The organism is Thermostichus sp. OS-CIW-30 (assembly GCF_054060215.1).
Genome location: NZ_JBSSCZ010000013.1, coordinates 1 through 57,427, shown reverse-complemented (window position 1 = coordinate 57,427; position 57,427 = coordinate 1). Strand labels below are relative to the sequence as shown.

Genomic DNA, 57,427 nt, shown 5'->3' with positions numbered 1-57,427 from the left:
GCCTTCTACGGGTGTTATCTGTTGCGGGCCTACGACATCTCCCGCTTTGATGTGGCACGGGATCCCCGTTTGATGGAGGATCTCTTCGAGCGTTTGGGGGCCACCCCCGTTTGGTATCGCGGGCGCACCCAGTGTTGCGGTTGGCCCATTTCCAGCTACGCCCCGCAGCAGTCTTTCTCGATGGCAGGCCGGCATCTCGTAGAGGCAATAGAGGCGGGAGCCGATTGTTTGGTTACCCCCTGTCCTCTATGTCACCTCAACTTGGACTCTCGGCAGCCGGAGGTGGAACAGGTGATCGGGCGCAAGCTGGGGATCCCGATCCTGCATTTGCCACAATTGGTGGGCCTGGCCCTGGGGATCCCGGCGAAAAACTTGGGACTGAACCGCCATGTAGTACAGGTGGAAAAAGCCCTGCAAAAAATAGGCCGCTAAATCCCACTTGATGGCTGGGGGATCCCTGGGCAAACATCAGGTCTGGGAAGGATGTGTTATTCTGCCCAGCAAGGTACCCGTCCTTGTTCAAAAACCGCAAAGATCCTCGTAAGCTTAGATCCACCTACTCCTGCTTGGCAGCTCCCTATGGTTGTCTCGGATCCCTTTGGCCTTGTTGTGCAAGAAGTGCAGCAGGGCGGGTACGCAGACCGAGTGAAAAAGCTGGTTTACTTTGCCTGCACCAGCACTTGGGAAAGCGATGTCAGCAAGTTGAACCAAATAGACCTGAAAGCTCTGCTGGAGCAGCTCTGCCGCCAGCACGCTACCCTTGATGCTTTGGGCCAGCGCTTTCGAGATGCCATTAGCCGCATCAACAAAAAAGCCGAGTATGCTCGCATCGCCAAGATGCTGCTAAGCAAGCTACAGCCCCTGTATCAACAGCCCCAAGCGGATCCCTCTAGCCCACTCATGCCCTCGCCCAAGGAGCCATCAGCTTGGGCCGCACCCTCGCCTATCTTGTCCTTGGAGTATGGAAGCCCACGACTGCAAAAGCAAGACTATGATCCCTTCGAGTTGCGGGCAGGGGTGATGCGGCAAACCAGTCCTTTGCGGGCCAAGCTGGTTCTGTTCACGGCTTTGTACCACAAAATAGAGCCCACCCTGCAAGGGTTGGCCGCCCTGCGACGCCACAGCCTGGACGAACTGCTCAGAGCCCTTTACGATGCCTGCCACTCCCCCCAAGAACTGGAAACCCGGCTGAAGGAGGCGGTGCAGCAGTTGCAGGAGCCGGATCAGGATGGCCAAGCCGCCAACGCCGTGCTGCAGATGCTGAAGCCTCTTTACGTTGAGGTGCCCCCGGAAACGGTCGCCGCTGGAGGGTTGGCTGCCGAGCTCCCCTCTGCCGATCTGGATTGGCTGAATACGGAAGATGCCGTTCGTGCCGGCAGGACAGAGTCCTTGTCCGGTTCCATGACTTGGATTGACGCTGGGATCCCAGAGGATGAGGAAGAGCCTGCAGAGCTTTCGGCTTTTGCGACCCCGGCAACACCATCCGCCCCCTCTTCTGACCTGCAACAGGAGCTCCCAGAGCCCTGCTGCCAACTGCTCCATCGCAGCGCCGGATCCCTGATGGTTGCCATCGAGAATACCCTAAGCGAGTTGGGCAATGCCCTGGACGAAGGGCTACAGGATGAGGATCCCGCCCAATATCTGACGCTCAAACACCAGGTGCTGCGCGGCTTCTTGAGGGATGTCGAGGGATCCGCCGCAATGTTCATGGGGATCTTGAAAAAGCTAGAACAATCGGAGTGGCGCCTGGTGCAGCCCCTGCGCGTCAGCAATGCAAAACAGGCTCTGCCGGAGGCGGTTACCGAAATGCCCGCTGAGCTGGCGGATCCCTATGCTTCCCTAAGACAGGTGTTGGCCAGCAGCGAGCTGGCCCAGCAAAAGCCGCAGTTGGAGCAGGAGGTGATGCGTTTGGTGCAGCGCAGCGTCGGCTCTGTCAAGACTGCTATCGAACAGGCCCTGAGCGAGTTGGGCAAGGCGTTGGATGAGCAGTTCCAAACCTGCACCCTAGAGGAAGCCTTGGTTCTCAAGTACCAAACACTACGCGCCTTTTTGCAGGAAGTGGGGGAGATCTCCACCAAATTTGCTGCTTTCTTGGATCGCATGGAGGAGGCAGAGCGCCGTCTGTTCGGGCTGGTTTGAAGCTCAAACCCGCTGTTTGGGGATCCCGTTCAACACTCACGATCAGCCGCGCCGAGTGTTGGGGAAACGCCTTGATTTTCTTCTAGAATGGCCGCTAGTTTGGATCCCCTCTCGCTTTTCTGAGCTCTCCCCCCTCCATCTATGGACGCCAAGGATCTGCTCCGGCTTTACCGGGCAGGACGAACCAACTTTGCGGGCGAAAACCTGGCCGCCCTTGACCTGAGCCGGGCCGATTTGATCGGGGTGGATCTCTCCCAAGCAAACCTGCACAGTGCCAATTTGATCTTCGCCTTCTTGGGGCGAGCCAAGCTGCAGAAGGCCAACCTCGTCGGGGCTAACCTTGGTGGGGCCAACCTCAGCCAGGCGGACTTGAGCGAGGCGGATCTCAGAGATGCCCAGTTGCACGGCGCCACCCTACAAGGAGCAGATTTGCATGGGGCCAACCTGACGCTGGCTCTGTTGATCGATGCCAACCTGCTGGATGCGGATTTGCGTTGGGCCAACCTCACCAGTGCCAACTTGGGGGGAGCTTGCTTGCGGGGGGCTAATCTCCGTTTCGATAGCCGCCGGGGAGCGGTATTGCGCAACGCCAATCTTAGCCGCGCTGATCTCAGCGGAGCCAACCTGTCGGGAGCGGATTTGACACGGGCCGACCTGAGCGGGGCCAACCTAAAAGAGGCCAGTTTGATCAAAGCCAACTTGCAAGGGGCCAATCTGCAGCAAGCCCGTTTGCAAGGGGCCATCCTGAGCGAGACCGACCTGAGGGGGGTTTCTTTTTTGGGGGCAGACCTGCAAGGGGCGCAGATGGCGCGGGCCAACTTGAAGGAGGCGATACTTCGCCAGGTGAATTTGACAGAGGCCAACTTAAGCGAGGCGGATCTGGCCGGGGCCGATCTTTCCGCGAGTTCTTTGTGCTCGGCCAAACTGGCGCGGACGGATCTCAGTCGGGCCAATCTGGCCGGGGCCGATTTGCGGTGTGCCAACCTGGTGGATGCCTATTTGGGCCGCACCAACCTGGAAAATGCCGATCTCGGCGAGGCAATCCTAACCCGAGCCGATCTGAGCACAGCCAACCTCAGCGGGGCCAATTTGCGCGGGGCAACTCTGCCGGATGGACGGGTAGGCTGATTGGACAGACTCGCTACCGTATGAGGACGAGGATTCTTGTCCCTGAGTGAGACGGGGATCCGCCCCGGAAAAGGTGAGGTTTTCCCCTGCCCCAGAGGGGCCACAACCGCTACCCTACAAGGGAAGGATGGGTCAAAGAGATCCGTGAACAGCCGCCGATTTCTGTCCTTGATGGAAGCTTTGTGGGCCGATCTGCCCTTGCCGGAATGGTTGCCGGGGGCAGGAGAGCGCTCCTGGCAGCAGACGGTGGCAGCCCTGCTCCAGCTATGGCAAGAAGTTGGACAGTTTGGGGTGGTGATCGGTGGGCCGGTGTCTTGGTGGCCCCCCTGGGTGGTTCGGGATCCGCTGCCTCAACTGCCGTCGCCCATTGACGCTCCAGAACCGAACCTGAAGCTGCGGGAGCTGGCCCGTGAAGATCCCTGGCTGTTTACCCCTGACTTGTCCCCTGAGTCGATTCTGACCCCTGGCCAGACGGTGATCCCTCTCCTGCCGCAGGATCCCCTGGTGGAGGAGCCTTTTTTGCTGGTGCTCACCCCTGTTTTTTCGGCGGTGGCCGCCCAAGGGCATCACCCCCACACGCGGCAGAGGGGGATGATGGTGTCTTTTGAGCCGGAAGTGGTGCATCGGGCTTGGCAGATCCTAGAGCAGCGGGTTCAACAGGGTAGGCCGGATCGCTTGCCCTTCTGGCAGGAGCTGATCAAGCACCATCCCCTCATGGAGCCTCATGTGCGGGTGCTGGCCCGCTTCAGCAGCCTTCTTCTGCTGGGAAACCTGGCCGAGTCGGGATCCCCGCCCGCTCGCTTACCCCCCGCCAGAGCCGAGAACTCCCCTGCGCCCACAACCCGGCCAGAAGATTGGCAGAAGCGGCGGTCTCCTCCTTCCCATGGCCAGCCTGCCGGTCAAGGCCAACAGAACAGCCTTTCGGAGGCAGAACTGTTGCGGGCTCTCATCCACGAGATCCAGACGCCCCTCAGCACCATCCGCACCTTGGTTAGTCTCATCCTGAAGCGGCACGATCTGCCGTCGCGGGTACGGGAATACGTGGAGAAAATTGACCGCGAATGTACCGAGCAAATCAACCGCTTCGGGCTGTTTTTCCAGGCTACAGAAACGGTGATGCCCGCTGCTACCCCACAGGAGGGGCGTCGGCTTCAGCTAGAGCCCATTGCGCTGGTGGACTTGGTGCGGCAAAACCTGCCTCGCTGGCAGGAGCAGGTGGAACGGCGGGGATCCCAACTGGAGTTGGAGATTCCCGATGAGCTGCCGGATGTGGTCAGCGATCCCAAGGCGCTGGAAGCGGTGCTGTTTGGCATGGTCGACCGCATTGCCCGCAGCACGCCGGCTGGCAGCCACATTCGCGCCCAGTTGGTCAGCGCAGGGGAGCTGGTCAAACTTCAGTTTCAGGTCAACACACCTGAGGGCAGCGACGCCACTGTTGCCTCAGAGCCCAAATCCCCTCAGGCGATTGGGCAGTTGTTGGTCGTGCAGCCGGATACCGGTGCAGTGAGCCTCAGCCTTCCCGTCACCCAAACTCTGTTCCGCGCCTTGGGGGGCTACCTCACCGTGCGCCATCGCGCCCGTCGGGGGGAAATTCTCAACATCTACCTGCCCCGCCAGCTATAAGCCACCCAGTTGGGATCCCGATAGCGTCTCAGGATTGATATGGCGGATTGCAGGGGAGGTAGGGCTAGGATCGATCTGCCAGCGCCGGGAGAGTCTAGGGATTGGATCCATGCCGAGAGCCAGAAAAGTTGCTGAACACCATCCAGAGCCTGAACCCGTCTGCGGAGCCGGAGAACCCAAGGTTAAGGGGGTCACTCTTTCTGCCCAGCAGCTTTCCACTTTGCTTCACGAAATGCGCAATCCTCTCACCGCCCTGAGCACGCTGGCCAAGTTATTGCAAAAACGCTTGCCCCCCGAGGATCGCAACCACTGGATTGGCCTGAGCATTGAACAGGAGTGCAAGCATTTGCAGGAGCTGCTCGCGGAGTTCGAGCGTTTGGACGGGATCCCGGCCCCCCTCCAGCTTCAGCCCCTCTCCTTGGCCGACCTGCTGCGGGAGTGGATCCCCATCTATCAAGCCTTGGCCGAAACCCAGGGACACCACTTTCAAGCCGTTCTGCCCCCTTCCCTACCCCCTGTACAAGCCGATCCGCGCGCCCTGCGCCAGGTGCTTGATAACCTGATCGACAACGCTTGCAAGTACACCCCGCCCCCAGGTGAGATCCGGCTGAAGGTGGAGCTGGGTGAAGATCCCTCAACTGCTTCGCAACGGGAAGTGTTCGTTGCCGTCTGCGACAACGGCCCCGGCATCCACCCTGAGAACCTGGAGCGGATCTTCGATCCCTTTTTTCGGGCAGATCTTTCTAAGCCAGGGCAGGGGCTGGGGTTGGCCATTAGCCGCGACCTGGCCACCCGGATGGGCGGAGATCTCCAGGTGGAAAGCTCCCCCCAAGGCTCCTGTTTTCGCCTGAGATTGCCCACAGGTTAGTAGGAAGATTGTAGAGATATGGGATGGCAGGTGCCGCCAAACGCTTGAACGCTACCCAGGAGCTGCAGATGGCCTCTTCTCCCCCAGCCAAACCCGAACCCCCTGCTGCCAGTCCAGCAGCCCGCATTCTGCTAGTAGATGATGAACCCGGCTTACGGGAAGCGGTGCAAGCCTACCTCGAGGACAGCGGCTTTGAGGTGATCCCGGCGGCCAACGCCCAGCAGGCTCTGCAACTGCTCAGCACGGCCCAGCCTCAGTTGATCATCTCCGACATCATGATGCCGGGCATGGATGGCTATCAATTTTTGGCCCAACTGCGAAAACTCGAGCCCTACAGCCATCTGCCGGTGGTGTTCCTCACCGCCAAGGGGATGACCGCCGACCGCATCCAGGGTTACCGGGCCGGTGTCGATGCCTATTTGCCCAAGCCCTTCGATCCGGAGGAGCTGGTGGCCATTGTCTCCAATCTCATTGAGCGATCCCGCGCTGCCAGCCCTTCGGAGGTGGTGGCCCGCGAGCTGGCCTCGATTCGCGCCCTGCTGTCGGAGCGCACCCTTGCCACAGCCACGCCTGCCCAGACCTCTGCCCCCACCCCCCTGCCCCCACCCATCAAGGTAGAGCTGACGCCGCGGGAACAACAGGTGTTGGAGAAGGTGGCAGAAGGGCTGATGAACAAGGAGATTGCCAAGCAGCTGCAAACCAGCGTGCGCAACGTGGAAAAATACGTGACCCGCCTGCTGAACAAGACGGGCACCAGCAGCCGCACCGAGCTGGTTCGCTATGCCCTTACCTATGGCCTAATTCGGCTATAGCCCTCACCCCCAACCCCTAGGAAGACTGAAGAACGTGAGACACGGTTTTATCGCTGGGGCTTTGGTGGCACAGTAACCAGCAGCTCCAACCCAAAGGCGTGATCCCCGGCAGGGTAGCTGGTAATGCCCAGCCCATCGATGCGGGTCAGCAGCTCACGGGCCTCCGGCTCCAAGCCTGCCAAACCACCCGGTAGTGTGGCCTCCAGCACTGTTCGGATCCCTTGCCAATTCAGCAAAAAGTAGCCGTAGTTGGGCTTGGGCAACTGATCGTAGAGGGTTTTCAGCGGCTCGGTTTGGGGAAGCAAATTGCCCTGGCGTTGGGCGAGGGTTTGCAGCGCCGCCGTGCTGCTAGTCACGATCAAATAGTTGCCTTCCCAGGCGCGGGTCAAAAGCGGGCGGTTAAACAAGGGATCCGCCCACGTCACCTGTCCACCCGCCTCCGTTACCCCTACTCCCGATTCTTGGGCCAGCCGATCCAACTGAGTCAGGGCCGCGTTGGCCTTGTCTTTTTGGCTGGTCTCGATCACCAAGGCTGCTCCCATGCCCTGCAACAGGGGATGGGCCTGGGCATCCGGTGCCACCAGCAGGGCCATCTCCCCATCCATCCAAGCCAGCAGATCTTTTTCCAAGTCCAGACGGGTATTGGCGCGAAACTCAGCCCGCAGCTCCTCTAACGACTCCTTGACCGGCGGATCTTTCTCCAGCTCAGGCATAACGGCTTGCCAGCGCTGGGCGATCTGTTGGGTGGTCAGCACCGCCAGGGCATTGCCGGGCAGCCGCTGAATAAGTTCGCCGCGAGCCGGTTGCCACCCCCCCTGCACCTGGGTTTTCGGATCGGTCTGGGTCAACATGCGCAGCCGTAGGCCCTGCTCCTGCCAGTGGGCAGCCATGGCCAAAGAGCGCAGGGGTTGCAGGGATCCCAGCGTCGCCGGATCCAGATCCTGCATCCAGTCTTTGAAAGATTCGGGATCCTCCTGCAAAGCCTGGAAGTTGAAGTAGGCAAAGGCCAGCGTGCCGCTCTTATACAGATCGCCAACAGCGGTGCGGAAACTTTCGGAGCGGCCAATCGGCTCTGCTTCGCCGCGATACACAGCAATCGCCTGCTGCATCACCCTTGGGTCGTTGGCCACTGCCACAAAGCGGTTGCCAAACTCAGCAGTTACCCATCGCTCGCCCGGCTCCCCGTTGGTTTGCACATAGAGGGTGACCCCCTGCTCCTGGCGCTGCTCGAAGTTGGCCCCTTCTGCTGCTGCCTGTTGCCGCACCTGGGCCAAGAATTGCCCAGACAAATCAGCGTTGCGGGTGCTGGCTCCAAACAGGATCCCAGGCACCGGCTCGGCAGCTCCGGGCACCAGATTGGGGATCACCACTGCCATCGTGAATTGCTCGCCAGCCCAAGCTTGCATCTCTTCCCGAGAGAACTCCTTGCCGGTTTCAGCCAAAGCTTCTGCCGTCCAGCTCTCCCACTGGGCCAAAAGGTCAGGGTGAGTGCGAAAAGATTCTTCCGGTTGGGTAGAAAAGGTCAGCACCAGGGGCGCCGACTGGGGAACCAGCGCGGTTTCCGGCAGAACATCGCCGGTCAACTGTACCTGTGGCCCTCTGAGTTGGCAGGATCCCAGGAGCCAAGAGCTCCCCACCGCCATCAACGTCAGAGAGAGAGGGCGCAGCCGAGAATGAAGCTGGACTTGCATGGCGGCTACCTAAGCAGCTAGTGGATATAGCCAATCGTAGCATCTAGGCATGAGCCTGCAAACCCAAATTTTCTGTAAGTGAAAAAACGGTCCACTCTAGCACAAGTCAAGATAGTCTAACAAGATAGTCTAAATTGTGAGTAAACCTACGGCCTGTTCACAGATCAAGGGATACAAAACGTCGTGTTTCTGAGGCTTGATTCCGATGAGTCCAGAACAGGCAGGCTTACAGCTGTATCCTGTAGCCTCTTAATAGGTTGTAGCGTAATAAGATCCCAAACTCGGCCTGGAGGAGCTGTAGTGAACCAAAGTCCACGAAATGCTTGCCCCGCGGCGATAGCAGCCAAGACAGGAATAGTTATCAGTTGAACATTTCCTGCAACAAACTTGAAGCTTTCCTGTACATGTTGCTTTTCCCCAGGCAATGACACTTCTCCCTTTGCCAGAAGTTGCAATCCTTGCTATGCTTGAGCTTAAGCAGAGCTACTCCTTCTCTCTAGCAGGAAGATCAATGGGGGTCATTAGCTGTGACGCAAGCCACCAACTTTGAACAGCTGGGAACTTTATTTTGGCAAGGATCCTACTCTGCCTTTTTTGCCCAGGCCGAACAAGAAAGTATTCCCTCAATTCTCCTAGAGACCATTGCTCTTTCCATCGCTCCTGAGTTTGCAGAAAGGTACAGGGGTGGATCTCTAGAAGGGTTATTGTGGCCACAGACAAAGCGACTTTTGCAAGTTCTGTCGATTGTCTATCAACCTGTTGCAGAACGCATGCGGGAGGAAGCCCTAAAGCTTCCTGTACACCACCACCATAGACTTCAGCTGCTGGCGCACAGCCTTGACTGCTTCGCTAGAGCTGGGGAAGAGGATTGGGTGTGGTTAGTATTGAAGCAAATTCTAGAAGATTGGCCTCCAAATGCCTTTATCAACTCTCTTTACGATCCCCAGACAGGCGAGGAAGTGGCGCGCCTGTGGCTATTTCAGGTTACTCAATACCTTCGTGACCTCTCTCAGGAGGAGGCTGATGCCTTTTTACCCACAGCCAGTTCCTTCTATCATCGAGAAGCTGCTGCTGCGTATGGCCGCTGGGTCAATCAGAAACGGAACGGCGACTCCGCCTGGCCAGAGTGGTATATCCCACCAGAAATCCGGCTAGATGAGCCTTTTGGAGCAGCTCTTGCAGAAATTTGCAGGGATCCCTCCCTGCGGGTGGTGGTCGAGGTAGGGGCCAGTAGTGGAGAAGAATCCACAGCTGTTTTGCGCTACGCCCTTCCCAACTCTGTTCGCATCTACAGCATAGAAGCTCATCCTGAGCGCTACAAAGAGCTGGCTAGAAGGGTAAGCAAGGATCCCCGCTGTGTCCCCATTCACGCTGCTGCCCAACCTAGGATCGCTACAGTGGAGGAGGTGGAAGAATGGCTGAAATCTTGCTCCAGCTTCTGGGTCCCCTATAGCCGAGAGCAGGCTCTGGAATGGCACCAGGAGGGACAAGATTTACTCAAGTCTGTTCCCACAGATGGGGCAAGCCGAGTTCCCAACCCCGACCTTCTTCTCATTGACGGCGGCGAGTTTACGGGCTGGTATGACCTCCAAGCTTTTTTGGAACAGGGCGCTCGCCCCAAGTATATTGCCCTGGATGACATCTTCGCTTTTAAGAACAGCCGTTGCTTGACGGAGCTCCCCAGCTATGGCTACCGACTCATTTGCTGGGGAAATGTCCGCAAAGGCTTTGCCATCTTTAAAGACAGCAGAGCCACTCTTCCCATTCACTTCTTCACCATTGTTTTAGACGGGGAGCCGTACATTGAGCGCCACTACTCCACCCTCTGCGAGTTGGATAAGCTAGGGATCCCCTGGCAGTGGGTGGTGGTCGAGGGCGTTGCTGCCTTACGCCATGACACAGGGTGGAGCTTAGCCAACGGTGGTCGGATTCCTGAGAGGTACTTTCAAGGGCACAGCTTGGATGGTACGGTCAAATACTTGAGGGACTTGGCAGCCAAAGACAGCCGTGTTCGGCTTGTTCAGAAGCCCGATGGCCAGTTTTGGGATGGCAAAATTGAAATGGTCAGGGCAGCCCAACCTGACTATCCCTGCTTGCTGTGGCAGTTAGATGCAGACAAAATTTGGACAGTCGAACAAATCCGGCGGGTTCATCGACGCTTTGAAGCAGATCCCACTCTAGAGGCGGCCCAGTTCTACTGTCGTTACTTCGTGGGCCCCAATCTTGTCCTGGACAACAAAGGTAAGTGGGGCAACAACCCCCAGATGGAGTGGTGGCGGGTCTGGAGATGGGATCCCTCTGAGTGCGAGTGGCAAACTCACGCGCCACCTGTGTTGATCCGAAAGGGACGACTTCCCGAGAGGGTTCTGACCGCAGACCAAACGGAAGCAGAGGGCTTAGTGTTTGACCACTATGCCTATGCATTGCGAAAGCAGGTGGAGTTTAAGGAATCCTACTACGGCTACCAAGGAGCTGTCAGAGCTTGGGAAGAGTTGCAAAAAGCGGAAAAGCCCTGCTCCCTGCAGCCCTTTTTCCCCTGGGCATACGGGGATCCCTTGGTGGTAGAGGTGCGGCAACGTCTTCACCTATTTGTGGACGGGGTGTTCTTCCAGATGTTCCAAACTGGTATTGCTACAGTTTGGCGCAACTTACTGCGGGAATTGCCTCAGCTGGGGATTCGCATCACTTTCTACGATCGGGGTGGCATGGGAGAGCTACCCCAGGGTGTCGAGAGAATGCAGGGTCACCCCTTTAGCTACGCCCGCTGGGATGATCCTGAGTTGAGACAAGCTTTTATTTGGTCAGGGGCCGAGGTTTTTATGAGCACCTACTATACCTACCTGCCCCCTGACGTTCCGCAGGTGCTCCTGCTCCATGACATGATCCCAGAAGTGCTGGGTTGGGATCTCTCAGATCCCATGTGGCGCCAAAAGCACGCAGCCCTTGAAGCAGCCGCTCGCATTGTAGCTGTTAGCCAAAACACGGCCTGTGACTTGCTGCGTCTAACTGGCAAAGAGGCAGTAGTAGCTTACCCTGGGGTTGACACCAGTGTATTCAAGCCGGATCCCTCAGCTATTCCCAAGCACTGGCTGCTGATTGGATGCCGCCAAGGCACTTACAAACGACAGGAGTTATTTTTTGAAGCTTATCAGCAGTGGTCCTATAAGCCTTTCCCTGTCCTTTGCACTCATTCCTGGTCGACTCCAGAGGCTTATCGACAGGCGGCAGCTCCGCAACCTGTTATGAATGCTTATCTAGATCTGCAGCAGTTGGTTCAAGCCTACCAGAATGCCGTGGCGCTGGTTTACCCAAGTGCATATGAGGGGTTCGGGCTACCCGTATTGGAGGCCATGGCCTGTGGGACCCCTGTCATTATCTATCCCAACTCTGCCTTAGTGGAAGTAGGAGGAGAAGCTGCATTTTATGTAGAGGACTCTTTGTCGGACACCCTGGTTCAGGTTCTGGATCCCAAGTTGCGCGCTGAGAAAGTCAGGAAAGGCTTAGAGTGGGTTAAGTCTTTTACCTGGGAGCGCATGGCTAAAACAATTCAGGAAGTTCTGCACCTTGCAGTCAAGCCAAGCCTAACAGCCTTGTAGTCTTGGCAAGCATCTCGCTGCTAACCAGTTTCACAGTGCCCGCACTGCCGGTGTGAAACCTCAATCCCTAACTTCTGGAGGAAGGGTCACTCTGGCTCGAGCCTGGGCAACCAACCCATCCACGTACTCGTTCCAGCGCAGACCTTGGTGGGCTGGGATCCAAACCACCTGCACCTGAGGGCACTGCTGCTTTAGTTGATACAGTTCCTGAACCAGATCCAAGTTTTCCACCGGCCCGGTGCGCCGCCGCCACCCCTGCGCTGCCCAGCGATCCATCCAGTCGTTGTAGGTCTGTACGCAAAGGTGGGAGTCGCTGTAGATGGTATCGACGCCGTTGCCCTGGGTGTGGCGGCAATACCGCAAAGCCCGGATGAGGCCGGTCAACTCCATGCGGTTGCTGGTGCTATCGGGATCCCCTCCCCAAAACTCTTCCACAATTTGATCATCTTGAACCACCACCACAGCCCATCCCCCTGGCCCCGGATTGGGAGAACATCCCCCGTCGGTGAAGATGCCACTGTGGGGGCAGGCAACCAGACGGCTGGGGCCCGCTCCTTTGCGGCTGTGCATCCGTGAAACCTTGGTCATGGTGCTCATCCGATGCTAACGGGAAGATTTGGGATCCCGGCTCGACAACAGACACTGCATCTTATTGCAGAAGGGCGTGCCGGCACCACTGTTTAGTGTATTCAGCTTCAGAAAAGCTTTGTTTCACACTATTAGCAGCATAAACCCCGTCAACATCAGCTTACGTGACACTGACGCACAAGGTTAAAAACAGTACGAACAAAAACCCCCAGAAAATCTGGGGGAGGAGTGGTGTGTTGAGGTGATGAATACTCGCATGATATCTCTCGAATTCGGTGAGTAGGCCAAACCGGCGAGAGATCCCTGCGTTTTTTTGCAGAAATCATTGCAGATACTGGAAAGCATCAGACACTAGAGACCAGCGCGTCAAAACTGAGCTTATTTCGTCTTGATCAGATATAGTGCTCAATCTCGAAGAAATATCTATTTAGACACCAAATACAGAGAAGCCAGTAATAACTTTTCTTATGCACCTACCGCCGACACTAGGGGTTGTGTCAAGCCCAAATGAGCATAGAGACGGGAAAAGTCAAAATTCGCTGACATTAGCTCTTGGATGCAGCGGACTTTCACCTCCTCGTGTAGGCGAATCTGCCCAAAAACCCGTTCGATGCGGTTGATGGTGGTGAAGGTGTCCAGATCCACCGAGAGAATCGGCACTTCCAGCTCTTCTGCTCGAGACCGAATGCGGGGATCCAGAGGGAGCTTGCCGGTCAAGATCAGGCAGAGGGTGGAAGTTTCTAGGGCGGCCAGTTGAATATCGGTGCGGTCTCCGCCGGTGATCACCGCCTTGTGATCCAGCTTACGGAAGTACTTCAAGGCCGAGTTGACGTTCATCGCCCCTACCGCAATGTCTTCAACCATCAGGTCCATCCGATCCGGACAGCAGAGCACCTCGGCATCCAGTTGCCGCACCAACTCCCCAACGCTGATGCTGCGCAAAATGCGATGGGAGGGCAAAATCCCCAGCACCGGGATCCCGTGTCCCTCCAAAAAAGGCCGAATGATCGTTTTTGCCGGTTGCACCTGGTCGGGCGGCACATCGTTCAGCAGCACGCCTGCCAAGCGGGATCCCAGTTGACGATGGACAAAGAGAAGAGAATCAACAGCCAAGGAGGAATGGTAGCGACTGATCAGCAGTACCGGAGCATCCAGGGCTTGGGCCATCTTGGCCAGCGACAGGCCAAACAATTCCCCCTCGTAAAGATCGGCTGGGCCTTCCAGCAGCACCAAATCGGCAGGGGAGCGCTGGACAAACTCCAACAGAGGGGCAACCGGGCACTCTGGAGCTGGATCCCCGGGAGCTCGCTTCATTTGAGCCAGCAAAGCCTCTTCGTTGAGCCGGAGCAGCATCGGCGGCATTTGATCCATCGTCAGCCGCAGAGACTCCGCCACAAAGCGCATATCCGGATCGCCCCCTTCCAGCGAGCAATCTTCCCGCTCGCAAGAACCGATGGGCTTCCCATAGGTGACTTTTATCCCTTGCTGCTGCAGATGCTTGGCCAAACCCAAGATGGCAGCCGACTTACCGCTGAAGGGCTCAGTAGAACCAATTAAAAGGAACTTGGACACGGATGGCTCCCGGTAACGAGAGGGACGAAGGGATCCCTTACTCAGTCTAACGGAGGCTGCTCTCTCCTCAGTTCTGGACTAACCGATTAGGATCGACTCTTCAGGGTAGGTTACCAACGGGCGGGGCTGTTGTTGAGCCAAGGCCAAGACAATCGTCAATGCCCCCAACCGGCCCCAGAACATCACCAGCACAATGATCAGTTGGCCAAACCAGTTGAGCTCCCCGGTAAAGCCCGTCGAGAGGCCGCAGGTGGCAAAGGCGGAGATCACCTCAAACAACACCGGATCCAACCTACTGTTACTGTGGGTCAGCAAAATCAACCAAGCCGCCAACAATACCACAAACAGAGAAACCGTTAACACCGCTGCCGCCTTGCGCACCATGGAGGGATCCAAGCTGCGCCCGGCAATCTGAGCGCTGGGCAAACCGCGGGCATAGCCCCAGAGGGCCAACACCAACACCGCCAAGGTGCCGGTGGTCATGCCGCCCCCCATAGAAGCTGGGGCTGCCCCAATAAACATGAGAGCCATCAGCAGCAACTGGCTGGCCGGGGTCAGATCCTCAATGGGGAGCCCGGCAAACCCAGCCGTTCGAGCAGAAACCGATTGAAAAAACGTCAGGCCCAAGCGGCGGGGCCAGCTCACCTCCAGCAGGGATCCACCGGGCAAGCTCTCTCCCAAAAACAAGCCAATGCCGCCCGTGCAGAGCAAAACCACCACCACGCCCAGGGTAATCCGGGTGTGCAGAGAGGGGCGGTGGCCCCGCGGCCAGGTTAACAAATCCGACAAAACCGGGATGCCCAAACCGCCGATAAAAATCAGACCGGCCAAAATCGCCAGCGACAGACCGTCTGTAGGGATCCCTTCCCGGCCAAACAGGTCAAATCCTGCATTACAAAAGGCCGACACCGCGTGAAAAATAGCCAGAAAAACCGCCCGCTCCGGCCCATAGAGATCCCGCCAGTGCACCCAGAGCAGCAGAGCCCCCCCCAACTCAATGAGGGTGACCCCCAGCAGCACCCGCCGAGTCAATTCCAAGATCGCCCCCGGATCGATTAGACCCAGCGAATTGCACAGCGCCAAGCGATTGAGCAGGGAAATGCGCCGCCCGATCAGTTGAAACACCACCACCGCCAACACCATGAAGCCCACCCCGCCAATCTGAATCAGGATCAGCAAGACAATCTGGCCCAGCAGGGTGAGATCCTCCGCCGCCACAATCGTCGAGAGACCCGTCACACTCAAGGCCGACATGGCCGTAAACAGTGCCTCATTCCAGCTCAAGGGATCCCCGCGCCCGATCCCCGGCAACATGAGCACCAAAGTTCCCACCACTGCCAAGAGCCCCAACCCTACAACCAGGCGCAATGGCGGTGGCAGCGGGCGACGCCTGTCCCCCCCGAAAAACCACTGCAGACGATTCCCAAAGGCCCTAGAGGACTGAGACAATGCCGAGCCCGGTGTCGGCAGGTGGCGGGCGCGGGATGGTACCGGTGGAACCAAGCACTCAGAGCCCTCCTCTGGCGGAAGCGGGACGGAGCCCTCTCTCATCGGAGCCCTCCCTACATTTCATTCAGCCGCGAGATGTTGGTATTGGCCCCCAGAACCACCAGCAAATCCCCCTTTTCCAGCAGGTAGTCTGCGGGGGGAGAGACCACCAGCGATTGCTTTCGCTTCACCACTAGCACCGTGATGCCGAAGCGGCGACGCAGATCCGACTCCGCCAGCGTATGGCCCACCAACGCCTCCGGCACCTGTAATTCCGTAATGCTGTAGCCCGGCTCCAGCTCTAGCTGATCTAGGATCCCCGGTGCTGTCAACACCTGAGCCAAACGGCGCCCTGCCTCTTGCTCCGGCAACACCACCCGATCTGCCCCCACTCGCAGGAGAATAGAGCGTTGCCGCTCGGTCGACGCCTTACAGACCACATTGCGCACCCCCAGACTTTTCAGGGCCACCGTCGTCAGCAAATTGCTCTCAAAATCGCTGCCAATGGCCACCACCACCGTGTCGAAGGAGAGGATATCCACCGCTCGCAGCGCATCTTCATCGCTGGAATCGAGTGCCACCACCTGCGTCAGCTGATCCGCCAGGCGCTGCACGATCTCACGGCTGCGGTCGATCCCCAAGACATTGTGCCCTCGCTCCATCAAGGTGAGAGCCAAGCTAGAACCAAAGCGCCCCAGACCAATTACCGCATATTCACGATCCACCCTCTGTCGTTCGCGCCAGCGGAACGCAGTCCCTGCCATAGGATCTCCTGCCCCCTCTTTCAAGAACAGATCATAAGTTCATCCAGCAGGGATCGGAAGGGCCGCGACTCTAGGCCGACTCAGGCTTGGGCAGCGTAGAGGGGTGAGGAATCAGCTCGCGGGTGGAACGGCGCTCCACCATCTCTGCGGTGATGCGGATGTATTTCAGGTCGCGGCGGGAGGGTGCCTCGTACATCACATCCAGCATTAGCTCTTCCACAATGGCCCGCAGGGCACGAGCCCCGGTCTTGCGGCGATAAGCTTCTTTGGCAATGGCAGCAATGGCGGCAGGTTCGAACTCCAGTTCCACCCCGTCCATGCGCAACAGCTTCTGCGCCTGCTTGAGAATGGCGTTTTTGGGCTGCGTCAGGATCGCCTCCAGCGCCTTCTCATCCAGCGGATCCAAAGTCGCCACTACCGGGAGCCGCCCCGTGAATTCGGGAATCATGCCGTACTTGATCAAGTCTTCAGGCTCCAAAGCCTTGAGGGCATTGGCCATACGTTGCTCGCGGCTAACCGACAATTGCTCCCCTGGCTTGATAAAGCCCATCGATTTCTTGCCAATGCGCTGCTCGATTACTTTTTCCAGGCCAACAAAAGCCCCCCCGCAAATGAAGAGGATGTTGGAAGTGTCGATTTGAATGCAGTCTTGATAGGGGTGCTTGCGCCCTCCCTGGGGAGGCACGTTGGCTATTGTCCCTTCCAGCATCTTCAACAAAGCCTGCTGCACCCCCTCGCCGGAGACATCGCGGGTAATGGAGGGGTTCTCGCTTTTGCGGGCAATTTTGTCGATTTCGTCGATGTAGATGATGCCGCGCTGGGCCTCTTCTACGTCCATGTCCGCCACCTGCAGCAGGCGCAACAGGATGTTTTCCACATCCTCGCCCACATAGCCAGCTTCCGTAAGGGTGGTAGCATCTGCAACCGCAAAAGGCACATCCAACATGCGGGCCAGGGTTTCCGCCAGCAGGGTTTTGCCGGAGCCGGTGGGGCCAATGATCAAAATGTTGGACTTCTGTAGCTCCACCTCATCCAGTTCCGAAACTCCGACGCTACCGGGGTTGGCCTTGGCAGCCAGACGCTTGTAGTGGTTGTAAACCGCCACCGACAAAACCTTCTTAGCTTTTTCTTGGCCAATCACATATTGGTCGAGATAGCGCATGATCTCCTGCGGCTTGGGCAACTGCGCCAAAGAAGGCAGGCTGCGGGAGGATTTTTTAGGAGCTTCACGCCGGCCGCCGGCAGGGGCGGCAGCAGGAGGAGTGTTGCCGTCGTAGAGTTCCTCATCCAAAATCTCGTTGCAGAGCTCCACGCACTCGTCACAGATGTAGACCCCCGGCCCCGCAATCAACTTACGCACCTGATCCTGTGACTTGTTGCAGAAGGAGCACTTTAGATGGGAGTCATATTTGGCCATGGGATCCTCGTTGCTGCTTGCTCTTGGCTATCCTAATCCGGCAAAAGCCAGAAGAAAACTAAACCTTCCAATCCAGTCGCAAATTGGCTGCGAAAGCGTAAGGAGGCCGAAGTTGGTGGAATCTCACTGACCTACTAGTCTAGCATCTCCACTGGGCTCGTAGGGCTTGTTTCCGGATCCCCAAGGGGGCAGGGTGCCAAGAGATTCCCATGGGGATCAACTGGAAAGACTGGAGATATAGTCATTTCAAACTGGATTGAGACACTTCCCAAGCGCTCCGTGCCGCTTCCGCGACCACCCACTCTTCAAAAGGGAGCTGGGAAGCAATGCAACGGAGGTGTTTCATTCTTGCTTCAAAGTGACCATAAGCTTCTCCAGCGCTCTGCGCTACCCGTGCAAACGCCACAGCCTCGGTTCTCCCCAAGTGTCTTACAAGGAGGAAAACTGGAAATGGAAGGGGTGAGCCGTTTCGCTGCTATCGGGAATGGTCATACATCCTTTGGACGGATTTATAGAAAAACCGCCCGACTTGACGCCGAGCGGAAGATGGTGTGAGGAGTGAACGGAAACATGCGTCTCCGCTGATCCCATCATAGTTGAACTTATCTGGCACTGGCAAAGGAATCCTTCAGTTAAGTTGGATACTTTTTGGAGGTGTGGCCGCGCCTTTTTGTAACCAAAAAGGGGAAGGAACTGTCCGTGTTTCGTTCGCTTCCCCCTATTGGCGTCCACTCCTCACTAGAGATGAATCATAAATTATCCCTGCCGCTAAGACAACCCACCCTACCCAAGTTTTTCGGGGATCCACCCTGTCAAGGATGCAGATCACCGGATTCCACGGTGGGATCCAGCGCCAACAGCTCCGCTTCGGTCAGCAGGGGGATCCCCAGTTGTTGGGCTTGCTCCAGCTTGGAGCCGGGGTCAGAGCCCACCACCACGTAGTCGGTTTGGCGGCTGACGCTGGCGGTGACTTTGCCCCCCCGACTCTCAATCCAAGCCTTGGCCTGCTGGCGGGAGAGGGTGGGCAAGGTGCCGGTGATTACGAATTTTTTCCCGGCCAGGATCTGGGAGACGGCAGGGTTCTCCTGCTGAGGAAGAGCGGGGATCCCTAGCGCCTGCAACTCCTGCAACAGGCGACGATGGGCCGGCTCGGCAAACCAGGCCACCACCGCTTCCGCCACTTCCGCGCCTATCCCATAGATCTGGGCGATGGTTTCTGCGCTGGCTTGGGCCAAAAGCTCAGGGGTGGGAAAATGGCCGGCCAAAATCTGGGCGGTGACCACCCCCACATGGGGGATCCCCAGCCCGTAGAGCACTCGTTCCCAGGGCTGTTGACGAGAGCGCTGAATGGCTTGCACCAGCTTTTGGCTGGAGCGGGATCCCATCCCCTCCAAGCCCTGCAACTGCTCTGGGGTGAGGCGGTAGAGATCGGCTACGGTGCGCACCCCCAAGCTCTCCACCAATTGGGCTGCCCGCTTTTCCCCTAAGCCTTCGATATCCAAAGCATCGCGGCTGGCCCAGTGCTGCAATTGGCCCCGCAACTTAGCCGGGCACTCGGGGTTGGGGCAGCGGGTCACGGCTTCGCCGGGGGGACGAACCAAAGGGGCGTGGCATTCGGGGCACTGGCTGGGCAGGCTGTAGGGAACAGCGTCGGCAGGGCGCAATTCTTTTAGGATCCCGACCACCTCCGGGATGATCTCCCCGGCTTTGCGCACGATGGCAGTATCGCCAATGTGCACATCCAGCTCCCGCAGGCGATCGGCATTGTGCAGGCTGGCGCGGCTGACAAGGGTGCCGGCCAAAGGAACCGGCTCCAGCTCTGCCACTGGAGTGACGGCGCCGGTACGGCCCACGCTGGCCACGATGGCGCGGATGCGGGTGGGGACTTCCTGGGCAGGGTATTTGAGGGCAATGGCCCAGCGGGGAAATTTTTGCGTAAAGCCGGCCTCCTCCTGCAGCCGCAAGGAGTTCAATTTCACCACCACCCCGTCGCTGGCGTAGGGGAGCTGGGCACCCCGCCATCGCTCGTAAAACTGGATCACTTCTCCCAAGCCCCGACAGACCTGGGAAAGGGGGTTGACTGGAAATCCCAATTCCTTGAGCTGCTGCAGACACTGCCACTGGGTTTGCGGGGGATCCCCGGCAGGCCATCCCTCCGGCCAGTGGAGGGCGTAGGCGAAGAAGCTGAGCTTGCGGGCGGCCACAACGCGGCTATCCAACTGCCGCAGGGTACCGGCAGCACAGTTGCGCGGGTTGGCAAAGGGGGGATCCCCAGCGGAACGACGCTCTTGGTTGATCCGTTCAAACTCGGCTAGGGCCAGATAGACTTCCCCCCGCACCTCCAAAACGGGAGGCGGATCTGCTGTCGCCAGCCGCAGGGGAATCGAACGAATGGCGCGCACGTTGGGGGTGATGTCCTCTCCGGCCTGTCCGTCCCCCCGAGTAGCACCCCGCTCCAAAAGACCCTCGATGTAGGTTAGGGCCAAGGCGGCGCCATCAATCTTCAGCTCACATACATATTCCAGCTCTCCCTCTGTCCTGCTGTCGGGAACAGGGGCACGGCCCAAAACTCGCAGCAGACGCTCTTGCCACTCCTCTAGCTCTTCTGGGTTGAAAGCGTTTTCCAAGCTGTAGAGGGGGATGCGGTGGAAGACGGTGGGAAAATGCTCTGCAGGTTTTTCTCCCACCCGCTGAGTAGGGCTATCGGGAGTGACCAGTTCAGGGTAAGCCCGCTCCAGCTCTTGCAGCTCGCGGTAGAGGCGGTCGTAAACGCTGTCTTCCAGGATGGGCGCATCGTGGACATAGTAGGCAATGCTGGCCTTCTGCAGCAGGGTGCGCAGCTCGCGGGCGCGTTCTTCCAGATGGGGATCCATAACTCCTTGGGTGAGCAAGGTCTACCCCTAGGTTAGGGCTCCTGAGGAGCCAATAAGTAGGAGCCGATATTCTCCAAGCTGGGAGGATGTAGGAAGGGGATGGTCAAGATGGCCTGCTGGGAAAATGGCTGGGGGAGCTGGGCCAGAAGAGTCTGGTGACGACGGCGGAGGGCCTCTCCAAAGGGGGTAGAATCCTCTAACCACACCCGATTGAGAACGGCGTAGGGATGAGGGATCCCCAAAGCATCCAATTCCGCCAAGAGACGCTCGGTTTCCGCCAGAATTGCTTGCTCGGGGTTAAAGACGGGGATAAAGGTAACAAACTGGGGATCCTGGAGCTGCTGCCGGAGCTGTCGCACCTGGGCCAAGAGCTCCCGCATCCGCTGCGCCCATTCCGGCCTGCCCACCACATCCCGATATTTCAGCCACAGCTTCAGGGCCAAGCTTACCCAGCCCTCCAGAGCCTGGGGCATCTGCAGAAACCGCAAGAGATGGCCTGTGGGAGCCGTGTCCAGCACCACCAGGTCGAACTGCCCGCTCGTCTCCTGTCGGAGAACACTCAACAGGGCCATCACCTCATCCAAGCCGGGTGGGGGCATCTGCAGCAGTTGCCGCCACGCCTGCGGGTCGTATTGGACTTCCACCCCTGCCGTCCCCTCCCCCGCCAAGATGGCCGCCACCTCCTCCAGGTAATCCTGCCGGAATTGCTCCAGCACCGCCGCCGCATCGATCTCCTGCCCCAGCAGGTTGGGCAGCAGGGGAATGGGATCCTGACCCAGTTTCGTCTGAAACAGATCCCCCAACGAGTGAGCCGGATCGATGGAGACCAGCAAGAGCTGCTTGTCGGGATGGCGCTTGGCCAAGTTCCAAGCCAGGGCCCCGGCCACCGTCGTCTTGCCCACACCCCCTTTGCCCCCCACCAACACCAGTCGGATCCCTTGGGTCAAAAAATCCGGTAGGGACGGGATCCCCTTGAAGGAAGGGAAGAGGGTGGAGAAGAGAGACTTTCTCTTCTCTTGGCTCTCTGCTTTTTGCTCTGGGATCCCTTCCAACTCCAGCAGCACCTCTGGCAAGGGGCGAAGCTGCTGCACCAGCTCATCCAGGGCCGCCAACCCAACCGGCTCCTGTAGTTGATAAGGACAGACCCAGATAGAGTATCCGGGCAGCTCCTCCTGCAGGGCTTTGAGCACGCGCCCCTGTTCCTGTTGCCGCGCCGAGTAGAGAGGAGAGGGGAGAGCAGCGGGCAGCGAAGGTTGGCTGTTATTCTCTCTTGCAAGCAGCACCTGATTGACCAGAAGACCGCCGATGGGCACGCGGCGGTTTTGCAGTTGCTGACAAAAGCGGCGGGTTTCCGCCACGCTCAACTGCTCCGGGATCATCACCAGCCAAGCAGAGGTGCTCTCCGGATTGGTCAAGCGGGCTTTGCCCCCCTCAAGTTCCCCCTGCAACTGGGCCAAAAACGCATCCGCCTCATCCGGTCGATAGGTGCCTGTCAGGGCTTGGGCGATCTCCCGATGCTTGGCCTGAAAGGTGGCAAACACAGCCAGAAGATTATCCAAAAAGTCGGGCAGCTCCAACAGCCGCAGGGTGTGCCCGGTGGGGGCCGTGTCCAAGATAACGGTATCCACCTCCTCCCCAGCCAGCAGCCGGTTGACCTCCAGAATCGCCATCAGCTCATCCACCCCCGGCCAGGCTAAATCCCAGATCGGCAGCAGATCCTCTCGGCCAAACCAACTGCCCCGCTCGGCAATGAGCTCCAGGGCCGGCCCATAGGTTTGCCGAAAAGATTGCAACAAAATCTCCGCTTGCAAAGCCCGCACCTGCAAATTGGGGCGATCCGGCAAGGGTTGGGCCACATCCGTAACCGAGATTTGCAGCACGTCCCCCAGCGAGTGGGCGGGATCCGTGGACATCAGGAGCAGACGGCGCTGGGGATCCACCTGGGCCAGTTGGCGAGCCAGCGCGCAGGTCAAGGTTGTTTTGCCCACTCCTCCCTTGCCGCTGAACAGCAAGAGGCGTTGGGAAGCCAAGAGCAGAGGATGGCAGGAATGCTCCTCACTGTTAACGCGACTGAGTTGCAAAGGGATCCCCTCCCACATAGGTCGCCCCTATTTTGGCCTGGATCCCTCTTGGGGATGCTCTAGATCACTGCAAAGGTACTCCGCACCGCTGACGGGATGGGAAGAGCTTGTACGGGAGCAGCTCACCGCAGTTTCTCCTCTCCCAGCCACACCCGGCGACGTCCTCTGTCCCACACCAGCAGCGCGTGGATCCCAATCCAAAGTCCTGTCCACAGCCAGTTGTGCAGCCAGATTTTGCCCAGAATGGGCAGGGTCAGGCCCTCCGTTCCCCCCAAAACCAGGCCGGCGGCCAAAATCAGCCCTTCAAAAGCCAGAAACCCCAAGATGAGCATGGCCGGGATCCAGAGATAGTTCAGCAGCAGTTGCCTTGGCCGAAGCGGCTTGGACTGAGAAAACAGAGGTCGGTAACCGCCAGCAAGAGCAATCCCCACCGTGCCGATCCCCAGCACCAACCCCCAGGCAAACGAATCGGGAGTGCGGGGATAGTTGTGCCAGGTGTAGCCAAAGATTTGGTTGGCCAGCCAAATCATCAAAGCACTAATGGCTGCCCTTTGGCGGGTTAAAGTTGTGCCTGCAACAATACCAACAGTTACAAAAGGAAGGGTACATGTATAAGCAATATTGCTGAGACAGCCGACGGTGGTAAACAAGCTGGGCCAGAACCAGCCTTGGGCCAAATCTTGAGCAGCTTGTATCCAAAGTGGGGCTGGGATTAAGCGGCGAGAGCTGGGAATGGGGATAGGTTGAGCACTCGATTGCAGGCCAATCATGACTTTAATCTCCTGGAAAAAGGTGGTCTTTCAGAGGACAGCTATTAAGCAAATGCTCAAAAACAATTTGCCGAGCTACTTGGGGAGTAACCCGCTTGTACCAGGTGCGATCCCCAGAGTAAAAAACCACGGGCCCCTGTTGGCAAACTTCCAAGCAGCCTGAGGTGATAACCTGTACGTCCAGGTTGGCTTCTCGAAGAGCCGATTCCAGAGCTTCCACAACCGGTTGGTAGTTGCGGGAAGGATAACAACGGCTGGAACGACAAACGGCAAGGTAGGGACGTTTAAGAGGGTTATCCTCATAGGGGATCCGCTCTTTCCCCTGCACATAGATGGCGCGGATGCGCTCGTAAAGAGAAAGCTTTTGGTAATCTGCTTTGCCTTCCGGCAGGTAGTCTTCCTCTGGCCCCAAAAAGGGGCTGGGCAGAAAAATCTGCAGCAAAGGCTCTTCTGCTCCATTCCAGAATTGGATCCCCCACATGCGGGGCTGACCTTGGGGATTGAGGCGCCGGTAGAGAGCAGCACGGCTAACCAATCTTTTGCGGCGCAGCTCGGGTGGGGTCTTGCGATGGGGGCCGCCTTGGTGCTCCTCCAGGCACAAATGCAGGTGCCAAGTTTCGGTGGCAACGGTTAGATAGCCATCGTAGAGCACGCACAAAGCTGGAGGTTTCTTGAAAGCCAGCTCCAGCACCCCGCCTTCCGCCACATGGCCCACCTGGATCTCGGCCCAGTGCTCTTGAAACAGCTCGTAGAGCAACGGCCCCAAGCAGTCAATATGGGCAGGGATCCCTTCATAAAGGGTTGTCCAACCCGTCAGAGAAACTTCCTGCCAAGCTTGATGGAGGGGGGTTATCCAGGGGGTAAAAGTGGCCATGAGAAAGCTCCTCAGTGCAGTGGTGGAATACGAGCAATCACCCCTTTTTTGAGGGGGCGCTCGGCCCAGGGTAGGATCCCATCTGGCTTGGTGAGGTAGAGCTCTGCTGTCTGCAGAATGAGATCCACATCTTTTGGATCGAGATCTCCAAAAACATAGGTCATCTTTTGAGGTGCTGCCAACGCAACGACACAAGCATGGCTGCAGCCGCTCATACAGGCAACCGGCTTCAGGGTCAGTTGAGGATTGAGGGTTTGAGATTGCAGGGCAGACAGCAGCATTTCTCCCTTGCTAATCCCTTCTTTTTGGCCGTTAACCCACCGAGATCCGCAAGTGACACAAACCCAAAGACAATGGCTGCTGGGTTGCTGGGCAGCGCTGCCAGCTTGGATGGGCAACTGGGAAGTTGATCGAGACATGGTGCTCCTTGATATAGTCATAGGTTTCTGTCCAAGCAAAGGGTGTGAGAAGAGGCAAAGACGATCTCAATGTCTTGGCCAAGGATTCAGCAGTGAGTTAGACAGCTAAAAGTCAGCCTCAAGTCGCTCTAAAATTGGCCCCTTAAATTAAGCCGAACGGTGCGACCCACTCCGGGGTAGCCGGGGAAAACCTCATATTGCTCATCCAGCAGGTTATCAACCCCCACTTCTAGAGCGAGATTTTCTGCTACTGGGATCCCTCCCCGCAGAGCCAGGTTGGTGTAGCCGGGCAGAGATTGGGTATTGGCGTTGTTGGTAAAGAAAGTGCCAATGTGATGCAGGAAAACTGAGGCATACCGATCCTCTGCATCGCGGTAGCTCAGGCCCAGGTTGAAGCTGTCTGCTCCCACGAAGGCTAGCTGTTTGCCAACCGCTTTGGGATCCAGCGCCGAGCGGATGATGGGATCGTTCAGGGTGTAGTTGGCAAAAAGAGTCCAGTTTTCCCCCAATCGCAAATCCAGGGCTGCTTCCAAGCCCGTGTATTCCACGAGCTCAATGTTTTCGTAGGTTCCCCTGCGCGGGCCAGTGCTGACAAAGGTAATGCCATCGCGGATGCGGTTATGGGCAAAGGTCAAGCGCAGTAGGCCAAAATCTCCCAAAGCCTGATCCAGGCCAATGTCAAAACTCTCTCCCCGCTCCGGTCGCAAATTGGGGTTGCCGTCGACTTCAAAAAAGCCGCGCAGCCGAAAGAACAGGTTTGAGATCAAGGGGGTGCGAAAGCTGCCGGCATAATTGGCCCTCAGGGTGGTGCCTTCTGCCAAAACCCAGCGGATCCCTGCGGCAGGAGAGGTGGCCGAACCGTTGACCAGATTGCTCGAATCTTGGCGAACACCTAAGTTGAGATAAAAGTTGGGCTGTGGCCTGTAATCCAGGCGGGCGAAGAATGCCCCCTGATTCACAGTATTGTCATAGTTGACGTTGGTGGATCCCCTGGCAAAGGAGAAGGTGGTGTTGCGAGCTGAAATGGATCGGTAATCCGCTCCTAGAGTAAGCTCCAGGTTTTCAGCAGCCTTCCAGGTGTATTGCAGTTGGGATCCCCACCCCGTTCGCAGGATCTCATCCCGGGATCCCTGGCTTTGTGGGGCGCTGAAGCGATAGTTGAGGTCGTCAAAAAATACCCTGGCTTGCAGGGATCCCCTCTCTTGATCCCACAGCCAACTGAGATCTAACAGCAGGTCGTTGGTGTTTTGCACTGCATCGGGGGAGGGAAACTCGGTGCTGCCAGGCACCTGAAACGCTTTATTGAGATAAAGGGCATTTCCGGTTAGGACCTGGCCTTCTGCCAGTTGCCAGGTGAGTTTGGCTTGTAGGTTGTGGTACTCCACTGCCGAGTTCTCCCGCCTGCCTGCTTTGCCCAAACGCCTAATTTCAAAGGGAAAGTCGTTGTTGCTCTGCAGACGGCGATAGCTGACCACCCAGCCCAGATCCTGCGCTTGGCCGCGGTTTTGGATCCCTTGCTCATTGAGGCCGTAGCTGCCGATAGCCGCTTCCAGCACGGTCTCGGATCCCGGCTTTGGATCCAGCGTCACGATGTTGATGACCCCGCCAACGGCATCGGAGCCGTATAAGGTGGAGCCCCCACCTGGAGAGATCTCAATACGCTCGACCACATCTGTAGTGATCTGAGACAGATCGAACCCGCCAAAAAAGCCCAGGTCGTTAATGGGGCGGCCATCCAAGAGCACCAACACCTGGGCCGTTCGTCCTCCCCGCATAAACTGGGAGCTAAGGGCTCCCAACTGGGTTCCCGCCGTGCCGTCGCTGAGGATCCCGGGCAGGTAGCGCAGGGCCTCCTGAACCGTTCTTGCCCCTTGCTCTCGAATTTGCTGGCGGGTAATGACGTAAACCGGGCGGGAAGAATCCCGCAGCAAACCAGGACGGCGAAAAGGTGTGGTGACGGGTTGATTTAAAATCTCGGCGCTAACACCGGTTTCCAACACCTCTTGAGCTGAAGGTGAAGAGGCCGCCGGCTGCGCCCACGCTGGGATCCCCAAAACAAGACCCCCCAGCGCCAGGCTGAGACCTAGAATGGGATTCATTTTCCTAAAGCTCCTGATTCCGTGCGACGCGGAAGAAAGACGAGCCAGAACCGCAGGCGGGCATCCTGACTGAGGGCATGGGTCTAGCCCAAGCCCATCACAGTTGCGGCACAGCGCCGGATTTGCACCGGACTTTCCCCTTTACATGCCCTGGCTGATCCCCAGGACAACCTGTCGGTACAGCTTTCTCTGCGATTGCTCCGAAAAAGCCGTGCTAGGCATCATACATCCCCTGCTCTGGAGTTCCTATCCTGCCAGGGGGGATGTCATCCCCAGGGGTAGATGGGATCCCATCTGCAGTCCCAGAGCTTCGGATGGGCGACATCCCATTAAAATTTGAAAAACTTGGGCCAGATTGCTTTGTTGCTTTGTAAGCGATTGAAGGATTGCCCCCACCTACTCCGGATCCTGAAACTCAGAGATCCCTTGGCTTTTTGGAGAATAGAGATACACCGAGACTTCACAAGACCCAGGGCTTTTGGGAGAGCAAGATAGAGACGCTGGCCTAGCCGCCATCGACTGGATCTGTTGGACTAGTACCCAACCGGGTAGAAAAGAGGGGCTTTTTCGGTCGCGTGAGCGGCGCGGAGCGCTCTTTCTGGCAAAGCCGTTGCCTGGTGGGCTGGATCCGGCTCAACTTGGCTGGGAGAGGCAATCGGCACCTCGATCATCCGATCCGGTACCAGCGGCACCATTTCGGAGCGGTCGGCGATTTCCCGGAGAGAATTGGCAATGGATTCTTGAGTCAGCAGAAACTGTCGTTCGTTGCGCTGCATCTGCTGCCACACCTGGTAACGCTGGCTCCACCGGCTTTGGGTATGCACAGTCCAACTGTAAAGGCTCAACACTGAAACGCCGGAGAGGATAGCCATCCCTGTGGAGATTTGCTTCCACCAGGCTAGGTGTTCTGCCCAAGCAAGATGCTGGCTGCGAGGATGGGCTGATTTCAACTTCAAATTCAAAGGTTGGGTGCGGCTGGCCTGAACTGTACCGGAGAGGGGTCGGCTCAGAGCAGAAGGCTGTCTGTGGCGACGAGGGCTTTTGGGACGATCAAGACCTGCGTTCAAAGGCTGGCTAACCATAGGGCTTAACCTCACACACACCAAGGAATCCGACGGTGTGAGACCGCCGGTTCCGCTTCACCCTAGTTCCCCGCGCCCCCCAACAGCAACCCCCTTCTCCCGATTCCCGGCCTCAGCAGGACAGCTGTCCGCTTCACGGTAGCCGATCTCTTGAGAGCGGGAGAACCAACCTAAACCTACATCTGACTGCTGCGGGCAGCCACTCGCAGTTTGGCAGAGCGGGCCCGTGGATTGCGTTGCCGTTCCAGTTCGGAAGGGGACAAGGGCTTGGGGGTGAGCACCTGCCAACGGGGATCCCTGCGGAAGGCCCATTTCACCAAGCGATCTTCAAGGCTATGGAAGCTGATCACGGCCAACCTGCCGCCGGGTTTCAACCAAGTGGGGGCTTGGGCCAGCAAGGTTTCTAAAGCCTCCAGTTCTCGGTTCACGGCAATGCGCAACGCCTGAAAGACGCGGGTGGCCGGGTGGATGCGGCCTCGCCGAGCTGCCGGAGGTACCGCCTGCCAAACCACCTGGGCCAACTGGGTAGTTGTGGCGAGGGGACGAGCCTGCTCGATGTGATGGGCAATGCGGCGGGCAAATCGCTCTTCGCCGTAACGGGTGAAAATCTCGATCAACTCTTCGACCGGGCGATGATTAACCCAATCGGCGGCAGTCTCCTGAGCTGTACTGGGATCCATGCGCATGTCCAGCGGCCCCTCCCCGCGAAAGCTAAATCCCCGCTCAGGGCAGTCCAGTTGCGGCGAACTCACCCCCAAGTCGGCCACGATGCCATCGAAGGGGATCCCCTGCCCCTGCTCATCCCGAAAGCCATGCTGCTGCAGATCGAAATCGGCAAAATTGAGGTGCCACAGTTGGATGCGGCTGCCGGGGATCCCTTCTGCTGCAAAACGCGCTTGCGCCGCCTGTAGAGCCGCCGGATCCCGATCCAACCCCACCACTCGAGCAGCTCCCCCCCGCAGCAGCGCCAAGCTGTGTCCACCCCCTCCCAACGTCACATCCAAAAAAATACCGCCCCCCTGGGGTTGCAGGTAGGCCATCACCTCCTCGGTCAAAACAGAGTCGTGTTGATACACCTTGCCAAGCACGGTCTGCGGGGGTTCTATTTCTGCTGCTACAAAGTTCAGTATCTGCAAAAAAAAGGCCGAGGCCAGGCCCCGACCGAGGAATCCATGTTGTTAAGGTGATCCTCTGGGAAAAGAGGGGTTGCCGTCAAAAGACAGGCTGTCTTGGGATCCCTGGTAAGATCTCTGGGGCATGAGTCCGGGCCTGAGTAAGATGAGACTGCTGCCGCTTTTGCCCAGTCTGCCATCAGAGTTGCTGTGTTGACTCACTCTTCTTCTACCGATATCCTCACTCTCTCGCCGGCCAAGGGCCTGCGCGGCCAAGTGAGCATCCCCGGCGACAAGTCCATTTCCCACCGCGCCCTGATGCTGGGATCCCTGGCCGAAGGAGAAACCACCATCCAAGGGCTGTTGCTGGGAGAGGATCCCCGCAGGACGGCAGCCTGTTTTCGGGCGCTGGGGGCAGATATTTCGGAGCTCAACAGCGAGTGTGTTCGCATTCGGGGAGTTGGCCTGGGCCGGCTGCAAGAACCGGCAGACGTGTTGGATGCAGGTAACTCCGGCACCACCTTGCGCCTGATGCTGGGGATCCTGGCTGGCCAGGCCGGGCGCTTTTTTGCCGTCACCGGCGATCGCTCCCTGCGCTCGCGGCCCATGGGGCGGGTGGTAGGACCGCTGCGGCAGATGGGGGCCAGCATTTGGGGACGGGCCGGTGGGACGTTGGCACCTTTGGCCGTACAAGGGGGATCCCTCAAGGGCATTCACTACCGCTCCCCGGTGGCTTCAGCGCAGGTAAAATCCTGCCTCTTGCTGGCGGGTCTGCTGGCGGAAGGCACCACCCAAGTCACCGAGCCGGCTCTCTCTCGGGACCACTCGGAACGGATGTTGCGGGCCTTCGGGGCCAACATTCAGGTGGATCCGGAAACAAAAACCGTGGCCGTGGTGGGGGGATCCCGCCTGGTGGGCCAGAGAGTTCAGGTGCCGGGGGATATCAGCTCGGCAGCCTTTTGGCTGGTGGCCGTCTCCATTGTGCCCGAGAGCGAATTGCTGCTAAGGGATGTGGGCCTCAACCCCACCCGTACCGGTGCACTACGGGTGTTGCAGGAGATGGGGGCTGACATCCAAATTGAGAACCTCCGGGAAATGGCCGGTGAGCCCCTGGGAGATCTGCGGGTGCGTTCGGCCCGCTTGCGCGGCTGCACCATCGCCGGCGATCTCATCCCCACCTTGATCGACGAGATCCCAGTTTTGGCGGTGGCGGCTGCCTTTGCCGAAGGGATCACGGTGATTCGCGATGCCGCAGAGCTGCGGGTGAAAGAAAGCGACCGTCTGGCTGCCATAGCCCAAGAGCTGAGCCGCATGGGAGCCCAGGTCACTGAATATCCTGATGGCCTGGAAATCAAGGGAGGGATCCCTCTTCACGGGGCCGAGGTCGACAGCTACGAGGATCACCGCATCGCCATGAGCCTGATGGTGGCAGCTCTAGGAGCGCAGGGATCCACCCTCCTCAGGGGAGCCGACTGTGCCCGCATCTCCTACCCCGACTTCATTCCCACCCTGCAACGATTGACTGCTTCCCCCCTGGAGTCTTGAGAGGGCCCATCTTTAACTTTGCCGCCTCTGCTCCTATGTCGACCTGCCCCAGCCCGCCCGGCCCTATCGCTATCGAACATCTCTGCTTCCGGGTTCCTCCCGGTGGGCAAGCAGCCTTTCTTGAGCAAGACGAGCGGGTTTGGGGATCCGCCCTGCGCCGGCATCCGGGTTTTCTGGGCAAAGAAGTTTGGCTGGATCAAGAGGATCCCGAACTTGTCCACCTCATCCTCCGCTGGGCCAGCCGTGCTGACTGGAAGGCCTTTCCCTCCGAGCAAGTGGAGGCATTGGATCGGCAAATGCGGCCTTTTTATGTGCGCTTGGAACAGGCCAAAGAATACCAGCTCTGGCAGCCCGGCCCTTCTGCAGGGACAGGAAAGCAGGATTAAGGGATCCCTTCAGTCTCAAAACCTACCTCAGAGCCCACCGAGTCAGCCCTGGGGGATCCTGCCACCCGCTCCTGCTCCACCAGCTCCCGCAAACTGGGCATGGTCACGGCCAAAGCTCCTTCTCGCCGCTGCAGCCCCGCTTCAAAACTCTCAGGGGTGACAATGCCGCCGGAAATGAGCATCTTAAAAGCATCTTCCACCGGCATGAACACTTCCACCACTTGGTCTTCCGGCACAATGGCGTACCAGCCCGTCGTTGGATTGGGGGTGGTGGGCACAAACAGTCCAAGGGAGCGCTGCGGCCCATCGGGCCGAATGGGAGTTTGAATGGTGCCCGTCACAAAGGCCAGCGCCCAAGCTCCTGGTCGGGGATATTCCACCAGCACCACCCGCCGAAAGCGCTGATTGTTGGGGGCAAACAAAACACTGACCAATTGCTTCAAGGTCTTGTACACCAGCCCCGCCACCGGAATCGCATGGAGCAACTGTTCGCTGAGATTGAGCAGCCACTGGCCGACAATGTTGCGGGCCATGAAGCCAATCAACAGGATGAGCACAATCGGCGTCAACAGGCCCACCGCCAGATCGATGAGGTTGATCAAGATCGGGTGCAAACCCTGGATGGGATTGAACTGCTTCGGAATGCTGGTCAGAAAGCCAATGCTCCAGGTGGCCACCTCCACCGTCAGCCAAATGGTAGTTGCCAGAGGGATCACCACCAGCAACCCCGCCACGAAGTAGTTCTTCAGATGCTGTTTCCATTGTGAAACCATGGTGAGGTCGTCCCGTCGAGTCAACCGAGTGGATGCATCGAACCCTTGCAAGTGAAGCTTGCAGATGGCAATCATGATACCTGCCTTCTGCGTTGCCCTCACGGGGGGCAGCCGCAACTTGCCGGCAAAAGAAATCGGGCTGCCAAAAAGCGCAGAGCCCCAAACTTTCATCAGGCCGATAATGCTATCTTAAGTCGATATAAAATTTTGTAAAGGCAGGGATCCCGTCCCGAGGCGTTGTGGCCAAGCCCCTGGATGGTTTGTGTTTCTGCCGGGTGTTGCGTGGGAGGCCCTATGTCAGAGTCAGATTGGCTAGAGCATACCTGTCAGGTGGAGGTGCCTGTTCCCATTGAGCAGGTATGGGATTTGTGGGCCAACCTCACCCTCATGCCCCGTTGGATGAAGTGGATCCGCTCGGTGGAATTGCTGGATCAGGAGCTATCCCGGTGGACACTGGATACCCGCGGCCTCACCTTCAGTTGGATCTCCCGCACCCACACGGTGGTGAAACACCAACACATCGGCTGGAGTTCGGTGGAGGGGCTGCCCAATCGGGGCGCGCTGCGCTTTTACGACCGCAAAGGCAGTACCATTGTGAAGCTGTCGGTGGCCTACAAGATCCCGGGGATCCTCGGCAAAATCTTGGATGGCCTGTTTGTGGGCAAAGTGGTGGAGAGCACCATCCAGGCGGATCTGGAGCGCTTCAAAGCCTATGCCCTAGAGCATGCGGGGCCAACCGCCGACAATGCCTCGGCCAGCTAGCCTCAGTTTGTCAGGCCCAAGTGTTTTGCTGAACTCCCCCTTCCTTGCCAACCCTCACTGCTGCAAAGGTCTTCTTCATGCCCGATCCCTCTCCTGAGCCTGTCATTGCCCTCTCTCGTCAGCCGGTGGACAACCGCAACATTCGCTTCTCTCTGGAGCGGGGCGAGCTGGATCTGGATCAACTTCTCCTGCTGTTGAACCGCAATGCCTTTTGGGCGCAGAATCGCCAGCGGCAGGAGATGGAGCGGGCCGTTGCCCACAGCCATCCGGTGGTCAGCGCCTGGGATGGGGAGCGCCTGATTGGCTTTGGCCGCGCCACTTCCGATGGGGTTTACCGAGCCGTCCTCTGGGATATCGTGGTTGATCACGACTACCGACGTCAGGGCATTGGGCGCAAGTTGGTGGAAACCCTGATCAGCCATCCCCACCTGCAGTCGGTGGAGCGCATCTACCTGTTCACAACCCATCAGCGCGGCTTTTACGAGCGGATCGGCTTTGTGGAAAACCCCAGCACCACCTTGGTCTTGCACGGGCGCCCTCTGGAGTTTTTGATCCCGGCTGCCGAGCAGGAGCAGGCTTGACCGACAGGGATCCTGGGTGAGTGTATCTTGAACAACAGTGGGTTGGCTCTGCCTTGGGAGGAGGACGCGCTAGCCTGAAAAGCAAAAAGGGTGAGAGGGTGTACTCATGGCCAATCGCCTCGCCACAAGTTCCAGCCTTTATTTGCGCAAGCACGCCGAGAACCCGGTGGACTGGTGGCCTTGGATCCCAGAAGCTCTGGAGAAAGCCCGGGCCGAGGATAGGCCGATTTTCCTATCCATCGGCTATTCCAGTTGCCACTGGTGTACGGTCATGGAGGGCGAGGCCTTCTCCAACCCTGAAATTGCCGCCTTTTTGAATGCCCATTTTTTGCCCATCAAGGTGGATCGCGAGGAGCGGCCGGATCTCGACAGCATCTACATGCAGGCGTTGCAGCTCATGAGCGGGCAGGGGGGGTGGCCCCTCAATGTTTTCCTCACGCCCGATGACCTGGTGCCCTTTTACGCCGGCACCTATTTTCCCGTAGAGCCCCGCTTTGGCCGCCCGGGGTTTCTGGCCTTGCTGCAGCGCATCCTGCAGTTTTACCGGCAGGAAAAGGAAAAAATAGAGGAGATGAAAGGCCAGATTTTGACGGCTCTGACCACCCTCAGCGACTTAGTGCCGGAAGACCACATTCCCGCCGACCTGCTGCGCTCTGGGATCCCTAAGATCCAGCCTTTGCTCTCCAATGCCGGGGCGGTGCAGCAATTTCCCATGATGCCCTACGCCCAGTTGGTGTTGCGTTCGGCCCGCTTCGACCCACCAGAAGGGATCCCCGGCTCGCAGAGCGCTCTGGAACGGGCCAAAGAGCGAGGCATGGCCTTGGTGCTGGGAGGGATCTTCGACCATGTGGCCGGAGGATTTCACCGCTACACCGTGGATCCCACCTGGACGGTGCCCCACTTTGAAAAGATGCTCTACGACAACGGGCAGATCCTAGAGTTTCTCTCCGATCTGTGGGCGCACGGTATCCAAGATCCGGCCATCGAGCGGGCGGTGCGGCTGACGGTGGAGTGGGTGGCGCGAGAGATGACCGCCCCTGCCGGGTATTTCTACGCCGCTCAAGATGCCGACAGCTTTGCCCGGGCAGAAGATCGAGAGCCAGAGGAGGGAGAGTTCTACGTCTGGCGCTGGCAGGAGCTGCAGGAGCTCTTGGGGGAAGAAACCTTCCGCGCCTTGCAGCAGGCGTTTGACCTATCGCCGGGGGGCAACTTCCCCGATCGGCCCGGCTGCATCGTCTTGCAGCGCCAACAGGGAGGAGCGTTGCCGCCAGAAGTTGAAGCCGCCTTGACCACCCATCTGTTTCAGGCACGCTATGGCTCTGCGGATCGACGAGTTCCCTTCCCTCCGGCAGTGGATGCCCAATCGGCCCGTCTGCAATCCTGGCCAGGGCGAATCCCACCTGTCACCGACACCAAGATGATCGTCTCTTGGAACGCCTTGATGATCTCCGGCCTGGCGCGGGCCTATCAAGTGTTCGGCAACGCAGACTATCTGCAATTCGCTCTGCGGGCTGCCCAATTCATCCTCAGCCAGCAGCGCCACCCTGAGACCGGATCCCTGTTGCGCCTGAACTACGATGGCACAGCTCAGGTGCCCGCCAAATCGGAAGATTACGCCCTGCTGATCAAGGCCCTGTTGGACTTGCAGCAAGCCTGCCTGCCTCTGGTGGGGGATCCCACCCCTCAAGACTGGTTGCAGGCTGCCCTCCAGCTCCAGCAGGAGATGGATGCGCAACTGTGGGATCCGGCCAGGGGGGGATACTTTGTCAGCGATGCCCAGAGTGCCCCTGAGCTGTTGGTGCGAGAGAAGGAGTTCCAGGACAACGCTACCCCTGCAGCCAATGGGGTGGCCATTGCCAACCTGGTGCGCCTTGCCGCCCTCACTGGAGATCTGGACTACCTGGAGCGGGCAGAGCAGGCCTTGAAAACCTTTGCCCACATCATGAGCACCCAGCCGCGCACCTGCCCCAGCCTTTTTGCCGGACTGGATTGGTACAGCAATTGGGTGAAAGTCACCCTGGAGGCCGATTCCATTCCCGCCTTTCAGCAACGATCTTGGCCCACCACCGTCTTTGCTCTCCCCACCGAAGCCGAACCTCTGCCGGAAGGAGCTCTAGGGCTGGTGTGCTGGGGCAACAAATGCCTGGCCCCTGCCAGTTCTCTCGAGCAAATCCAGTCGCAAATCGGCAAAGGCCAAAATCGAGCTTACTGACCTTTGCCCAACTTTTGCTCAGGGCAGCAGGGATCCCTTTGCCAAGGTTACCGCTGGGGCTCCGCAGGCTTTTCCACCCCAAAAAACTCAATGCGGTAACTTTGGATGCGGGTGCCCGTTTGTTGCTCCACTTGGGCCAGCAGTTCAGGCGGCAGCTCCACGTCCACATCCAAGATGCGGTTGCTATCCAGACAGTTCACGTGGCTGTGGGGATGGGTGCGGTTGCCGTAGCGGCGCCCATCGGCACGATCCAAGCACTCGACAATGTTGTGGCTGGCCAAAGCTTCCAGGTTTTGATAAACGGACGTGTGGCCAATCGGTTTGCCCTGCTGATTTAGGCGATCGTAAATCTCGCGGGCGGAGAGGTGCTCGCCACACTGCCACAGCAGCTCCAGGATATAACGGCGCTGTCGGCTCAAACGCAGATTGCACTCCCGGCACCGTTCCAAAGCAGCTTCCAAAGAATCCAAGGGGCGAGGCATGGAAAACCTCAAGTCATACCGAGTCTGAGATAGGTAGTTGCTCATCTCTACCAAGGTAGCATTTGTGCGTCAACAGTTGTTCAAAAAACACCCCGAACTCTACAAGAGCTGCCGCGCATAGCCATCTTCGAGCCGAGTCCAGGCCGTGCGCAGATGGAAGAGCCCAACATCAGCCTTTTGATTTTCTACAATACCGCTGGAGTGTTGGGGGCAAAGATCATGCAGCGGCGCAAGGTAATTCTGGGTTTGTTGGGGTTGGCCAGCAGCAGTGGATTGGCAGGAGCCTATTGGGCCAGTCGGCAGCAGCCCTCTCATCTAGCCCCAGGGATGGGATCCCCTAGAGCCGCTCTCCCCTCTCCTACCCCCCAGCCCACCCCCACCGTCGTCCCCCATCCAGATGCCCCCCATGGCCTCTACATCCCCCCCCGCCGAGATCTGCGCCTCTTGGTCATCAGTGACATGAACGGCATCTACGGCTCGGTGGAATACGACCCAGAGGTGGATCGGGGCATCGGCCTCATCCCCTATCTTCAGCCGGATATTGTTTTGGGAGGAGGAGATATGGTGGCCGGTCAGGATCCCCGCCTCTCGGAGGAGCGCATCCGGGCCATGTGGGCAGCCTTCGACCGGCATGTGGCCGGCCCAATCCGTGCGGCCAAACTCCCCTATGGCTTCACGCTGGGCAACCACGATGCTTCCTGTGCCCGCACCACCCGGGGCGGCTTTCTCTTTCAAAAAGAACGGGATCTGGCCCGCGAGTTTTGGAACGATCCGGCCCACGACCCAGGTTTGAACTTTGTGGATCGGGGGGACTTTCCCTTCTACTACACCTTTGAAAAAGACGATGTGTTTTACCTAGTCTGGGATGCCACCTGCAATTACATCCCGCCCGAACAAATGGCCTGGGCGGAAGCGGCTCTGGCCAGCGAACGGGCTCAGAAGGCCAAGTTGCGCATTGTCATCGGCCATCTGCCCCTCTACGCCATCACTGTCGGGCGCGACGATCCGGGAGAAGTGCTGCTGGAGGCGGATGCCAAACGGGCTCTGCTGGAGAAGTACCGCGTCCACACCTACATCAGCGGCCACGACCACGGCTACTACCCTGGCCACAAAGGGCAACTGCAACTGCTTCACTGCGGCATTCTCGGCTCTGGCCCTCGTCCTCTCTTGGGCAGCCCTCTGCCCCCCCGCAAGACCCTCACCCTTATCGACGTGGATTTCGAGAGCCCAGATGTTACCTATTACACTACCTATCACATGCGGGATCTGAGCGTGATCGACCAAGCAGAGCTGCCCCGTTTCATCACTGGGCACAATGGCTTGGTGCTGCGCCGCGACGTCAATTGGGACAACCTCACCCCCCAAGAAATCGCCACCTGCCAAGCTCGTATTGGATCCCTGTGTCGGGATTAACGTCTCCGTCTTGGCAAAAGATTGATGAGCCGTTTGTAGATGCTCTCGCGAGGGTTCTGCACACTTCGCGAGCAGCCCAGGCTTTTCAACAGATGATTCAAAGCAGCTTTTTCCAGCAACACCAGCCATAGCCGGTGCAACTGTGTCTCTCGCATAACGGATCCCAGTGATTGATTTCAGCGAAACTGTGGAGAGCTTGTGAAGAAAGTGGTAACTGTACCACCGGCCTATACCTCACAGACTTGCCACAAATGCTTGCCCATTCATCCCGACTCTGGTAAGTCGTACCGGGATGGGAAGGGATTTAAGTGCGGGCATTGTGGTTGGGAAGGGGATGCTGATTTTAACGGTGCAAATGTGATTGCGCTTTTGGGGGCTGCTGTAAACCAGCCTAGAGGTCAAGCCTACGGCTCGCTTCGCGAACGTGGTTGGCTTGCCAACTACAGGGCTACCGTTCGCGCCAGCGGGCCGGAGGCCTTAAGCCTGCCCTGTACTGCGAAGCAGTCAGGGTCGGGTAGTTTACATGACCTATTTCCGAGAGCTGGACAAATCTTGGTACCTGACTCAAGCGGGCTTGGCGGAGTACCTCGATACCCTCAGCGAACTCACGGAACGCTTGGAAGGTTTGCAGTCTTTTGCCAATCTCTGTGAACAGGCCAATCAGAAAGATCCGTATCAACTGATCCCTTCTGAATCGGAAGGTCTGTATTTGCTTGCCTTCGAGTGAGATGCTGCCAAACTGGTTGATTGTCGCGCCTTTCCCCTGCCATCGAATCCATCAGCAGCCGCAGCGCAAAACTCCTGCTACCCTGGTTGAATGATGGTTTCGTTCCTGGTTGAGGTAGAGGGGAATTTGACAGATGAGCAGGTGCGGGAGGGATTCCACGCTCTCTCCGACCCGATTCGCCTGCGCGTGCTGCAACTGCTGCAGGGGCGTGAGTTGTGTGTTTGTGATCTCTGCGAGGAGCTGAAGGTGAGCCAATCCAAGCTCTCGTTTCACCTAAAAACCCTGCGGGATGCGAAATTGGTCAATGCTCGCCAGCAGGGGCGCTGGATTTACTACAGCCTCAACCCACCCGGTTTTCAGCTCCTGCAGCATTTTTTGGATAGATTGGGGCAAGCTGGCCCTGTCAAGGCCGCAGTTCCCTGTGTGGAAGACCTCTAAGGCGAGCAGGGATCCCAAAATGTCCCTAGAAAAACTGTCGGATCCCGCCCTTGTACATTCCGAAGACGGGCTTGCTGCAACACAAGAAATTACAGATGTGAATGGTGTTCCCTGCTGGCAACCCCAGGGATCCCGGCGGGTCAACAAGGCCTCCGGCCCGCTGGCGCGAACGGAGAAAATGAGGATCCCATCTCCTAAAATCCATCAAAGTTCCCTGACACCAGCTCCCCTGTTGCTTAGTTAGGATTGATACAAGAGAGGTGGGAACAACATGATACGTGAACAGCGACAAGAGTTGGAACGCATCCACCGAGCACACCTGTGGAATCGCCTCAAGGAGCGGGTGAAACGCGCCCAGTTGAATCCATCTCTGCTGGCTTTGCTGGCACGAGAGGCTTTTGAGTTGGGCTTTCCCCTTCCCTCTTTATCTGACCAACCCCAGGTCAATTCCCCTGCTGAGCAGCCCCAAGATGGAAGTCATCATCGCCGCACAAGGCCTCCGGCCCGCTGGCGCGAACGGTGAGTCCACCCTCTCTTCTGGCCGAGAAAGCGGGCAGCCACGATCATAGGAGAATTTCTCTCCAGAGACTCTCAAAGCAGCTAGTCTAGGCAATGATTTTGAATAAATCAGAGCCCATGATGAACACCGCCGAAGCCCTTGAGATTCTCAACCTTCCGCCGGACGCAACCGAGCGGCAGATCCGGGGGCGACTGTTTCAGGAATACCAAACCCTCAGTACTGCCCTCGCAGAACTGGAGGACGAGCGACAAAGACCCTTGCTAGAGGCGCAACTGGCGCGGCTGAATGAGGCGCGGGATGTATTGCTTAGCGGGGGATCCCAGGCTGAGAAGGGTTTGTCTTGGGTCAGCCCAGAGGACTTGCCCCCCCAGGTGATTGTGCTGCTTTACCAAGCCAATGGGCAGGAGGGGATCTGTACGCGCCAGGTTGGGGGTCAAGATATCGTCATTGCTTTCGAGAGCTCGTTTGCGGCAAGAAAATATGCGCAGCGGTTGGCTCAACAGGGACTGCCCAAGCCCTTGGCAGAACGCTTTGACACGCAGGAGATCGTCGATTTTTGCCGCAGCGGAGGGTATGGGTTGATGGTGGTTCCGGCCAGCGAAACGCTGGAGCCTCTACAAGAAAGTACGGAAGCTGCCCGTGATTGGCAGGGCAGGTCTTGATGTCGTTTGGCCTCGATCCACTTGCGTTAAGGGTGCCCTCGATGATTAGTGTGGAACCGATCTCTGTGGACGAGTTTCGCCAGCTCATGGCCGCCGATCTGGACGCTTGCTGCGAGGCCTTTGATTTGCGGGCGGAGTACCTGCGTCTGCAGCAACAGCGGCTACGCTCCTGGGGCATGCTGGCCTTTGGTTTGATAGCAATAGCCTTGGTCATCTTCTTGGGGATGCGGGATCCCGGCTCTTGGGTGCCCTATGCCGCGGCTGCCGGGATCCTACTGCTGCTCCTGTTGGGGATCCTGAGAGCCAACTTGCGCTTGGGAAAAAGCCTGCATCGCATCCGCCAGCGTTGGCAGGAAGCCCACCTGCTCAACAGCACCCCTGAGATGATGAAGTTTGCCACCGATCTGGCCCGCAAAGTAAAAGACTACAACCACTGGGTCAACGAGCTCCAACAATCCCTGCAGGGGGGGCAGCATTGGCGGGATTTTCGGCAACTCAGCGAGGCCGAGCAGAAGTACATCCAATCGCTGTTTTTACAAGTGCGGGCCCAACTGGTGATGGCCCTACAGGTGTGCCGAGCTTTGATCGAGGATCCACAAGCCTCTGTGGCTCAGTATCTCAACCAAATGGTTGCCCGGGATCAGCAACTGTTGGAGCAATTTACCGCCAAAAACCTGACCGCCAACCGCTACGTGACCTTGGCTCGCCAGCTATCTGTGCTGGAGGAAGATTTGCAAGCCCAGCTCAGAGCCTTGGGATCCCGATGATACCCTGTTGGAGGTGTCCAGCAGCGTATTCATGGGCAGTAGAGGCACTCGAAAATTGTACGGCCTGTTGCTTGCCGGCGGACTGGGCTTGCTGGGATGCGGGGATCCGAATGTACCTCTGACCCAACCGCCCCCCGATGCTTTTCGGGTTAGCACCCCACGGCCACCGCGCCTAGATCTGTACCCCACCCCACCACCCACGCCAACTCCTACGCCGACACCACCCCCCAGCTTGCTGGAGCTCACGGCCCGTTGGTTGGGGATCCCTTGGCCGCCCCAAGAGACCAGCCTGGTGAGATTGAGCGCCCGTTTCCTGGAGATCCCACTACCCCCGAAGCCGCGCCGCTCCGCCAGCCCCTCGCCTCAGCCTTCCCCCAGCCCAGAGAGTGAGGAGAGAAGGCAACAAGGCCGCGAAACCTAGTCCGCACCGCTGGCCTCTGGGGATTTAGGCGCCTACGGTCACCGGCTCCGTTTCTCGAACGCGCAGCTTTTCACAGGGGATGGTATCCGCCAGAATAGAGCTGGCCATCATACCCGTGTGAATCTCCAGTTTGGCTCCAGGCACCGCCTCAAACAGCAGCCGCTGGCCTGGAAAGACCACCCGCTCAAAGTACCAGTTTTCGATATTCGTGATGCGAACCACCTGAATGGAGCTGGTCGCATTGATGTAGCTACAGGTTATTCGCTCTGCTCGTTTTTTATCGGGGATTGCATCGAGTGTTTGCATTGTTCAGATCACCAGCCCACTTTGCTCAGCCTATCATCTACCCTAACACCGCCTGGGGATCACTGCGGTAGTCTGCGATACGGCGATCCCAACTGGCAGAAATCAATCCTGGAAAAAATAACTTCTGTATTTTACCTTACTGTTTCGATTTCCAAGAGGGTTCTGCAATTCGAGGAAGATTTGAATTAGGATTTTTCCCCAATATGGGACAATTTCTCATAGAAAATCTCCACAGAGTAGTAGTCAGGATTACATTTTTCCGTTCCCTTGGAGTTTGGGGATCAGGGCTCTTGGATCCTCGATCCGGTCGTCGGCTGCGGCGAGGATTGGCCGGGATCCCAGTTCAGGCCCTCCACCCGCAGCTCCAGAGCCCCCGACTGGCGCACCGGATTGTACTGCAGGCTAAAGCCATAGGTGCGGCGGTCGTAGCCCAGGCGATAGACGACATCCACCTGCTGGCCCGACTGCAAATCTACCGTTGTCTCTGCCCCTACCCGCAGCGGGCCGTACAGTTGTTGCAAAAAGCCCAGGACGAGCTGTTCCCGCGTGGTGATGCGGTCAAACAAAAATGGCGAGGCTCCGGCCAGAAAACCGTTGGAGTAGGTCACCCTCAGGTTGGTGTAGTCGAAGGTATCGGCCACAAAAGCCCCAATCACCGCATCAATGCCAATACTGCCGGCAGTATAGCTCTGGGCTCGGCCATTAGAGTAAAAAGACTGGCTGCTGCTCACACCGGTGCTGAGCCAGATCCCTTGCTCGATGGGCAGAGCGGAAAAGCGGGGTGGGGGATCCGCCGCCGTCTTGGGAGGGCTCCAGAGGGGAAAGGAGCGATTCAAGGTTGCCCCCAGTTGCAGGCGGGAGAGCTGAATGCGGTCGGTGGTGTTGGCTAAGGCCAACTCCGGATCCGTGTCGATTTCATCCGGCTGCCCCAAGGCATCAATGTAGTCGGCGGCTATGCGGTAGCTGAGATCCAAGCCGGTATTGCCCAGGCGGAGGGTGGGTGAGCGGTAGCTGGCACCGAGGCGGTTTTCCACAATTTGAAACCCCAGGCGACCGCTGAAGAAGCGTTCCCGATAGGCGTAGGTGTAGGCGACTTCTCCGCCATCGCCGGTGGTGATGCGGTGTTCGACCTGGGCTCGCAAGCGCTGAGCAAACTCCTGGAAGACGATCCCCCGCAGCTCGGCAAACAGCGAGGTTTGAGCGTTGGCTTCCGGTTGCCGCCAACGAAAATCGGCCCGCAGCCCGATCCCATCCAAAAGGCCCTGCTCACTGCCCCAAAGACGTTGTGGATACAGTTGCGGGGAGAGCACCAAGCTCACGTTGGGATCCCGCAGCAGCTCGAAGTTGGGTTGCAGGATCAGGCCCCGTCGCAATTCTTCTCGGTCGAAATCGTCGTAGAAGATGCTGACCGGAGGCTGACGGTTTAATGAGTCGAAGCGCAACCGAATGGGCAGAGGCAGAAACAAGACCTGGTCGAAGGCCAGTTGGCCGGCCTCGGCAATCAGCAGGCTGGAACCATCTGCCTGAAGAGTGGAGGTCACCCGTGGGCTACGAATCTCCAACTCCGGCGGATCCAGCGGGTCGTTGGTCAGCCGCACCTGTTCTCCTTCCCAGGTGGTGGCATCGAAGCGGATGCGAACGGCACGAAAGCGCACCAGCCGCTGCGGAGAGAGGGCGGCTGCCGGGGATCCACTGGCCTGCAACTGGCCAATATCCACCTGCCCGAAGGCCTCTTCCAAAAATCCCCGCTCTTGCTCAAAGTCGTACTCCAGCCGGGATCCCTGAATGCGCTGCCGATCCAGTTGAATAGAAACATTGCCCTCGGCCACAGCCCGCCGCTGTCGCAGTTCAATGCGCAGGCGATCCGCCCGCAACACAGAGCGGCCCAGCCGCATCTCCACATTGCCTTCTGCTTGGAAGACTTCCGCCCGTTGATCGAAGGTTTGCCGGTCAGAACGCAGCCGTAACGTTCGGTCGGCAACGGCGCTGAGGTCAGTCGTATCCATGGGCTGAGCGCCCCCCTTCTTCTGGGACTCCACCTGAGCCGCAGTAGGGCCGGCAACTGCCAACCCCAGCACCCCCAAGCAGAGCCAGAGCAACCGCAACCCTCTCATAATCACCCGGCGCAAAACTTCAACACAGATCCCCTACGGCTTCCCCAGCCCGCTAGCTTGTGGCCAACTGGGAAAGGTTGAGGACTCGGTTGAGCTTGCCGCTGCGGTAGCCCTCCAAATCGAGACTGACATAGAGATAGCCGAAGGATTGCAGGGCCTTGACCAGCGCTTCCAGATTGGTTTTCTGCACAAACTCCACGATCTGATCCGGAGGAAGTTCGATGCGGGCGGTGTCCTTCTCCGAGCGCACCCTGACCTGCCGCCAACCCAAGCTGCGCAAGTAGCGCTCCGCCGCTCCCACCCGACGCAGCTTCTCAGGGGTGATTGCCTCCCCGTAGGGAAAGCGAGAGCTGAGGCAGGGTTGGGCCGGTTTATCCCACCAAGACAGCCCCAGGTGGCGAGACAATTGCCGCACCTCCAGCTTGCTCATCCCCACCTCCGCCAAAGGGGAACGCACGCCGCGCTCCCGAGCTGCCTGTGTCCCCGGTCGGTAATCGGCCAGATCGTCGGCATTGAGACCATCCACCACATGGTTATATCCCTGGGCTTGGGCCAACAGGCGCAAGGTATCGTGCAAGTGACTTTTGCAGAAGTAACACCGGTTAACAGGGTTGGCAGCGTAGCTCGGATCCTCCAGCTCGTGGGTTTCGACGATCTGATGGCGGATCCCGATTTGCCGAGCCTGCTGAATTGCTTCTTCCAAATCTTCGGGCAGCAGCGAAGGAGAAGCAGCGGTGACAGCCAGGGCCCGCTCCCCCAGCTGATCGCAGGCCAACTTGGCCACCAGGCTGCTATCAACCCCCCCAGAGTAGGCCACCAAGACCTGCTCCATCTCGGCGAAGATCTGGACAAGCTGCTGGAACTTGCGCTGCAGGACGGGATCCCACTCCAGCAGGAGGTTGGCCGTTGTTCCTCCCTCTCCCGGGGGGAGAAGGTCGAGACGAGAGGCGGTTGGGTCTTGGGTTGTGTTCATGAAGCCAGGAGATGCCAAACGTTTGGAGAACCAAGCAAGGGCACCGTCTCGCCACCGCCGGCAGGAGAAAAGCCGGTTGCTATCAGGGGCAGGGATCCCCCCTCTTTCTATTCTTTCCCAGAGATCCCCGACTTTCCAACGCTTCTCCCCAGCATGGGATGCGGGATCCCTCAAGGAAAAGTAGACAATTGGGCAATCTATCCGTAGTCCGCTGACCTGCTGTCGCGATGGTGCTATGCCTCCGGCACCCTACCGGGAACCGCACCGCTTCGCGATACGCTGAATAAGATGGGTTGCAGTGGCCCCTTATAATTTTTTCTGGGTTCTCTGCCGCAATTGACCTCACAGCTTTTTCCGGCGACACTTGCTACAGCCAATGCAGAGATATCTACTTGGTTATAGGGATCCCACCTATCTTGCAGAACTTCATGAAACTTAGAAAAAGCGGTACCCCTCTCCTAGCGCACCATGGCTTTGCAACTTGAACCCGCCAGCCCGCCAGAAGTGGCCGTTTATCAGCCCTATTACGCCGTTGCCCGCCGACAGTACCTAGCCCTCGCGGTGGGCCTCTACAAAAAAGCCAGCCTGGAAGGGCAGAGGGCCATCGAGGGAGAGGGGCCTGTCCGCTTCTTGGCCAGTTGGCACATGTCCCCGTTGCCCTCGGATCTGACGGTGGTTCAGGTGATCTTTGCTCAGGATGCAGATCTCACCTATCAGCTCTCCATTGCCAACTACGAGTTTGTGGATTATCTGATTGATGTCGTCTCTTTGGTGCAGCGCGGACAACAGCCGGATTTCTCCACCGCCTTTTACAAGAAACTGATGCGATATGAAGATTGATCTGGGTTGCTCAGCCACCATCACTCTCTACGACACCACACTGCGGGATGGGGCCCAGCGAGAGGGGCTATCGTTGTCGGTGCAAGACAAGTTACAGATTGCCAAGCTGTTGGATCGGCTGGGGATCCCGTTTATTGAAGGGGGCTGGCCAGGAGCCAATCCCAAGGATGTGCAGTTTTTCTGGCAGATGCGGGAAGAGCCCCTAGAGCAAGCCGAGCTGGTGGCTTTTTGTTCTACCCGCAAGCCGGGGCGGCGGGCGGCAGACGATCCCATGCTGCAGGCCATTTTGGCGGCGGGCACCCGCTATATAACCGTCTTCGGCAAGTCTTGGGATCTCCACGTCACCGAGGGCCTGGGCACCACGCTGCAGGAAAACCTGGCCATGATCCGCGACACCATTGCCTATCTGCGATCCCAGGGGCGGCGGGTCATCTACGATGCCGAGCACTGGTTCGACGCCTACCGCCACAACCCCGACTATGCCCTGCAAACCCTAGCGGCAGCGGCGGCGGCGGGGGCGGAGTGGCTGGTTCTCTGCGATACCAACGGCGGATCCCTGCCCCACGAGATTGCGGCGATCACGGCAGCTGTCTTGGCAGAATCCCATCACCTGCAGCACTTGCCCCTAGGGATCCACACCCACAACGACTCCGGCACTGCTGTGGCCAATGCCCTGGCGGCGGTGCAGGCAGGGGCGCGCATGGTGCAGGGCACCATCAACGGCTATGGGGAACGCTGCGGCAATGCCGACCTGTGCAGCGTCATTCCCAACTTGCAACTGAAGCTGGGCTATCGCTGTCTGCCGCAAGAGAAGCTGCAACACCTGACGGAGATCTCCCGCTCCATCAGCGAGGTGGTCAATTTGGCCCCGGATGACCATGCGCCGTTTGTGGGCCTATCGGCCTTTGCCCACAAGGGTGGGATCCACGTCAGCGCCGTTCAGAAAAACCCTCTCACCTACGAGCACATCGCCCCCGAGCAAGTGGGCAACTGTCGCCGCATCGTGGTCTCAGAACAGGCGGGGCTGAGCAACATTCTCCACAAAATGGCCGGATTCGGGATCCGGCTGGACAAGTCGGATCCACAGGCGCGCTTGATTTTGGAGCGGCTGAAAACTTTGGAGCTGCAGGGCTATCAGTTTGAGGCGGCTGAGGCCAGCTTTGAGCTGTTGGTGAGGGGGTTGTTGGGTCAGCGCTCGCATCCGTTTGAAGTGCTCAGCTTCAACGTGACGACCACCACCCGCTCCGATTGGAACAGCAAAGACTGGGATCCCAGTGGCGAGGCAACGGATGTGCAATCGTTGGCGGCGGTGAAAATCGCGGTGCAGGGGCAGACTCGGGTGACGGCGGCGGAAGGCAATGGGCCGGTGGCCGCTCTGGATGGGGCGTTGCGCAAGGCGCTGCTGGAGTTCTATCCCCAACTGGAGGCGATTCACCTGTCTGATTACAAGGTGCGCATTTTGGATGGGCGAGCCGGCACCTCGGCCAAAACGCGCGTGCTGGTGGAGTTTAGCGACGGTCACCGCCGTTGGACAACGGTGGGGGTTTCCACCAACATCATCGAAGCCTCCTGTCGGGCCTTGGTGGAGGGCTTGGAGTACAGCCTGCTGCCGCCCAGCTCCCCCTTGCCCGCTTCTGCAGAGCACCGTTCTAACGACTCCGTCCGAGTAGCGCAAACGGCAATGGCCGCACCAGCGGCCTCTTCTTGACTATGGCCTACAGCTCGATGAGGATCATCGGCCTGACGGGCGGAGTGGGCACGGGCAAATCCACGGTGGCCCGCATCCTGGAGCAGCACGGGATCCCAGTAGCCGATGCAGATCAAATGGCCCGCCAGGCCTTGGCGGTGGGATCCCCCATTCGCGAGCGGGTACTGGAACGCTATGGGAAGGTCATCCAAACACCCTCCGGGGATCTGGATCGCCGGCGGTTGGGCCAGATCGTGTTTGCAGATGCCGCTGAGCGGGCTTGGCTAGAGGCCCAAATCCACCCTTTCGTTAGAGCTCAACTGCAAGATTTTCTGTCCGCGTTGGCGGAGCAGAGCTCTAAAGTCCATGGGGTGCCGCTTGAGGAAGAGCCTGCCTCCCAAAAGCGTAGCGGGGTAGGATTTTCTTCTGGGCAGGGATCCCAAACCGTTTGTCTGATGATCCCGTTGCTGTTTGAAGCCCACATGGAAAATTGGGCCAGCGAGATTTGGGTGGTGACTTGCACCCCAGAGCAGCAGCGGCAACGCCTTGCCCGCCGGGATCCCCTGACGCCGGAAGAAATCGAAGCTCGCATTGCCAGCCAGTGGCCTTTGGCGGAAAAAGTGCGCCGTGCAGACGTGGTGCTGGACAACTCCGGATCCCTGGCCGAGCTGGAAGCCCAGGTGAAGCAAGCTTTGGCGTCGGCGGGCCAGAGGCCATTTGCCTCACCCCCGCGGGCCGGATACAGTGACGGGTAGGGTCTGGTGGGACGGATCCCTTGGTATCCATGTACGGATGGGTTGAGGGAGAAACGATGCAGGAAGCAGGTTGCATCGGCAAGACGGAGTTTGCCCAAGCTCTGGCTGCGCGGGAGCAGGAAATCCAGCTTTTGCGAGAGCGCAATCGCATCTTGCAGGGCCAGGTAGACCTTCTGGAGCTGCGCCAAGAAAAGCAACACCGACAAATTCGCAGCTATGAGGCGGAGATTGAGCAGCTTTACCAAGAGAAGCAGTTGCTGGAGCAGATGATTCAAGAGTTGCCAGAGCTCTACCGGCGCAAGCTGCAAGCCCGCCTGCAGCCCATCCGCCAGCGCATCGCCGCCATCCAGGCAGAGAATCGCCAGCTCAGGAAGGAGGTGTATCAGCTCAGCTACCGCGTGCAGCACATAGATCAGCTCGACTCGCCCGGCTGGATCCAGCTTCCCTCTCTGCGTCGCCGGGATCCCAAGTCCTCAGCGGAGCGGAGCACAAAAGCTCTGCCGGTCTCCCCCCCTGGTGTCCAGCCCTGCTCTTGATGGGCAGGGAGGGATCCCGCCATCGAGAAGCCAGAATAGGGGAGCCCCGGTGGGATCGCGTCAGCAGAGCAGAGCTCTTGCGCGGTTCCGGTTGGGGCGCTGCTTGCTTGGAGATCCCGGAAATGGCCACCGCTGGCAACTATGAACCCCTGCATTTAAAATACCGCCCGCAGCGCTTTGCCGATGTGGTCGGCCAAGGAGCGGTGGTGCAAACGCTGGCCAATGCCATCCGGCTGGGGCGGGTGGCGCCTGCCTATTTGTTCTGCGGGCCGCGGGGCACGGGAAAAACCTCCAGCGCCCGCATCTTGGCCAAGTCTTTGAATTGTGAACAGGGGCCGACGCCGGATCCCTGCCAGGCGTGCAGCCAATGCCGCGCCATCACTGCGGGAGCCTCCCTGGATGTTCTCGAGATTGACGCGGCCAGCAACACCGGCGTAGACAACATCCGCGAGCTGATCGAGCGGGCCCAGTTTGCCCCGGTGAACAGCCGCTACAAAGTCTATGTCATCGACGAGTGCCACATGCTCAGCAATGCGGCCTTCAACGCCTTGCTGAAAACTCTTGAAGAGCCGCCCCCCCGCGTGGTATTTGTCCTGGCCACCACTGACCCGCAGCGGGTTTTGCCCACCATTGTTTCCCGCTGTCAGCGGTTTGACTTCCGCCGCATCCCCCTCGACGACATGGTGGCCCACCTGGGCAAGATCGCCGCCCAAGAAGGGATCCCTATCACGCCAGAGGCGCTGCAACTGGTGGCCCAACTTTCCCAAGGGGGCCTGAGGGACGCCGAACGCCTGCTGGACCAGCTCAGCCTCTTGGAAGGATCCATCACCCCTGAAGCCGTTTGGGACTTGGTGGGAGGGATCCCGGAACAGCAGCTTTTGGCTCTGATGGATGCGCTGCTGGCTCAGGATGTGCAGGCGGTGCTCAGCCAAACTCGGCAATTGTTGGAGCGGGGCAAAGAGCCCTTAGCCCTGTTGCAGAACTTGGTGGCCCTTTACCGGGATCTGCTGCTGGTCAAGACAGCCCCCCAGCAACGGGAGTTGGTGGCTGTAACGGACTCCACCTGGGCAGCCCTGCAGCAACGGGCCCCTCGCTACTCGGTGGAGATACTGCTGGCAGCCCAGAGCCATCTGCGCCAGTGTGAGCCGCAAATTCGTCAAAGCGGACAGCCCCAACTGTGGTTGGAAATTGCCCTAGTGGATCTGCTGGGCCAGCTGCGCCCAAGCATGGTGGCTGAGGATTCAGCGGAACGGAGTCCTTTCCCAGCCCTTGACCTATCTCCTGCACCCCAGAGAACTCCCCCGGACGGGACAGCCCCTCCGGCCCCTGCTGCGACCATCAGCCCATCAAGCCCATCAACTGTTGGTGAGATAGATGAATTAACTGTTGGGCCTTCAGCCTCCCCTGCTGTTGCGTCGAGCCAGAAGGCAGATCGCGCTACTCGGACGGAGTCCTCGGAGCAGCCCAGAGAACCGGCAAGGGACGCCGCCACAGTCAAGCTGCTGCGCCCCCACTGGGACGAGTTCCTCAAGCGCCTCTCTCCCCTCACCAAGGCTCTGATGGGATCCGGCCACCTGCACCAAGAGACTCCTGAAGCAATTACCCTCGCCTTTCCCAGCAAGGGTCTGGTGGAAAAAGTGCGCAGCAAAGAAGCCGAACTGCGGTCGGTGCTCCACAACCTGCTGCAGCGCCCTGTGCAGCTCAACTTGATTGTGCAGCGCTCCAGCGGGCCGCATGTTTCCATTCGCGTCAGCGGTGCGGAGTCCTCGGCACTGCTCAGCCGAGAAACAGACCTGCCCCCCGCCCCCGTGGCCCCGGATCCTGTCACCACGCCGGGGTTGCAGAGCGATAGCACCAACAGTCGTGCTTCCTCAAGGGAGCCCAGAGCAGAACCGCAGAGCCACGGCCTTGCCCGGCGACAGCAACATTCCCCTTCTGACTCCAACCCACCTTCGCCAGAGCCTGAGCGGGACAATCCTATGGGTGGCCCCAAGGTGGCCGGCTTGGCAACCCAAGGACTTTCTCCCGCCGGTGCGAACAAAGTGCTCCGCACCGCTGTCGCGACCGATTCTCCAAGTCGTGCAGAGCGCCGCGACACCCTGCACGGTGGGCAGTCCTTCGAGCTAACCCAGGAGCTGGCGGAGATTGCCCGCTGTTTTGCCGACCACTTCAACGGCAGCTTGGTGGATTTGGAAGGGGTGTTGGAGTCTGACGTGACGGGATCCACGGAAGAGCTCTCCTCAATAGAGGCTATAGAAGCCGAGGGATCCCCTGACCTGCTCTCCGGTGAGACCTACGGCTCGCCAACAGGAGCAGAGCCGTCCGCGTCAGCGGGGCGGAGTCCTCATCCCGTAGACTTTCCCAATGCAGTAAGGAATCCGTCCTACCGGCGTGAGCAGTCTTCTCAGCTTGCCGTTCGCCTCAGCGGGACGGAGTCCTTGGAGGAGGAGGTGCCTTTTTAAGCGCTATCTAGCGCTATCTTAAGTTTGATAAAGCCAGCCTCATCTTGCCGACGATGACCTTCCCCATCTCTCCCTTAATTCGCTGCGCTGTGCAGGCTCTGTACTGGGGACTGGTTCTGCCCCTACCCATCCTGCTGGCTCGGCAACAGGCAACACCTCTTGAGCTGGGATCCCTTTGGATTGCTCTGCTGCTGGGATGGGGGGTAGTCCTGGGATCCCTGAGCCAGCAGATTCAGTTGGACGAAGAGGGCATGCAGGCCACCTACCCCAGTTGGGTGCCGCCTTTTGTGCGGCAGGAGTGGCAGATCCGGTGGGCCGATATCGAGCGCATTGAGCCCCGCTCCACCAGCCAGGGTGGTATGGTGTATTACTTGGTCAGCCGAGGGGGGGATCGCGTACTTTTGCCGATGCGGGTAGCTGGGTTCAAGCGCCTGTTGGCTGAGATTCGACGGCACGCTCAACTGGAGATTGGCGGGCTGCGCCCCTACGTTCAGCCTTGGATGTACGGCCTTCTTGGATGTTTTGCTCTGCTTCTGTTGCTCTGGGATGGGATGGTCGCCATCTGGGTCTGGGCAAGTTCGGTGGGAACCTAGCGCAACCACAGACGGTTCCGGGTCTAGCCATCCCGACAGGGATCCCAGCTCCAGCGGGCGGTTGCAGTCCAGATCCCGCCCACGCCCTTCTGCGCAAGCGTTGCGGAGCAGCAGGATGGAAATTTGGAGCAGGTTGGAAATGAGCTCCTCCGCTGGGGCGGTGGGGGTATCCTGAGAGCAGTGGAACTTAGCCCCCTCTTGCCAGCTCTTCCCCTTCGCGACAGCGGTGCGGAGCACTTTGTCTGGGATCCCTGCTGCCCCTTCTCTGGAGAGGTTGAGTCTTGAGCAGGTCAACCTCTCCGCCTCTTCGCTGGCCCTGCTGGACCATTGCCCCCGCCTGTTTCGCTATGTATACCTGGAGCGGTTGATCTGGCCCGCTGCCAGTGTTTTTGAGCACGAGCTGGAGCAGAGGCGCGGACGGCAGTTTCACCGTTTGGTGGAGTGGCACAGCCGCGGGCGGCAGGTGGAGCCGCGTTTGTCTGCCCTGGATGAAGTGGTGCAGCAGTGGTGGCAGGTGTTCTTGGCCAGCTCCCATGCCCATCCCCAGGGACGGGTGTTGGCGGAGTTGCCCCTGTGGCAACGGATTGAGGGCTTTAAGTTGATAGCCCGTTTGGATCGGCTGGTGATTATCCCCGGATCCCTGCACATCCTGGACTGGAAAACTGAGCGTCAACGTCCTCGCGATGCACAGTTGGCCCAAGACTGGCAGGTGCGCCTTTACCCTCTGCTGCTCTGCGAGGTGGCCCAGCAGCTGCCCCTGGAAGGCCCTTTTGAGCCGGAGCAGGTGCAACTGACCTTTTGGTATGTGCAACATCCGCAGCAGCCCTTCCACCGGTATTACAGCGCCGCCGCCTATGAGCAAGACCTGGCCCACCTAAGAGCCACTCTGAACCACCTGCGGCAACTGGAGGCGCAAGACTTTCCCATGACCCCCCACACTGAGCGCTGCAACAGTTGTCTGTTTCGCTCCCGCTGCCATGGGCTGCTACCGGAAGGGATCCCCTCTCAAGACCTCACGGATTGGGTCTGGCCAATGCAGGAGCCCGCGACACCTGCGGATCCCATCGCCGATACTTATTGAGGGCCGGGGCAGGAGCTGTTTTGGCAGGAGCTGTTTTGGCAGCAACCCATGCATACCCTATTATGGGGCCATTCGCGATAGCGAGACGGAGTCCTTTGTTCCCAACGTTTCCCATCTGGAAAGGCTACGGCCAGGGATCCCCGTTTGCAGGGCTGAGCGTGGAACTGGTGCCCCTGGTGTGGAGGATAACTGCAATTTTCTCGGAGACTTGCATACTGGGTTAGATGGTTTTATCAGCGCTGTCAACTGTGATCGCGAGTGTCATCTCCAGTACTTCCACCGTCCGGGATCCCGACTGGGATGTAGAAGTGGCGGGCCTCTACAAGCGTTTTGGCGATTTTGTGGCCCTCAATGGCATTGAGCTGAACATCCGGCGGGGGGAATTTTTCGGCCTGCTGGGCCCTTCCGGCTGCGGCAAGACCACCCTGCTGCGCATCCTGGCCGGCCTGGAGATGGCCGATGCTGGGGAAGTGGTGATTCGAGGTCGCCCGGTGGGCCACCTGCCCGCCCACAAGCGCAACGTCAACACGGTGTTTCAGAGCTATGCCCTTTTCCCTTTTATGACGGTGGAGGACAACATCGCCTTCGGCCTGCGCATGCGGGGTGTGCGGGGAGAAGCTCTGCGCAAGCGGGTAGCGGCTGCTATGGAATTGGTGGAGATTGCAGCTCTGGCCAAGCGGAAGCCCCATGAGCTGTCGGGGGGACAGCAGCAGCGGGTGGCCTTGGCTCGGGCTTTGGTGAACGAGCCGGAAGTGCTCTTGTTGGATGAGCCGCTGTCGGCGTTGGATGCCAAGTTGCGCAAGCAGCTTCAGGTGCAGTTGTGCGAGTTGCAGCGCCGCCTGGGCATGACCTTTATTTTCGTTACCCACGACCAAGAAGAGGCTTTGGTGACCAGCGACCGGGTGGCGGTGATGCGGGCGGGGCGCATTGAGCAAGTGGGCCTTATCGATGAGGTGTACGAGCGCCCGGCGACGGCCTTCGTAGCCGACTTTTTAGGGGCCAGCAACCTGATCGAGGGGATCGCCTGTGGGACGGACTGTGTGGATACGCCCTTGGGAAAGCTGAAGGTCTTGGGGATCCCGGCCAGCTCGGAACCGGTGCAATTGGCCATTCGCCCGGAAAAGATCCAGCTCTCTCGCAGCGGCTGGGATCTGCTGCCCAACCAGGTGCCGGTGCGGGTGGAAAACCTCATCTACACTGGGGCTGAGAACCAATACCTGTTGCGGACAAACCAAGGTCAGCAGCTCAAGGCCACGGCCCTCAACACCGATATTGAGGATGCAGGGTTTGAGATCGGCGCAGCGCTGGTGGCCCACCTACCCCCGAAAAGCCTAATCCGTTTGCGACCGGATCCCCGTCAGGAGGAGACTGGATGTTGAAGCTGCCATCTCCTGTGGGCAAGTGGATCCCTGGCCAAGCCCAGGTGCGATTTGGGGAGCTGCTCACCCCTTGGCAGGAGCTGGGACGCAGCCTGATTTTTGCTGGGCCAGGGGTGCTGTGGGTGATGTTTTTTCTGGTGCTGCCGGGGCTGTTGCTGTTGGTGTGCAGCTTTCTCAGCCGCGGGGAGTTTGGCCAGATTCAACTGCCCCTGACCCTGGAGAACTATCTGCGCATTCTCGGCTTTGGCCCCTTGGGATGGACGCCCATCTACTGGCAGATCTTGGGCCGCAGCCTGCTGGTGGCGGGGGTGACCACCTTTTTTTGCGTGCTGCTGGCCTACCCATTGGCTTTCTTCATTGCCGCCCACCCACCCCGACAACGGGATCTGTTGCTCACCTTGGTGGTGGTGCCCTTTTGGACGAACCTGGTGATCCGCACCTACGCCTGGATGGTGGTGCTGGCCCCGGAAGGGTGGCCGGCTCGCTTGGCGGCCTGGCTGGGCTGGATCCCACCGCAAACGGCTCTGTATCCCAGTTGGCTGGCGGTTTATCTGGGCATGGTCTACACGTTTTTGCCCTACATGGTCTTGCCCCTGTACACGGCGGTGGAGCGCATCGATTGGCGGCTGGCGGAAGCGGCACGGGATCTCTATGCCAAGGGTTGGCAGGTCTTTTGGTGGGTGCTTCTGCCCCAGACCTTGCCTGGACTGGCGGCGGGCCTCATTCTGGTGGGGATCCCGGCTTTCGGCATGTTCGTAGTGCCGGATTTGTTGGGGGGCAGCAAAACGCTGTTGATCGGGAATGTGATTCAGTTGCAGTTTGGCTCCAGCCTGGACTATCCTTTCGGGGCGGCCCTCAGCTTTTTGGTTACCGGCCTCACCCTGGGGTTGATCTACGCCTACAGCCGGTATGTTGGCACCCGCAGCCTAGAACATCTGGTTTGAGGAGCTGCTGTGGGCCTTGAGCAAAGCCGCCAGTTGCTTGCGCATCAGGATCCCGGGCTTATCGGTGAGCATGTGCTGCTCGGCGCTGAGGGTGAGGGGCACGTCGGGATCCGTGGTCTCCAAAATGGCTTTGTCTTCCAGGGTCACGGCCCGGTCAAAGCGGATAACCTCGGCGGCTGGGGTATCGGCTTCGGTGTCGTTGCGCAAACAAAACTGCACCACTTGGGAGGCTCGGTCGTTGATGGGGGTGGGGATGTTGACGATGACATGGCTGCGGCCATTGGGGTAGCGGATGTGAAGGTGGTTGGTGAAGGGCAAATGCCAGGTTGAAGTGGTGGTGCGCTCGGTTTTGGCGGCAGCAATGCCCAGGTTTTTTTGTTGCAGCTCTGGGTTGGCTACACCGAGCACTGTGCGGGTGCGGATCCCGTAGTCCAGCTCCTCGACCTCGAAGTGGCTGGGTACCAAGTCTTCCATACTGCCAAAGGTGTTCTGGTGTACAAAGCTGATGTGGGCGGCGTCGAACTCGTTCTCGCAGATGCGCAAACTGGCACATTCCCAGCGTTCGTAGAACTCGTGGATGAGCCGGTAACTGGGATCCTCAGCTTCTGGGATGACCGGGATCCCCCGTAGAGGCTGGGGATGCAAGCACACCCAAGCATAGCCATAGCGGGCCTGGCAGAGATAGGCGGGAATGCGGTAGCTCTCTGGGATGCGGGCCTGATCCGGCAGTTGCGGCACTTTGACACAGGCTCCCGTGCCATCGAACTCCCACCCATGGTAGGGGCAGCGGATATGGCCATCACAGACGATTCCCTTGGACAATTGGGCCGACCGATGACAGCAGCGATCTGCAACTGCCTGGGGCTGTCCGGCTTTGTCCAGCCAAAGGACGATCCTCTCTCCCAGCAGCTCAAAAGGTTGCGGGGATCCCTGCTCCAATCGGCTGAGGGGCATCACCGGGTACCAAAAGCGCCGAAAGACAGGATGCTGGGTCACCAACATGGCAAAACCATCTTTATCGTATGGCCGGATTCTGTATAGCAAATTCGTGAATTCGGTTCCGTAGCCCGCGCCACAATCTCTATTTGGGGATCTTGCAGATCTGGGCAAACTCATTCCCAGGGGAGCTCAACTCATGGGGAAACCCTAGAACCTCTGGTACGGTAAAGATACTGATCTTGCGTTTGAGTTTCCAGAGGGATCCCTTGACCTCAACTTTGCCTTCTCAGACCCTCTTGCAGGCTCTGTACACCCCTTCCCCTGCTTGGGATGCCATCGTCATCGGTGCTGGGATCGGGGGATTGGTCGCGGCCAGCCAGTTGGCTGCCAAAGGATACCGTGTGCTGGTGCTGGAAAAATACCTCATTCCAGGGGGCAGTGCCGGCTACTTTGAGCGTCCGGATCCCTTAGGCAACGGGATCTACCGCTTTGACGTGGGCGCTTCCATGATCTTTGGATTGGGCACCCAAGGCACCACTAACTTGCTGACACGGGCTTTGGCAGCGGTGGGCCAGTCCATAGACTCTATCCCCGATCCGGTGCAGATTGCCTACCACCTGCCCAAGGGGCTGAATCCCCGAGTACACCGGGATTACGAGCAGTTTTTGCAGGAGCTATCCGGCTACTTTCCCCGGGAAGCCGCCGGCATTCGCCGGTTCTACGATAGCCTGTGGCCCATCTTCAACAGCCTCAATGCCATGGAGCTGCTCTCGTTGGAGGAGTGGGGCTATCTATTTCGTTCTTTTGTGAGCAATCCCCTCGGCTGCCTGACCTTGGCGCGCTATTTGCCGGTGAATGTGGGCCAGGTAGCGCGGCGCTGTCTGCGGGATCCGGATTTGCTGCGCTTTGTGGACATGGAGTGCTACTGCTGGTCGGTGGTGCCGGCGGATCGCACGCCCATCATCAATGCCGGGATGGTGTTTTGTGACCGACACTACGGCGGTGTCAACTATCCCAAAGGGGGGGTGGGGCAGATCGCCCAAAAGCTGGCCCAGGGACTAGAGGCCCATGGCGGGCAGATCCGCTACAAAGCACCCGTGCGGCGGATCCTGGAAGAAAGAGGTCGGGCGGTGGGCGTAGAACTGGCCAGCGGGGAAAAGCTCTTTGCCCGCACAATCATCTCCAATGCCACCCGCTGGGACACCTTTGAGCGCCTATGGCCGGGATCCCTGCCCAGGGCGGAGCGGCAGTGGCAAAAACGCTACCAGCAATCCCCTAGCTTTTTAAGCTTGCACCTGGGGGTGCGGGCCGAGGCCCTGTCCGGCGAACGCTATTGTCACCACATTCTCCTGGAAGATTGGGATCAGATGGAGGCTGAGCAGGGCACCCTTTTCGTCTCCGTCCCCACCCTGTTGGATCCCGACCTGGCTCCCCCGGGCCGCCACATTGTTCATGCCTTTACCCCCAGTTGGATATCCACCTGGCAAGGGTTAAGCCCAAGCCAGTACCAGACCCAGAAACAGCAAGCCGCCGACCGGCTTATCCGCCGCCTGGAGGCCCTTTGGCCCCAACTGGGATCCCACATTGAACTGAAGGAGATAGGCACCCCCCGCACCCACCGCCGCTTTTTGAGCCGCAGCAACGGCACCTATGGGCCTATCCCCAGCCGGGATCCCTGGGGCTTGCTGGGCATGCCTTTCAATCGCACCGCCATCCCCAACTTGTACTGCGTGGGGGATAGCACCTTCCCCGGCCAAGGGCTCAATGCCGTTGCCTTCTCCGGCTTTGCCTGCGCCCACCGAGTGGCAGCGGATTTGGTTTAGGTTGCCCTTATCCTTGCTACTCCCTTCTCCCTCTGGGAGAGGGGCAGGGGATGAGGGTTGAGCGGCGCAGAGGGTTTGGGAGGCAGTTGATGGTCAATTCAAACAACAATGAGACGCTAGCCAGTAAGATAGCGTCCGTTCCCGAAAGCAGGCTGTAGGCCTTTGAATCAGGACATTGTCCAGAATCAACACAGATGTCCTCTTCAAACTCGGTATTCAGCTAGAAATCGCAGGAGCCCCGCACTGTACCCGTAGGGTCACTGCCGGGAGGAATGCGCTTTGATGAAGTACAATGAACTTATGAGCCAAG

The 57,427-nt window shown here is 58.8% G+C and carries 49 protein-coding genes, 1 pseudogene and 1 riboswitch (1 of these 51 cut by a window edge); of the genes and pseudogenes, 30 read left to right on the top strand and 20 right to left on the bottom strand.

The window, feature by feature from the left end:
- From ACVWZF_RS07125 to ACVWZF_RS07100, 6 genes are all read left to right on the top strand, one after another.
- Nucleotides 1–432, top strand: partial view of a CoB--CoM heterodisulfide reductase iron-sulfur subunit B family protein gene (locus ACVWZF_RS07125; RefSeq protein ID WP_457411180.1) — the 3' portion only. It extends 486 nt beyond the left edge of the window; only the last 432 of its 918 coding nucleotides appear in the window; its start codon lies beyond the left edge, outside the window; the stop codon is at nucleotides 430–432.
- Between the two features lie 147 nt (nucleotides 433–579).
- A complete protein-coding gene (locus tag ACVWZF_RS07120) occupies nucleotides 580–2,139 on the top strand; it encodes a hypothetical protein (protein WP_041436421.1) in 1,560 nt (519 codons plus the stop codon).
- Nucleotides 2,140–2,280: 141 nt separating this feature from the next.
- Nucleotides 2,281–3,267 carry a pentapeptide repeat-containing protein gene (locus ACVWZF_RS07115; protein ID WP_011432969.1) on the top strand — a complete coding sequence of 329 codons (987 nt, stop codon included), beginning with the start codon at nucleotides 2,281–2,283 and terminating at the stop codon, nucleotides 3,265–3,267.
- A gap of 144 nt (nucleotides 3,268–3,411) precedes the next feature.
- Entirely contained in the window at nucleotides 3,412–4,890 is a 1,479-nt protein-coding gene (locus tag ACVWZF_RS07110; protein ID WP_011432968.1) for a sensor histidine kinase, read from the top strand.
- A 109-nt stretch (nucleotides 4,891–4,999) separates the two neighbouring features.
- Nucleotides 5,000–5,758 carry a sensor histidine kinase gene (locus tag ACVWZF_RS07105; RefSeq protein ID WP_011432967.1) on the top strand — a complete coding sequence of 253 codons (759 nt, stop codon included), beginning with the start codon at nucleotides 5,000–5,002 and terminating at the stop codon, nucleotides 5,756–5,758.
- 68 nt (nucleotides 5,759–5,826) lie between these two features.
- Nucleotides 5,827–6,570: a response regulator transcription factor gene (locus ACVWZF_RS07100; RefSeq protein WP_011432966.1), complete on the top strand. Its 744-nt coding sequence runs from the start codon at nucleotides 5,827–5,829 to the stop codon at nucleotides 6,568–6,570.
- A gap of 47 nt (nucleotides 6,571–6,617) precedes the next feature.
- Here ACVWZF_RS07100 and ACVWZF_RS07095 read toward each other — a convergent pair whose 3' ends face one another.
- Nucleotides 6,618–8,261 (bottom strand): DUF3352 domain-containing protein, encoded by a 1,644-nt coding sequence (locus ACVWZF_RS07095; RefSeq protein WP_011432965.1) that lies wholly within the window; start codon nucleotides 8,259–8,261, stop codon nucleotides 6,618–6,620.
- An 872-nt stretch (nucleotides 8,262–9,133) separates the two neighbouring features.
- On the opposite strand from ACVWZF_RS07095, the gene ACVWZF_RS07090 reads away from it, so the two are divergent.
- The gene (locus ACVWZF_RS07090; RefSeq protein ID WP_457411178.1) at nucleotides 9,134–11,857 is read left to right on the top strand and encodes a glycosyltransferase; all 2,724 of its coding nucleotides are present in this window, start codon (nucleotides 9,134–9,136) and stop codon (nucleotides 11,855–11,857) included.
- Between the two features lie 60 nt (nucleotides 11,858–11,917).
- On the opposite strand, the gene ACVWZF_RS07085 is transcribed toward ACVWZF_RS07090, so the two are convergent.
- From ACVWZF_RS07085 to rsmH, 13 genes are all read right to left on the bottom strand, one after another.
- A complete protein-coding gene (locus ACVWZF_RS07085) occupies nucleotides 11,918–12,445 on the bottom strand; it encodes a ribonuclease H family protein (protein ID WP_457411176.1) in 528 nt (175 codons plus the stop codon).
- Nucleotides 12,446–12,910: 465 nt separating this feature from the next.
- Entirely contained in the window at nucleotides 12,911–14,017 is a 1,107-nt protein-coding gene (locus tag ACVWZF_RS07080) for a phosphotransacetylase family protein (RefSeq protein ID WP_457411175.1), read from the bottom strand.
- A 78-nt stretch (nucleotides 14,018–14,095) separates the two neighbouring features.
- Nucleotides 14,096–15,568, bottom strand: coding sequence for a TrkH family potassium uptake protein (locus ACVWZF_RS07075; RefSeq protein WP_457411174.1), 1,473 nt, complete (start codon nucleotides 15,566–15,568; stop codon nucleotides 14,096–14,098).
- Between the two features lie 11 nt (nucleotides 15,569–15,579).
- A complete protein-coding gene (locus ACVWZF_RS07070; RefSeq protein WP_414329043.1) occupies nucleotides 15,580–16,269 on the bottom strand; it encodes a potassium channel family protein in 690 nt (229 codons plus the stop codon).
- 70 nt (nucleotides 16,270–16,339) lie between these two features.
- The gene (clpX, locus tag ACVWZF_RS07065) at nucleotides 16,340–17,686 is read right to left on the bottom strand and encodes an ATP-dependent protease ATP-binding subunit ClpX (RefSeq protein WP_414329044.1); all 1,347 of its coding nucleotides are present in this window, start codon (nucleotides 17,684–17,686) and stop codon (nucleotides 16,340–16,342) included.
- 812 nt (nucleotides 17,687–18,498) lie between these two features.
- Nucleotides 18,499–20,559 carry an NAD-dependent DNA ligase LigA gene (ligA, locus tag ACVWZF_RS07060; RefSeq protein ID WP_457411187.1) on the bottom strand — a complete coding sequence of 687 codons (2,061 nt, stop codon included), beginning with the start codon at nucleotides 20,557–20,559 and terminating at the stop codon, nucleotides 18,499–18,501.
- 32 nt (nucleotides 20,560–20,591) lie between these two features.
- Nucleotides 20,592–22,658 (bottom strand): ArsA family ATPase, encoded by a 2,067-nt coding sequence (locus ACVWZF_RS07055; RefSeq protein WP_457411172.1) that lies wholly within the window; start codon nucleotides 22,656–22,658, stop codon nucleotides 20,592–20,594.
- Nucleotides 22,659–22,762: 104 nt separating this feature from the next.
- Nucleotides 22,763–23,410: a hypothetical protein gene (locus ACVWZF_RS07050; protein ID WP_011432956.1), complete on the bottom strand. Its 648-nt coding sequence runs from the start codon at nucleotides 23,408–23,410 to the stop codon at nucleotides 22,763–22,765.
- Between the two features lie 4 nt (nucleotides 23,411–23,414).
- On the bottom strand, nucleotides 23,415–24,284 hold the full coding sequence (locus tag ACVWZF_RS07045; RefSeq protein ID WP_011432955.1) for a (2Fe-2S) ferredoxin domain-containing protein: 870 nt from the start codon (nucleotides 24,282–24,284) through the stop codon (nucleotides 23,415–23,417).
- An 11-nt stretch (nucleotides 24,285–24,295) separates the two neighbouring features.
- On the bottom strand, nucleotides 24,296–24,703 hold the full coding sequence (locus ACVWZF_RS07040; RefSeq protein WP_041436418.1) for a DUF1636 domain-containing protein: 408 nt from the start codon (nucleotides 24,701–24,703) through the stop codon (nucleotides 24,296–24,298).
- A 128-nt stretch (nucleotides 24,704–24,831) separates the two neighbouring features.
- On the bottom strand, nucleotides 24,832–26,802 hold the full coding sequence (locus ACVWZF_RS07035; protein ID WP_457411171.1) for a TonB-dependent receptor plug domain-containing protein: 1,971 nt from the start codon (nucleotides 26,800–26,802) through the stop codon (nucleotides 24,832–24,834).
- Between the two features lie 38 nt (nucleotides 26,803–26,840).
- A riboswitch (cobalamin riboswitch) is annotated at nucleotides 26,841–26,993 on the bottom strand.
- Between the two features lie 342 nt (nucleotides 26,994–27,335).
- Entirely contained in the window at nucleotides 27,336–27,884 is a 549-nt protein-coding gene (locus tag ACVWZF_RS07030; RefSeq protein ID WP_457411169.1) for a hypothetical protein, read from the bottom strand.
- A 176-nt stretch (nucleotides 27,885–28,060) separates the two neighbouring features.
- Entirely contained in the window at nucleotides 28,061–28,990 is a 930-nt protein-coding gene (gene rsmH, locus ACVWZF_RS07025) for a 16S rRNA (cytosine(1402)-N(4))-methyltransferase RsmH (RefSeq protein WP_457411186.1), read from the bottom strand.
- A 216-nt stretch (nucleotides 28,991–29,206) separates the two neighbouring features.
- Between rsmH and aroA the strand changes: the two genes are divergently transcribed.
- Complete coding sequence (gene aroA / locus ACVWZF_RS07020) at nucleotides 29,207–30,541, top strand: 3-phosphoshikimate 1-carboxyvinyltransferase (RefSeq protein WP_457411168.1); 1,335 nt, start codon at nucleotides 29,207–29,209, stop codon at nucleotides 30,539–30,541.
- A 35-nt stretch (nucleotides 30,542–30,576) separates the two neighbouring features.
- Nucleotides 30,577–30,927, top strand: coding sequence for a TIGR03792 family protein (locus tag ACVWZF_RS07015; protein WP_011432948.1), 351 nt, complete (start codon nucleotides 30,577–30,579; stop codon nucleotides 30,925–30,927).
- On the opposite strand, the gene ACVWZF_RS07010 is transcribed toward ACVWZF_RS07015, so the two are convergent.
- On the bottom strand, nucleotides 30,924–31,700 hold the full coding sequence (locus tag ACVWZF_RS07010; RefSeq protein ID WP_238376947.1) for a DUF502 domain-containing protein: 777 nt from the start codon (nucleotides 31,698–31,700) through the stop codon (nucleotides 30,924–30,926). The two genes, ACVWZF_RS07015 and ACVWZF_RS07010, sit on opposite strands and share 4 nt — an antisense overlap.
- Nucleotides 31,701–31,994: 294 nt before the next feature.
- Between ACVWZF_RS07010 and ACVWZF_RS07005 the strand changes: the two genes are divergently transcribed.
- From ACVWZF_RS07005 to ACVWZF_RS06995, 3 genes are all read left to right on the top strand, one after another.
- Nucleotides 31,995–32,462, top strand: coding sequence for an SRPBCC family protein (locus ACVWZF_RS07005; protein ID WP_457395324.1), 468 nt, complete (start codon nucleotides 31,995–31,997; stop codon nucleotides 32,460–32,462).
- A 77-nt stretch (nucleotides 32,463–32,539) separates the two neighbouring features.
- Entirely contained in the window at nucleotides 32,540–33,043 is a 504-nt protein-coding gene (locus tag ACVWZF_RS07000) for a GNAT family N-acetyltransferase (protein ID WP_414415804.1), read from the top strand.
- A gap of 106 nt (nucleotides 33,044–33,149) precedes the next feature.
- The gene (locus tag ACVWZF_RS06995; protein ID WP_457411166.1) at nucleotides 33,150–35,255 is read left to right on the top strand and encodes a thioredoxin domain-containing protein; all 2,106 of its coding nucleotides are present in this window, start codon (nucleotides 33,150–33,152) and stop codon (nucleotides 35,253–35,255) included.
- Between the two features lie 47 nt (nucleotides 35,256–35,302).
- On the opposite strand, the gene ACVWZF_RS06990 is transcribed toward ACVWZF_RS06995, so the two are convergent.
- Nucleotides 35,303–35,737, bottom strand: coding sequence for a Fur family transcriptional regulator (locus ACVWZF_RS06990; RefSeq protein WP_011432942.1), 435 nt, complete (start codon nucleotides 35,735–35,737; stop codon nucleotides 35,303–35,305).
- 219 nt (nucleotides 35,738–35,956) lie between these two features.
- Here ACVWZF_RS06990 and ACVWZF_RS06985 point away from each other — a divergent pair, with 219 nt between their 5' ends.
- From ACVWZF_RS06985 to ACVWZF_RS06950, 8 genes and pseudogenes are all read left to right on the top strand, one after another.
- Nucleotides 35,957–37,150: a metallophosphoesterase gene (locus ACVWZF_RS06985; RefSeq protein WP_041437268.1), complete on the top strand. Its 1,194-nt coding sequence runs from the start codon at nucleotides 35,957–35,959 to the stop codon at nucleotides 37,148–37,150.
- Between the two features lie 207 nt (nucleotides 37,151–37,357).
- Nucleotides 37,358–37,668 (top strand): annotated as a pseudogene (locus ACVWZF_RS06980) (zinc ribbon domain-containing protein); the annotation flags it as partial.
- Nucleotides 37,669–37,673: 5 nt separating this feature from the next.
- A complete protein-coding gene (locus ACVWZF_RS06975) occupies nucleotides 37,674–37,877 on the top strand; it encodes a hypothetical protein (RefSeq protein ID WP_041436413.1) in 204 nt (67 codons plus the stop codon).
- A 93-nt stretch (nucleotides 37,878–37,970) separates the two neighbouring features.
- A complete protein-coding gene (locus ACVWZF_RS06970; RefSeq protein ID WP_414330075.1) occupies nucleotides 37,971–38,315 on the top strand; it encodes an ArsR/SmtB family transcription factor in 345 nt (114 codons plus the stop codon).
- Nucleotides 38,316–38,586: 271 nt separating this feature from the next.
- Nucleotides 38,587–38,838 (top strand): hypothetical protein, encoded by a 252-nt coding sequence (locus ACVWZF_RS06965; RefSeq protein WP_011432939.1) that lies wholly within the window; start codon nucleotides 38,587–38,589, stop codon nucleotides 38,836–38,838.
- A gap of 89 nt (nucleotides 38,839–38,927) precedes the next feature.
- Nucleotides 38,928–39,497 (top strand): DUF3110 domain-containing protein, encoded by a 570-nt coding sequence (locus ACVWZF_RS06960; protein ID WP_011432938.1) that lies wholly within the window; start codon nucleotides 38,928–38,930, stop codon nucleotides 39,495–39,497.
- 41 nt (nucleotides 39,498–39,538) lie between these two features.
- Nucleotides 39,539–40,264: a hypothetical protein gene (locus tag ACVWZF_RS06955; protein WP_011432937.1), complete on the top strand. Its 726-nt coding sequence runs from the start codon at nucleotides 39,539–39,541 to the stop codon at nucleotides 40,262–40,264.
- 31 nt (nucleotides 40,265–40,295) lie between these two features.
- Nucleotides 40,296–40,685, top strand: coding sequence for a hypothetical protein (locus ACVWZF_RS06950; RefSeq protein WP_011432936.1), 390 nt, complete (start codon nucleotides 40,296–40,298; stop codon nucleotides 40,683–40,685).
- Nucleotides 40,686–40,709: 24 nt separating this feature from the next.
- Here the strand turns inward: ACVWZF_RS06950 and ACVWZF_RS06945 are convergent, their stop codons facing one another.
- From ACVWZF_RS06945 to larE, 3 genes are all read right to left on the bottom strand, one after another.
- On the bottom strand, nucleotides 40,710–40,991 hold the full coding sequence (locus ACVWZF_RS06945) for a DUF1830 domain-containing protein (RefSeq protein ID WP_011432935.1): 282 nt from the start codon (nucleotides 40,989–40,991) through the stop codon (nucleotides 40,710–40,712).
- Between the two features lie 281 nt (nucleotides 40,992–41,272).
- Entirely contained in the window at nucleotides 41,273–43,105 is a 1,833-nt protein-coding gene (locus ACVWZF_RS06940; RefSeq protein WP_041436411.1) for a DUF3769 domain-containing protein, read from the bottom strand.
- A 52-nt stretch (nucleotides 43,106–43,157) separates the two neighbouring features.
- Nucleotides 43,158–44,078 (bottom strand): ATP-dependent sacrificial sulfur transferase LarE, encoded by a 921-nt coding sequence (gene larE / locus ACVWZF_RS06935; RefSeq protein ID WP_011432933.1) that lies wholly within the window; start codon nucleotides 44,076–44,078, stop codon nucleotides 43,158–43,160.
- Between the two features lie 468 nt (nucleotides 44,079–44,546).
- Between larE and ebsA the strand changes: the two genes are divergently transcribed.
- From ebsA to ACVWZF_RS06890, 9 genes are all read left to right on the top strand, one after another.
- Nucleotides 44,547–44,918 (top strand): type IV pilus biogenesis protein EbsA, encoded by a 372-nt coding sequence (ebsA, locus tag ACVWZF_RS06930; protein ID WP_011432932.1) that lies wholly within the window; start codon nucleotides 44,547–44,549, stop codon nucleotides 44,916–44,918.
- Nucleotides 44,908–46,626: a citramalate synthase gene (cimA, locus tag ACVWZF_RS06925; RefSeq protein ID WP_011432931.1), complete on the top strand. Its 1,719-nt coding sequence runs from the start codon at nucleotides 44,908–44,910 to the stop codon at nucleotides 46,624–46,626. The genes ebsA and cimA overlap by 11 nt, the downstream gene beginning before the upstream one ends.
- 17 nt (nucleotides 46,627–46,643) lie before the next feature.
- A complete protein-coding gene (coaE, locus tag ACVWZF_RS06920; RefSeq protein WP_011432930.1) occupies nucleotides 46,644–47,360 on the top strand; it encodes a dephospho-CoA kinase in 717 nt (238 codons plus the stop codon).
- 56 nt (nucleotides 47,361–47,416) lie between these two features.
- Nucleotides 47,417–47,896 carry a hypothetical protein gene (locus ACVWZF_RS06915; RefSeq protein WP_011432929.1) on the top strand — a complete coding sequence of 160 codons (480 nt, stop codon included), beginning with the start codon at nucleotides 47,417–47,419 and terminating at the stop codon, nucleotides 47,894–47,896.
- A gap of 122 nt (nucleotides 47,897–48,018) precedes the next feature.
- Nucleotides 48,019–50,358, top strand: coding sequence for a DNA polymerase III subunit gamma/tau (locus tag ACVWZF_RS06910; RefSeq protein WP_011432928.1), 2,340 nt, complete (start codon nucleotides 48,019–48,021; stop codon nucleotides 50,356–50,358).
- 53 nt (nucleotides 50,359–50,411) lie between these two features.
- On the top strand, nucleotides 50,412–50,951 hold the full coding sequence (locus ACVWZF_RS06905) for a hypothetical protein (protein WP_041436409.1): 540 nt from the start codon (nucleotides 50,412–50,414) through the stop codon (nucleotides 50,949–50,951).
- Between the two features lie 226 nt (nucleotides 50,952–51,177).
- On the top strand, nucleotides 51,178–52,032 hold the full coding sequence (locus ACVWZF_RS06900; protein ID WP_011432926.1) for a PD-(D/E)XK nuclease family protein: 855 nt from the start codon (nucleotides 51,178–51,180) through the stop codon (nucleotides 52,030–52,032).
- Nucleotides 52,033–52,271: 239 nt separating this feature from the next.
- Nucleotides 52,272–53,411, top strand: coding sequence for an ABC transporter ATP-binding protein (locus ACVWZF_RS06895; RefSeq protein WP_148202818.1), 1,140 nt, complete (start codon nucleotides 52,272–52,274; stop codon nucleotides 53,409–53,411).
- On the top strand, nucleotides 53,405–54,355 hold the full coding sequence (locus ACVWZF_RS06890; protein ID WP_011432924.1) for an ABC transporter permease: 951 nt from the start codon (nucleotides 53,405–53,407) through the stop codon (nucleotides 54,353–54,355). Before ACVWZF_RS06895 ends, ACVWZF_RS06890 begins: the two co-directional genes overlap by 7 nt.
- Here the strand turns inward: ACVWZF_RS06890 and ACVWZF_RS06885 are convergent.
- Nucleotides 54,338–55,357 carry an aromatic ring-hydroxylating dioxygenase subunit alpha gene (locus ACVWZF_RS06885; protein WP_011432923.1) on the bottom strand — a complete coding sequence of 340 codons (1,020 nt, stop codon included), beginning with the start codon at nucleotides 55,355–55,357 and terminating at the stop codon, nucleotides 54,338–54,340. The two genes, ACVWZF_RS06890 and ACVWZF_RS06885, sit on opposite strands and share 18 nt — an antisense overlap.
- A gap of 203 nt (nucleotides 55,358–55,560) precedes the next feature.
- Between ACVWZF_RS06885 and crtH the strand changes: the two genes are divergently transcribed.
- Entirely contained in the window at nucleotides 55,561–57,117 is a 1,557-nt protein-coding gene (gene crtH, locus ACVWZF_RS06880) for a carotenoid isomerase (RefSeq protein ID WP_457411164.1), read from the top strand.
- Nucleotides 57,118–57,427 lie beyond the last annotated feature (310 nt).

Bases quoted from the DNA above. Each gene is read 5' to 3' on its own strand.
- ACVWZF_RS07120 (WP_041436421.1), top strand. From the start codon at position 580: ATGGTTGTCTCGGATCCCTTTGGCCTTGTTGTGCAAGAAGTGCAGCAG.
- ACVWZF_RS07115 (WP_011432969.1), top strand. From the start codon at position 2,281: ATGGACGCCAAGGATCTGCTCCGGCTTTACCGGGCAGGACGAACCAAC.
- ACVWZF_RS07105 (WP_011432967.1), top strand. From the start codon at position 5,000: ATGCCGAGAGCCAGAAAAGTTGCTGAACACCATCCAGAGCCTGAACCC.
- ACVWZF_RS07100 (WP_011432966.1), top strand. From the start codon at position 5,827: ATGGCCTCTTCTCCCCCAGCCAAACCCGAACCCCCTGCTGCCAGTCCA.
- ACVWZF_RS07095 (WP_011432965.1), bottom strand. From the start codon at position 8,261: ATGCAAGTCCAGCTTCATTCTCGGCTGCGCCCTCTCTCTCTGACGTTG.
- ACVWZF_RS07085 (WP_457411176.1), bottom strand. From the start codon at position 12,445: ATGACCAAGGTTTCACGGATGCACAGCCGCAAAGGAGCGGGCCCCAGC.
- ACVWZF_RS07075 (WP_457411174.1), bottom strand. From the start codon at position 15,568: ATGAGAGAGGGCTCCGTCCCGCTTCCGCCAGAGGAGGGCTCTGAGTGC.
- ACVWZF_RS07070 (WP_414329043.1), bottom strand. From the start codon at position 16,269: ATGGCAGGGACTGCGTTCCGCTGGCGCGAACGACAGAGGGTGGATCGT.
- clpX (WP_414329044.1), bottom strand. From the start codon at position 17,686: ATGGCCAAATATGACTCCCATCTAAAGTGCTCCTTCTGCAACAAGTCA.
- ligA (WP_457411187.1), bottom strand. From the start codon at position 20,559: ATGGATCCCCATCTGGAAGAACGCGCCCGCGAGCTGCGCACCCTGCTG.
- ACVWZF_RS07055 (WP_457411172.1), bottom strand. From the start codon at position 22,658: ATGTGGGAGGGGATCCCTTTGCAACTCAGTCGCGTTAACAGTGAGGAG.
- ACVWZF_RS07050 (WP_011432956.1), bottom strand. From the start codon at position 23,410: ATGATTGGCCTGCAATCGAGTGCTCAACCTATCCCCATTCCCAGCTCT.
- ACVWZF_RS07045 (WP_011432955.1), bottom strand. From the start codon at position 24,284: ATGGCCACTTTTACCCCCTGGATAACCCCCCTCCATCAAGCTTGGCAG.
- ACVWZF_RS07040 (WP_041436418.1), bottom strand. From the start codon at position 24,703: ATGTCTCGATCAACTTCCCAGTTGCCCATCCAAGCTGGCAGCGCTGCC.
- ACVWZF_RS07035 (WP_457411171.1), bottom strand. From the start codon at position 26,802: ATGAATCCCATTCTAGGTCTCAGCCTGGCGCTGGGGGGTCTTGTTTTG.
- ACVWZF_RS07030 (WP_457411169.1), bottom strand. From the start codon at position 27,884: ATGGTTAGCCAGCCTTTGAACGCAGGTCTTGATCGTCCCAAAAGCCCT.
- ACVWZF_RS07015 (WP_011432948.1), top strand. From the start codon at position 30,577: ATGTCGACCTGCCCCAGCCCGCCCGGCCCTATCGCTATCGAACATCTC.
- ACVWZF_RS07010 (WP_238376947.1), bottom strand. From the start codon at position 31,700: ATGGTTTCACAATGGAAACAGCATCTGAAGAACTACTTCGTGGCGGGG.
- ACVWZF_RS07005 (WP_457395324.1), top strand. From the start codon at position 31,995: ATGTCAGAGTCAGATTGGCTAGAGCATACCTGTCAGGTGGAGGTGCCT.
- ACVWZF_RS07000 (WP_414415804.1), top strand. From the start codon at position 32,540: ATGCCCGATCCCTCTCCTGAGCCTGTCATTGCCCTCTCTCGTCAGCCG.
- ACVWZF_RS06995 (WP_457411166.1), top strand. From the start codon at position 33,150: ATGGCCAATCGCCTCGCCACAAGTTCCAGCCTTTATTTGCGCAAGCAC.
- ACVWZF_RS06990 (WP_011432942.1), bottom strand. From the start codon at position 35,737: ATGCCTCGCCCCTTGGATTCTTTGGAAGCTGCTTTGGAACGGTGCCGG.
- ACVWZF_RS06985 (WP_041437268.1), top strand. From the start codon at position 35,957: ATGCAGCGGCGCAAGGTAATTCTGGGTTTGTTGGGGTTGGCCAGCAGC.
- ACVWZF_RS06975 (WP_041436413.1), top strand. From the start codon at position 37,674: ATGACCTATTTCCGAGAGCTGGACAAATCTTGGTACCTGACTCAAGCG.
- ACVWZF_RS06970 (WP_414330075.1), top strand. From the start codon at position 37,971: ATGGTTTCGTTCCTGGTTGAGGTAGAGGGGAATTTGACAGATGAGCAG.
- ACVWZF_RS06965 (WP_011432939.1), top strand. From the start codon at position 38,587: ATGATACGTGAACAGCGACAAGAGTTGGAACGCATCCACCGAGCACAC.
- ACVWZF_RS06960 (WP_011432938.1), top strand. From the start codon at position 38,928: ATGATTTTGAATAAATCAGAGCCCATGATGAACACCGCCGAAGCCCTT.
- ACVWZF_RS06955 (WP_011432937.1), top strand. From the start codon at position 39,539: ATGATTAGTGTGGAACCGATCTCTGTGGACGAGTTTCGCCAGCTCATG.
- ACVWZF_RS06950 (WP_011432936.1), top strand. From the start codon at position 40,296: ATGGGCAGTAGAGGCACTCGAAAATTGTACGGCCTGTTGCTTGCCGGC.
- ACVWZF_RS06945 (WP_011432935.1), bottom strand. From the start codon at position 40,991: ATGCAAACACTCGATGCAATCCCCGATAAAAAACGAGCAGAGCGAATA.
- ACVWZF_RS06940 (WP_041436411.1), bottom strand. From the start codon at position 43,105: ATGAGAGGGTTGCGGTTGCTCTGGCTCTGCTTGGGGGTGCTGGGGTTG.
- larE (WP_011432933.1), bottom strand. From the start codon at position 44,078: ATGAACACAACCCAAGACCCAACCGCCTCTCGTCTCGACCTTCTCCCC.
- ebsA (WP_011432932.1), top strand. From the start codon at position 44,547: ATGGCTTTGCAACTTGAACCCGCCAGCCCGCCAGAAGTGGCCGTTTAT.
- cimA (WP_011432931.1), top strand. From the start codon at position 44,908: ATGAAGATTGATCTGGGTTGCTCAGCCACCATCACTCTCTACGACACC.
- coaE (WP_011432930.1), top strand. From the start codon at position 46,644: ATGAGGATCATCGGCCTGACGGGCGGAGTGGGCACGGGCAAATCCACG.
- ACVWZF_RS06915 (WP_011432929.1), top strand. From the start codon at position 47,417: ATGCAGGAAGCAGGTTGCATCGGCAAGACGGAGTTTGCCCAAGCTCTG.
- ACVWZF_RS06910 (WP_011432928.1), top strand. From the start codon at position 48,019: ATGGCCACCGCTGGCAACTATGAACCCCTGCATTTAAAATACCGCCCG.
- ACVWZF_RS06905 (WP_041436409.1), top strand. From the start codon at position 50,412: ATGACCTTCCCCATCTCTCCCTTAATTCGCTGCGCTGTGCAGGCTCTG.
- ACVWZF_RS06890 (WP_011432924.1), top strand. From the start codon at position 53,405: ATGTTGAAGCTGCCATCTCCTGTGGGCAAGTGGATCCCTGGCCAAGCC.
- ACVWZF_RS06885 (WP_011432923.1), bottom strand. From the start codon at position 55,357: ATGTTGGTGACCCAGCATCCTGTCTTTCGGCGCTTTTGGTACCCGGTG.